The following is a 56,173-nucleotide window of genomic DNA, read 5'->3' as shown; positions in this document are numbered from 1 at the left end:
GTATTGCCCGGCCTTGTCCGAGCGCACATCTTCCTTGGTGAAGTACTGCACCGCCTCGCAGGCTGCATCATCGATGCACCGGATTTCCCGCGCGACGTTCAGCAAGAAGTAGGGCTCTGATTGACCCTCGACCTCAACAGGGAAGAGCTGTACGTCTTGGGGCGCCATCTCGCGGAATACGGACGCCACCCGCCCACTGATGATCGGGGTTTGCCCAGCTCCGGCAAACTCGATGTCAAGCGGCTTGCCGGGCCTGAAGATGGGAATGCGCAGCCGTTCGGTTATCTCAACCGGTCGCCCCTGCATGAATGCCCAGATGTCTTCTACTTCCTCTCCTGCGAGGTTGGTCGGCTCCGCTAGATACCAACGCCCTGGCACATTCACATCGATCTTCAGGTCAAAGAAGCGCCTTGCCATGTTTCAGGCTCCGGGGTCCTTCGTGATGAGTTGACGCAGCAGGGTTCCTTCCTGCGATGAGGGATGCTGTCAGGGCGATAGCGACGAACTTCATGATGGGCTCGGGTGCCACCAACGTGACGAGCGCCCTTCCTATCAGGGTCGTCACCAACGCGCGGAGTGCGGTCGGGTTCGCATGGTCCTTGATGGCTTCTTCCACTCCATCCCAGACGGTATCGATGGCGAAGTAGAGCGCCATCATGCGCCGCTCCATCGGGCCGAAGGTGAAGCCTCCTGTAATGAGACGGAGGCATCCGTCCGGGTCGCTCTGCCGCTGGCAGATTCGCTCGTACGACGAGGGCGTGTTCCTGCCTTGCGCTCCGTCGACGTAGCCGCCCGAGGACGCGAGCAATGAGCGCCCTTCGTCTCGCTCCGCCTCGTTGAGGGCTACGTTCAACTGCATGACGGAGTAGCACCTGGCATCGGTGGCGATGAGCTTCGCGCCGGGCACGATCTTCTTGCTGACCTGCCGCCAGCCGTCGACCAACGCGCGCTGCCTCACTTTTCCCCGGTGGAATCAGTGCTCGAGCTCGCCCGGAGCACGCAGGTGCGTCGAAGCGGGCCGCGTGTCCGCGGCTTCCGGCGGCGGCATGCGGGGGAGCTCGACCGTGAAGGTGGCACCTTGCGCCGGATGGCTTTCGACCCGGATGGAGCCGCCATGGGCCTCGACGATTCTCCGGCAGATGTACAGACCCAGCCCGAGACCGCCGTAGTGGCGCACTGAAACCGCTCGCTCGAAGCGCTCGAAGATCCGGGCCTGCCGGGACGAGTCGATGCCGATGCCCCGGTCCGTCACGGCGAGGCGCGCCGTCCCGTTGTCCTGTGTGATGTCGATTTCGATGGGTTTCCCACCGCCGAACTTCAGGGCATTCGAGAGCAGGTTCGTCAGCACCTGGTCGATGCGTGAGCGGTCCCACCGGCCCATGACCGAGGGCGCGCCTCGAATCGTCACGGAGGACTGGGTCTGGGTGAGATCCGATGTGAACCGCTGGACCACCTCACGCGCGAGGGACGCGAGGTCCACCTCGGAGAGCTCCAGGACGAGGCTCCCGGACTCGATTCGTGACACGTCCAGCAGCTCGCCAATGAGGCGGTTGAGCCGCTGTCCCTGCCGCCATGCAAGGTCGACCGTTCTGTCCAGGAGGTCGGGCTCGAGAGTCCGCCCCTTCCGGGTCGCGCGGAGCACGCTCTGCAACGAGAGCGACAGCGACGTCATGGGGGTGTTGAGCTCGTGGGAGGCGACCGAGAGGAACTCCTCGCGAAGGCGCAGGGCCTCGAGGGTGCGGCGGTGCAGCCGCGTGTTGTCGATGGCGATCGCCGCGCGCTGAGCCAACTCCCGGGCAAGCTCCAGGTCCTCACGCCCATATGGGCGGCCGGGCTTCGCCGAGGCGAGCGTGAGCACCCCGAGGTGCTGTCCTCGAGCCACGAGCGGGACGACCATCGCCGTGTGTGCGCCCAGCGCCTGGAGGAGCGCGCGCGAGGACTCATCCAGGGGCGACGTTCGCAGTGACGCATCCGAAACCTCCGGGAGGAGGGACGGCTCCACTGCCTGCTGGATGCCCAGGGAGAGGGCGGGTGGGGGGGAGTCCCAGCCGGGGGGACTCCGCTGCTGGGCGTCGGAATGTGCCGCCGCCACCCGCTGGAGCTCTCCGCCCGCCTCGAGCACGTCCAGCAGACACCAGTCCGCGAATGAGCGCACGCAGAGCCGGCTGAATCGCGCGAGGATTTCCCCGGAGTCGAGTGATTCGGACAGGAGCTGTCCTGCCTCGGCGAGAAACGCCGCGCGGCGTTCGGCTTCCTCCGCTGCCGTCCGTGCCGCCTGCTCCTTGGCCAGCAGCAGCGCATTCTCCAACGAGATGGCCGCCTGGGTGGCGAGCAGCTCCAGGGTCGCCAGCCGCTCCGGCGTGAATGCGTCGGAGACGAGGTTGTTCTCGAGGTACAGAATGGCGACGACCTCCGCCTGCCGGAGGACGGGCAGGCACAACACCGACCTCGGCTTCTCGCGGGCAAGATACGGGTCCGACGCATACCGCGCCCGCACGGCGTCATTCAAAATCACGCGCTCCCGCGTCCGCCGCACGTACTGGATGAGCGAAATCGGGACGCGCGAGGACGATGCGGCCGGCACCGACGGCAGCAGCTTCGTCGTCACGCCCTGCTCGTCGAAGGCGGCCTCCGCTTCGAGGGTCAGCTCGCCGTCCCTGGGAATGATGAGCGCGCCTCTCCGTGCGCCGCACTGCTCGAGCACGACCTGGAGCAGCGTTCGCACGAGCTTGTCGAGGACGAGCTCCCCGGAGATGGTCTGCGACGCCTTGACCACCGAGAGGAGGTCGAGCTGCTCGGCCCGGGCGGCGAACGTGGCAGCGGGGGCGAGCGCCTGCGACTCGCGGACCTGGGGATGGTGCTGGTCGAGCTGCCGCACCTTCTCATCGGCGCCCCACCGCGAGTAGCACGAGCGGGCCTCGCGGAGGTAGGCATCGGCGGCGAACGGCAATCCTCGCCCCCGGTAGAACTTCGACGCGAGCTCGCACGCGAGCGCTTCGTTCTGCACGAAGCCGTTGTCCCGCGCGGAGCGGATGGCCTCCTCGTAGCGGCGCTCGGCATCGAGCTCCCGTCCTTCGATGCGCGCGACCTCGGCGGACACCAGGGCAAACCGGTTCTGATAGTTCTCGGGACAGTGCCGCGCCCAGAGCTCGTGTCTCCGTAGTTCCTCCGTGAGGAGCCGTGCGAACTCGCGCTGCCGCTCCTCGGAGACCCGCGGATGGAGCGCTGCCAGGGTGAGCGCGTGGTAGAAGTGGTGGGTGGCCTCGATGGTCGTGGCCAGCACGGCCCCGATTTCCGGCGCCACCCGCCCGGCGCATGCCAGCGCCTCGTCGTACCGCCCGAAGATGAAGGCGGAGACCTGCTTCGCAATCTGGAGGGCGACGAGCCCGGTGCCGAAGTTCGCCCGGACCAGCTTCGCATGGCATTCGGATTCGCTGAACTGCTCATCGTCGAAGCTCGCCAGCTCCCGCGTCCGTCCCTTCAGGCTTGCCACGAACTGCTGCTCCGCGGTGATGAGCTCCCTCATGACGTCGTTGTGGGATTCGCGCGCGAACGCCACGTATTTGCGGGCCTCCCGGAGAACGTCATCGAGCGTGTCGCCCCGCTCCACCGCCAGCCAGGTCGACCAGAAGCCATGGTACGAGGCGAACACGAACTCCCCGACGTCCAGAAAGGCGGGCAGGACCCTCTCCAGGATGGGGGTGACGGTGGACATCGGCTTGCGCCAGCAGTGGATGAAGTGCGCATGCAGGTAGAGGATGATTCCCCGCTGCCGGAGGTCGCCGAACTTCTCGTTCAACCGGATCGACATCTCGGAGAACTCGAAGGCGGAGGGAATGTCGCCGAAGACCGAGATGAGCAGCGTGCCGTAGGCGCTGTACGTGAAGCAGGAGTCCTCGGTGTTCCCGTGCCGCAGGGAGAGGTTCAACGCCCGCATGACAATCAGGGGGAAGACCCTGGGCCGGCCGATGTTCGCGCAGGGCATGGCCGTGACGAGCAGCCGGATGATGGCGCGCACGTTGGGGTCGGTCGCGACCGGAGCGTCCACGAGGTCGGCGATGCGGCGCCCCCGCAGGTTGAGCGAGACCTCCCGCTGCTCCGCTTCCAGCGCTCCCCCGAGGGCCGAGTCCTCGTCCGGGAGGCTCATCCCGAAGAGCCGGAGCCCCTCGAGCATCAACGTCACCCCGTCCCCCGGTCTGCCGATGACCTGATACATGCGCATCCGGAGGGTCCAGACCTCGACGCGATCAAGATGGGTCCGCGCCTTCTCGAGCATCAGGCTGAACAGCATGTCGGCCTGCTGGAAGTGGCCGACCAGGACCTCACTCTCCGCGAGCTCCAGGTGGAGTGCGAGCGTCTCTTCGTAGTGCGTGCTCCACGCCTCTGGCGGCAACAGCCGCGCCGCCTGGGTGAGGTAGCCAACGGCCGACGCGTAGGCGCTGGACGCCTTCGCCCTCCGCCCGGCCCGGAAGTCCAGCCGGCAGAGCAGGGCCCGCTCACGCTCGTCGACGATGAGCCCGGCCCCGCGGTTGAGCTGGGTGACCAGGTCGAACAGCCGCTCGTCGGCCGGGGCCTCCCCGAATCGCGACATCAGGAACCGGCCAATCCGCAGATGGACGGCGGCCCGCGACTCCTCCGGGATGAGCGCATAGGCCGCTTCCCGCACGCGATCGTGGACGAACGTGTAACGGCGCCCGGCGCAGACGAGGAGGCCCGCACGGACGGCTTCCCACAGGGCCGTCCGGGTCTCCTCCTCGTCGCGGCCGAGCAGCGTGGCGGGCAACTCGAGCTCCACGCTGCTGCCCGCGCCGGCGGCGAGCTTCAGGGCCTCCTGGGTGGCAGTGGGGAGCCGCTGGAGCTTGCCCGCCATGAGCTCGGCGACATTGTCCGTGAAGCCCTTGGCGCGGATCTTCTCGATGTCCCAATGCCACGCCCTGGAGGAAGCATCGAACGCGATGAGGTGCTCGTCATGGAGCGCGGTGAGGAACTGGATGGCGAAGAACGGATTGCCCGCCGTCTTCTCCTCCAGGAGCCTCGCGAGCGGCCCCGCTTCTTCGGGGAGGCAGTGCAGCGCATCGCCGAGGAAGGCGGCGAGGTGCGCCTCCTGGAGTGGACGGAGCACGATGCTCGAGACATGCGCGGCGGCCTTCCGCAGGCGCTCCAGCATCAGCATCAAGGGATGGCTGGCGGACACTTCATTGTCGCGATAGGCCCCGACGACAAAGAGGTACCGCAGCTCGGGATGGGTCAGTAGATCCACGAGCAGTGCGAGGCTTCCGGAGTCGGCCCATTGGAGGTCGTCGAGGAAGAGGGTGAGGGGGTGTGGCTTCTGTGCGAAGACGCCAATGAAGTGCCGGAACACGGTACGGAAGCGGTTGTGCGCCTCGGTCGGTGGCAGCTCGGGAACCGGCGGCTGCCGGCCGATGATGTGCTCCACCGGTGGAATCACGTCCACGATGAGCTGGCCATGGTTCCCGAGTGCGGCCTGAAGCCGCTGCTTCCATTCGGCGATGCTCTCCTCGCTCCCGGCGAGGACGTCCAACACGAGCTCCCGGACTGCCTGGACCCCCAGCGCATACGGAATGTCGCGCTGATAGGGGGCGGCCTTCCCGGACGCGAAGAGTCCCCGAGCGGCGACGATGGGCTTGTGAAGCTCGTGGACCAGTGAGGACTTTCCAATGCCCGCGTACCCGGAGACCTTCATCAGCTCCGGCGTCCCCGTGGCGACGACCCGCTCGAAGGCGGCCAGCAGGGCGGCCTGCTCCTCGTTGCGCCCATACAGCTTCCGCGGAATCTGGAAGCGGTCGGCCCCGTCGTCGCGTTCGCCTGGCGGAAACGGCGCAATGCTCCCGCTCGCGCGCCATTGCGCGAGGCAGGTCTCGAGGTCGCGTTGCAGCCCGGCTGCGCTCTGGAAGCGTTCTTCGGGCTGCTTCGCGAGCAGCTTCATCACGATGGCCGAGATGGCCTCGGGCACCGTTGCGAGCACGTCCGCCGGGGGCAGAGGCGACCGGGCGATGTGGCAGTGCACCCACTCGAGCGGATCCTCCGCCTCGAAAGGCAGCCTCCCGGTCAGCATCTCGTAGAACGTGATGCCCAGCGAATACAGGTCGCTGCGCTGATCGAGGCTCCGGTTCATGCGCCCCGTCTGCTCGGGAGACATGTAGGGGAGCGAGCCCTCGATCCATCTCGTGCTTCCAATGGGCCCATGTTCATCCGGCAGGCGCGAGGCGATGCCGAAGTCCACGAGCTTCACCTCTCCCGTGCCGGGGTGGACCAGGACGTTCTGCGGCTTCAGGTCCTTGTGGATGACGTTGCGCTGGTGGAGCTCCGCGACCGCCGCTGTGAGCCGTATCGCGAGCGGAAGGAACCGCCCCGTCTCCATGGGGGGGCCGAGCTGGCCGTCGAGCGACGCGCCGCCGAAATCCTCCATGACCAGCGCGGGCATGCCGCGAAACGTGTCGAGCGCGAGGGGAGCTACCGCGGGCGGGAGGTGGAGCGTGCCGAGGAGCTGGTACTCGTGTCTCAGGCGCTCGAGGTCCTGCGGGCGGTGCCCGGGCGCGAGCACCTTGAGCACGACGGGGCGCCGATCGCTGTCCCGGAGCCCCCGGTAGAGGAGCGTCCGGCTGCTCTCATGAAGCGTCTCGGTGACCGTGTACATGGGAACGTCATGAATTAGACACGCTCGGGGCGTCCGTAATGCCCGCTCCCATGGCCGGCCGCGCCGAGGGACGGGCTGGAGCGCCGGCTGCCCCCAGCCTCCTGCGCCCCCGCCCACCCAACCCGTCAAGCAGGCCGGAGCACCCTCCCCGACCCCAGCGCGCGCAACAGGGCATGCACCTCCGCGGGTGGCGCGGCGCGGTCCATCCAGGTGATGCCGCGGGCGCGCGGAGTCACGGGGGGCGTCACCGCGTGCAGCGCGCAGGCCGTGCGCGGGTAGCGCGCCCGCACCAGCTCCAGCAGCCCCAGTCCGTCACCATCCGGCAACAAATCACCGCTCACCACCACCGCCGGAGCCTCCTCCCTCACGAGGGCGAGCGCCTCCGCCGCGCCTCGCGCGAAGCGCTTGCAGCCCGGCAGGTCTCTCACCAGACGCCGCAGCGCCGCGAGCGAGCGCGGGTCTTCGTCCACGAACAGGAAGGTCAGCATTTTCTTCGAGTCCATCACCGCGAGAGCCCGTGCGACTGGCGCGATGCACGAGGTTGCTTGCCTACAAGACTACCCAGGAAGTTCTTGGATGCCAACCTCTCAAGTCATATCGACATAGGCGGACCCGGTAGGTTAACGACCATGGAAAAGACCCTCGCATCCCGGCTCGGAGGAGCAGCGCGCCTCGCACGGACCCGCCTGAACCTGACGCAGGCAGACGTCGCGGAGCGCATCGGCATCGCGAGCGAAGTCTACGGGCGACTGGAGCGCGGCCACATGCTGCCCAGCATCCAGACGTTCCGCAGGCTGTGCGTGGTGCTCTCCATCTCCGCCGACGAGGCGCTGGGCCTGAAGCCGTCGCAGGAAGTGAAGTGGGCCGCCGAACCGCCGAGCGACTACGGCGAGTCCGCCGAGCTGCGCCGCCTCATGCGTCGCGCCCGCCAGCTGGACCGCAGCTCCATCCGCATCCTCAGCGTGCTCGCCGCGCAGTTCAAACCGAAGGGGAGCTGAAGCCGCCGCCACGGCGCTCATCTCCCGGGCCCCTCCACCATCCGCGCGAGCCGCTCGCGCAGCCTCCGCGCCGACGGAAAGCCGTTGAAGAGGACCACCTGCGGGTGGGCCTCCAGCGCCTCTCGCTCCCCCGACTCCTTCGCCAGCGCGCGGTCCACGCCCAGCAGCAGCCCTCCGTCCGGCCGCGAGCGCAGCTCCTCCAGCCTGCGCGCCAGCGGCCTCGCGTGCCACGCGTGGAACAGCTCCAGCGCCACCTCGCGCCGCGACTCGCGGTGACGGAAGGTCAGGTCCGGCACGCACAGCCCGGCGGCTCCCATGTGCCGGGGCAGCGGCGTCAGGTCCACCTCCCACGCGTCATCCGCGAAGCCCTCCGCCAGCGACGCCACCTCCTCCGGCACGTGGCCCAGCGCGGTGGGCAGCGGCGATACCAGCGGGTCCTTGTCGCTCAGCGCCAGCGTGGCCTGCGTGCGCGCCGTCTCCACCGTGGCCGTCAGCTCCCAGTGCTTCAACACCGGCACCACCGACAGGAACGAGGCGAGCTGCAGGCCATACTTCTTCTGCAAGGCCAGCATGGCTCCCGGCCCCTCGACGTCCAGCGTCCAGTCCTCGCCGACGCGCTTCACCTCCGCCACCAGCCGGCAGAACTTCAGCCACCGCAGCACCTTTCGCACCCGCAGCAGCTCCGGCGCGAGCGCCCGCAGCGTGAGGCGCCGCGCCGTCAGCAGCGGTCCCTGTGCCAGCGCCAGGTTGTAGCGGTCCACCAGCGCCTGCGCGCCGAGGGGCTCGCCGTCCCAGCCCACCAGCCGCCGATTCCCGGGGAGGTCCGCGTAGAGCGCCTCGCGCGCCTCGGGCAGCGGCACGGGCAGCGCCTCCGCCAGCCGCGCCTCGTAGGACTCCACCGTCGCGTCCGGCGGCAGCGCGCGCAGCACCCGGGCCGCGGCCTTCAGCCGCTCCCAGCGCGCCTCACCCACGCCCGGTGAGGGCTCGTCGAAGAGGAGCCGGTCCAGCAGCAGCTTCACCAGCCCGCGGGCCACCTTGGGCCGGGTGAAGGCGCCGGCCTTCAGCCCGAGCGACTCCTCCAGGTCGTCCAGCCGTGCACCGCGTGAGGCCTCCACCTCCGCGAGCAGCTCCCCGGCCAGGGCCAGCAGCGCCGCGTCGGTGCGCTTCACGAAGGCGGGACGCAGCATGCCCTCGCGCACCCGGAAGTTGAGCAGCTCCCGCGTCAGCACGTCAGGCCTCCCCCTGGTAGGCGCCGTGCTGACGCCGCCGCTCGCTGATGCCGCTCTCCGCCGTCTGCGCCGAGCACACCTCGTACAGCAGCGCCCGCTTTCCCGGGCGCTTGCGGAGGATGCGCCCCAGCCGCTGCACGTGCTCGCGCACGCTGCCGCTGCCGCTGAGCACCACGCCCACGCGCGCGTCCGGCACGTCCACGCCCTCGTTGAGCACGCGCGACGTGAGGAGCACCGGCAACTCGCCGCTCGCGAAGGCCGCCAGCAGCGCCTTGCGCTCCGGCACCGGCGTGTGGTGCGTGAGGGCGGGCAGCAAGAGACGCCGCGCCAGCGTGTAGACGGTCTCGTTGTCGTCGGTGAAGACGAGGACGCGGTCCTCGCGGTGCTCCAGCAGGATGCGCCACAGCACCTCCTGCTTGGCGCTGGAGGTGAGGGCAATCCGGCGCTGCTCGCGGTAGGCCCGGTACGCGGCGCGGCCCTCGTCGCTGCGCTGGCTCTGCGCCAGGAAGCGCGCCCACCCGTCCGGCGCGGAGAGCTGCACCCCCAGCCTCCGCACGAAGCCCACGTAGAGCGCGCGCGCCGCGTCGTAGCGGGCCTTCTCGTCCGGCGTCAGCGGCACCTCCACCCGCTTCACCTCGTAGGGCGCCAGGTACTCCCCTTGCAGCTCGCGGATGTCCGAGCGGTGCACGCGCGGGCCCAGCAACTCCTCGCAGACGCGCTCGCCACCGTCCGTGCGCTCCAGCGTCGCGGTGAGGCCCAGCCGGTACGGCGCCAGCGAGCCCTCCGCCACGAAGCGGTAGCTGGGTGCCGGCAGGTGGTGGCACTCGTCGCAGATGAGCAGCCCGAAGCGGTTGCCGTGGAACTCCGTCTGCAAGGCCGCCGAGTCGTACGTCGTCACCGTCAGCGGCTGCCTGTCACTCACGCCCCCCCCCAGCAGGCCCACCGGCACGGAGAAGTGGCGGGACAGCACGCCCTGCCACTGCGCCATCAAGTCCAGAGTGGGGACGACGACCAGGGTGGGGCGCTTCACGTGGGCAATGGCCAGCACCGCCAGCAGCGTCTTGCCCGCGCCCGTGGGCAGCTCCACCAGGCCCCTGCCTCCCGCCCGCGTCCACGCGTCCAGCGCCGCGCGCTGATGGGGGAAGGGGTTGATGGGGGAGGTGAGGGCCAGCTCCAGCGGCTCGAAGCGCTTCGCCTTGTCCTCGTACGGCAGGCCCAGCTCGCGCAGCCGCAGCACCACGTCGCGGTAGTGCCATGCCGGCGCGCGGTACACCCCGGTGCGCCCGTCCTTCTGGAACAGGGCGAGCAGGCGTGCGTCATCCGGCAGGACGGGTACCACCAGGGTGCCGCAGTCGAAGTGGAGCTCGGTGGGGTTGGCCATTCGCGCGGTGGGGGAAGTAGCCCGTCAAGCCGCGTTTCGCCACCACCAAGAATACCTGGAAGGTAGGGCCATCGCCCGTCCCCTCGGCACCCTGGGCCTCAGCCGTTGCTTGCGGCGAGCAGGCGTTCACGGTACCCAGCGCGCGGCATGCGTCTCATCTCGCTCGTTCCCCTGCTGTGTGGCCTGGCCGTGGTGGCTCAGGCCGGTCTCAACCGCCGCTTCGCCGGCCAATGGGGCCTGCTCAGCGCCGTCCTCGTGAACATGGTTGTGGCGACCGTGGCCACCTTCGGTGTGTACGCGGTCGCACGCTATGTGCCAGGGCTGATGGCCGATTCCTCGGGTGCCCAGGGCCGCTTCTTCGACGGCTTCACCCCGTGGCACCTGCTGCCGGGCCTGTGCGGTGTGCTCATCGTCCTCGGAATGCCGGCGGCCATCGGGCGGCTGGGCGCGGTGCAGTCCGTGCTCCTGCTGATGGCCGCGCAGCTCCTCACCAGCCTCATCTGGGACGCCCTGGTGGAAGGGCGTCCGGCCACGCTCGCCCGGGTGCTGGGCTCGGCGGTCGCCTTCGCGGGCGCCGCAATCGCGGTGTGGAAGGGCTAGATTCAGCGGCAAGATGCGTCGTGTCCTCATCGTCAGTCCCCACAGCGCCTCGCGCGAATTGCTGAGGCGCATGCTCGCGGAGCCGGGGCTGTCCGTCTCCGCGACGGGGGACACGGATGACGCCTTCGCCGCCATCACCACCACGCCACCGGCGCTGGTGGTGGTGGACCTCCGCAGGCCGGACGAGGACCACCCGCTCTTCCTCGGACTGCTGCGCAAGCGCCACCCCGGGCTGCCCGTCATCGCGCTCGTGCCGGGACGCCTGCGCATCTTCGACGGCCGTCACGAGCGGGTGCGCGAGGCCTACGGCGATACCGCCGAGGCGCTCCACCAGATGCTCGGCGCGCTGAAGCAGGCCATGCAGGACCTGCTTGCGCAGGACCTGATTCGCGTGCTGCGCACTCCCGTCGGGCGGGCCTGACGCGAGCGCGTCCCGGGGGGCTCGGCCGGCGAGGAGGTTGGACGCCCAAGGACCTGGGGTGGCATAGGCACCCGCCGGTGCTCGCGGCTACGCTGAGGCCATGAGTGTTTCCCGCCTCGCGATGCTCCTGCTGGTCCTCGTGTTCGTCCCGGGACTCGGCCGGGCGCAGACCCCGGAGGAGCCGGCCGTGCGAGACGACGCATGGAGCCCGTATCCGGAGGCTGGAGCGGCGCCGGAGTCCACGTCCGGAGATGATGCGCCGTTCGAGCCCCTCGGCTACCCCGGAGCGCCGCTGCCTCCGCTCATGGAAGAGTCGCCGTCCGTGCCCGCCCACCACACCGAGGAGGACGCGCCCGCTGAGTTTCCGCGACACACCGCGGAGGATGCCCCCTCCGGTTCCATCGGCGACTCCGCGTGGGACACGCCCGCCGAGCCCCGCGGTGACCCTGGGAATGACGTCCCTGCCGAGCCCCTTGGTGACTTCTCGGAGGACGTCCCCACCGAGCCCCTCGGTGACTCCGCGGAGGACGCTCCCACCAGACCGGGGCTCCTCCCGGCGTCACCGGCACCCCGGTTCTCTCCGCGCCTGGTGCAGGAGCCGTTGGCGGTGCCGATGTTCCGTTCCCTCCTCGACGTGGCGGGGGCCGGCGCGGCGACGCTGGGCGGCCTGGCCCTGGTGGAGCTCCTCACCGGGACCGAATGCCTCCGGACGCAGGAGCGGATGTGCGTGCTCACGTCGTTCCTCGTCACCATGCTGAGCGTCTCGGCCACAGCGCCCGTTGGAGCCTGGGCGATGGGGAGCCTGCTGGGCGGCGAGGGGAAGCTCTGGGCGGCCTACCTCGGCTCGGCGATGGGGATGGGCATCGGCGTCGTCGGAACCATGCCCACCATCGCCTTTGGCAACGGCACCGCCCTCGCCATCGCCGGCCCGATTGGCGCCGTGCTGGGCGCGGCCATCGGCTACGAGGTCTCCCATCACTTTTCACGCCGGAAGGCCTCGCTGCTCACGGAGCGGCCTTCCGGCGTGCGGGTGACGCCCATGCTGGGCGCCACGCCGGGTGGGAGCCTCGTCGGAGGGATGGCGGGGAGCTTCTGACGGCGCCGGCCTACAGCCGCAGGCGGTAGCCCACGCTCGCGAGGAAGCCGCCCACATTCACGTCGCCCGTGGAGACGAAGTCCACCGGGGAGAAGTGGTAGTGCGCCTCGAAGAAGGCGCCGCCGGGGCCCAGCGGCATCTCCAGTCCGGCCAGCGCCTGCAGGCCGAAGCCACCGTCGCTCTCCGAGGCCACGGTGCCGAACATGTCCGAGGTGGCGCGGTGCAGGTAGAGGCCGGGCCCGCCACCCACGTAGGGCGTGAGCGAGCCGAGCGCCTGCTCGAAGCGGAACACGGCCGACAGCAGGAAGGCCACCTCGCGCACGGCGACCGAGTAGCTCCCATCCGGAGGCTCCGCGTCGAAGCCGCCGAGCTGCGGGTCCGTCAGCGTGCCCGACACCTTGGGCCGGTGGTAGTTCACCTCCAGCACCACCGCGAGGCGCCGCTCCAGCAGCGGGGTGACGTAGCCCACCTCCGCGGCGAGGAAGAGGTCGGCGTCCAGCGGCGTGGTGGACTTGAAGACGCCCACCTTGGGGGCGAGCAGGATGCTGCCAGCCGGGGGCGTGGAGTCCGCCGTGGCCTCGGGTGGTGACCCGGGTTCGGCGGAGGCGAGTGCGGTGAGCGCGACGAGCAGGGCAAGGGCGTTCATGGTTCAGTCGCTCCGCGAGGGCTAGTACAGCAGGGATTCCACGGTGGCCGAGGGAGTGGCGCCCTGGAGCTGGGTGTCTCCGGGGAAGCCGCCGGCCACGTAGATGTAGGCGCGGAAGAGGACGTTGCCGTTGAGGTAGCGCGCGGCGCCGTCCTGGTAGCTGCCGCCCAACCCCGTGGCGTTCAGGTTGTCGTTGAAGCTGCCGGCGTTGGCACACGGCACCGGAGCGTTGCCCGCCGGGCACAGGTTGCCGGAGCGGAAGGCCGCGGTCGTCCCTCCGGTGGCGCCGCCCACGAAGAGGCCGTTGGCCGCCACGTACGCCCAGCCGCCGTGGTTCGCGCTGTTGCGGTTGTCGATGCCGGTGAAGGTGGGCGCGGCGACGAGGCCGCTCGCGTCCCTCACCTTCGCCACCTCGAAGACAGCGTCGGGAGCCGTCGCGTTGTTCAGCGGCGCGCCGCCCTGGTCTCCGCCCACCACCACCAGCCACACGTCCTGCCGGTTGTCCGGGCTGGTGGAAGCGAAGGACGCCGGAGCGGTGGTGGCGCTGGCCACGGCGAGCGAGTGACGGCGCCGCGCCGCGTTCAGCGAGTTACCGGCCGAGAGCAGGGTGAAGTCTCCCAGGCGCGGGCCCGTCGTCGCGTCGTCGACGAAGGTGGCCCGCTCCAGGCTGGCGACCGAGGCGCCCGCGCCGGGGCAGTTGGCGTCCACCGTCGAGCAGAAGCCGCCGGTGACGTACACCTCGTCTCCCACCGGCTGCGTGGCCGCCTGGCCGCGCGCCACGTTGAGCCCGTTGGCGAAGCGCACCCAGCGGCCCAGGGCCCCGGGAGGCAGCGGGCGGGGCGCGCCGTCCTGCGGCTGGAGCGCGCCGGTGTCCCGCCACGTCACCTGGGGCAGCGGCGTGCCGGCGCAGTCCGGAGCGGCCACCTCGTCCAGGAGCACCTCGGTGCCGGAGGTCTGGTCCGGGGTGGCCGTGCGGTAGACGCGGTACCGCGCCGCCGCCGGCTGACACGGCCAGGCCAGCTGCACCACGGTGCCCGTGCTCAGGTTCTTCACCGAGTACTCGTCCGACGGCAGTGTCTCTCCGCCGGGGTTCTTCGGGTCGTCCTCACGCAGCAGCGCGGACACCCGGTAGTAGAAGGTGCCCGCGGGCAGCGTGGCTCCCTCCTCCGTGGTCGTCGCGGGCTGCGCCAGCGCCGGAGCGTCCGCGGCGCGCAGCACCTGCGCGCGCTCCACGAAGGACTGCGCCGCGCCCGTCTCGTCCACGCCGCCGATGAGGAAGAGGTACGAGGTGTCCCCCTTCACGGTCCGCACCACCGCGGTGTGGCCACTTCGGGGCGTGGGCGTCGCGTTCGGGGTGCCCGAGCCGTCCGCCGCGAGCCGCCGGCCCACGCCGAGCGGCGTGGAGGCCAGCGTGCGGAAGGTGCAGGTGGTGCCCTCGCACGCGCCGGCCAGGTCACCGAAGAGCGTCACCTGCGCCACCTCCACCGAGGACAGCGTGCGCAGCTGCCCCGCGCCGTCCACCACCTCGCGGGTGACGCCGCCCAGGGCGTACATGAAGGGCTGGCCCAGGTCGTCCGTGGCGGTGACGAGCGGGAAGTCCGCGCGCGCCGTGCCCATGCGCGTGCTGAAGCGGGGGCCCACCAGCGGGTTGGCGGACGCGTTGGTGACGACCAGGCCCGAGTAGTTGGCGAAGGCCGGGTCGGTGGTGTTCTGCACGCGCACCACGTAGAGGCCGGGGGCGAGGGTGAGCGCCTCCGTGTTGCCCTCCACCTGCGTGCCGGTGGACGTGTACTGGACGCAGCTGGTGGCCGCGACGGTGCCGGGCACCAGCGCCTGGAGCTGCGTGGCGGTGGGGGTGCCGGTGGAGGGCAGGTCACACGCCAGCACGTTGCCGCTCGCGAGCTGCTTCAGCAGCTGCACCTTCGCGCCCGCGCCGAAGTTCTCGCCCAGCACCGTCAGCGGGGCGCTGCCCAGGCCTCCGGCTTCCGTGGAGCCGGGGGTGATGGAGCTGATGACGGGCGGGGGCTCGGCCAGCACGGTGAAGCCGGCGGAGGCCGGCACCTCGCCCACGGCGCCGCTGGTGTCCACCACCCGGAGCGCATAGGGGCCGCCGGGGACGATGCCGTTGGGGCACTCGGGGGCGGTGATGGGCGCCGCCCCGAGGCCCGAGCACGTGGGCACCACCGCCGTCACCTCGTTGGGGGAGACGACCGCCACGCGGCGCAGGGGGATGTCCACCAGCTCCGTCGGGGCCGTCTTGAGCGGCGCCACCAGGAAGATGTCCGGAGCGCCGGCCGCGAAGGTGCGCTCGTCGCCGGTGGGCGCGTTGTAGAGGGTGACGGCCTGGTTGCGCAGCTGCCAGCCGAAGCGCGGGTCCAGCGTCAGCGTCCCAAGTCTCGCGTAGGTGATGGTGATGGCCTGGGGCAGCGTGAAGGAGCACCCCTCCGGGTTGGTGAGCACCAGGTCATAGGTGCCCTCGGGTGTGCCGGGGGGAATCTCCGACTCGATTCTCGTGGGCGAGACCACGTTGACGACGAACAGCGGCTGGTCGGGCACGCCCGCCCGGCGCAGGACGATGGCCGGGTAGGTGTTGGGCTGGAATTCCGTCCCCTCGATGACGATGGGGCTGGCCGAGGCGAAGGAGTACCCGTTGGGCGGCGGCAGCACCCGCGTCACCGTGGGAGGCGGCACCACCACGAGCGCATCCGGCAGCGAGCCGGTGCCGCCCACGGGGTTCTTCACCTCCACCGCGTAGCTGCCGGGGGGCAAATCGGTCGCGGGCGTGCTGTCCCGGGTGGGCACGTCCAGCAGCAGCAGCTCCGGGCGCACGAAGAACACGCGGTCCCTCGACAGCGTGAGGGTGGCGGGGCCGCGGAGCGTCACCTCGGGCATGGCCACCGTCGGATTGTCGGTGAGCACGTCCCCGGGCATCGGGGCGAAGCGCTCACCCGCCACCTCCATGCGCCAGCCTCGCTCGCCTCCTTGGGCGTTGCAGACGCGTGGCGGGGTGACGTTCCGGGTGAGCGGGTTGATGGCCCCAATCACTTTGGGTGTGGGGCCTTCCGTCGTCTTGGAGCATGCGACGAGGGTGAGCAGGGCTGCGGCGACTGGCAGGCGCAAGGGGGGAGTTCCTCCTCATCAACAGACCCACCGGACGTTAGGACGGTCACCCTGGAGGGCCGGAGTTTTTTCCGGTTCCACCCCTGGCGCGGGCCCGCGGCCCTGGCGACACGCGCCATAACCTCCTGATGCCGCGAGGCTTTCCTCACGTGCGATGGCTCGGCACGGCGGATGCTTTGGCCAGGGGCGTTGGGCACGGCGGGTGGCCGGTGGGGCAGGGCGGTCCACCTCCAGTGGGTGCAACGGTTCGCTCGGCGTGGTCGGGCGGTGGCGGCGGTGTGGAGGGGGAGGCGGTTCATGGGGGCGGTGTCCGCGCTCACGGCGTTGGGTGTGTTGCTGACAGCGCAGGTGGCGCCGGCCGCGGACCCTGCGCCATTGAGGGAGGTCCGGCGCAGGACGCAGGACCCGGAGCGGCTCGCGCCCTTCGGGTTGATGCTGGACGCGGGAGTCACGGAGGGCGCGGGACTCTCCGTGTCCTTCCAGCCGACGAGGATGGTGCGGCTGCACCTGGGCGGCACGCACAACGGCATCCGCCCCGGCGCGCGCGCGGGGCTCACGTTGCTGCCGATGCGCGGGTGGCTGACGCCGGCGCTGAGCCTGGAGCTGGGCCATGCGGAGCCCGCGGATGCGCGCGGCCTCGAGCGCAGGCTGGCGGACCGCACGCTGCCGCCCAGCCCTTCCCTGGAGCGGGTGGGCTACAACTACGCGAGCGCGCTCCTCGGCTTCGAGGTGCGGATGCCCCGGCGGCTCACCTTCTTCGTCCGCGGCGGGTTCAGCGTCCTGGAGCTGTTCGGCCCCGGCATGGAGGACCTGGACGAGCCGTTCCGCGGCGTGTTGGCGCCCGAGGAGGCCCGGCCCTGGAGGCTGCGTGGCGTGCGGCCCACCGCGAAGCTGGGCATCCTCCTGTCCTTCGGTTAGCGCGCGAGGGTGCCGAAGAACTCGAGCACCTGGTGCTCCGCCCAGAAGTGCGGCCGGTGCAAGTGGCCCCCGACGAAGCCCACGTGTCCCCCGCGCTCGGTCAGCACCACGTTCAGGCGCGGGTTGTCCGTGGCGCTGCGAGGGATGACGGGGTCCTCGAGCATCGGGTCATCCGCCGCGCTCAGGAGCAGCGTGGGCTTGCGGATGTCGCCCAGCCGGGGACCCGAGGCGGCCTCGGCGTAGTAGTGCTCGGCGTCGCGGAAACCATGCAGCGCCGCGGTGACGGCGGTGTCGAAGGCGCGGAGGGTGCGCGCGGCCTCCATGGCCCGGCGGTCGAAGGCGTCGGGGAAGCGCCGCAGCTTCTCGCGCGCCTTCTTCTTCAGCGAGCGCAGGAAGCGCTCCCGGTAGAGCAGGGCGAACGGGCTCGAGCCGTCGATTCTCCGGCAGCAGGCGTCCAGGTCATAGGGCGCGCTGACGGAGGCGGCGGCGTCCACGGGCGCGGCCTCGCCCTGGTCCTCCAGCAGCCGGCACAGCACGTTGGCGCCCAGCGAGAAGCCCACGGCGAAGAGGGGACCGGTGACGCGGGCGCGCAGCTCGCGCAACACGAGCAGCGCGTCTCCGGTGTCACCCGAGTGGTACAGGCGCACCATCCGGTTGGGCTCACCGCTGCACGAGCGGAAGTTGAGCGCGGTGGCGCCCCAGCCGCGCTCGGCGGCGCCGCGGAGGATGGCGGTGACGTACCCGGCCCGGGACGAGCCCTCCAGGCCATGGAGCGCCACCACGTGCGGCGCGCCACGTGGGCCGTCGAAGGTGTCCAGGTCGACGAAGTCCCCGTCGGGCAGCTCGCGGCGCTCGCGGCGCACCATGGGTGCGTGGGTGGGGCGCACGAGCGAGGCGTAGATGGTCTGCGCATGCTCGTTGGCCAGTCCGGACGCGGGAACGAAGGGCTGGTTGGGTTGGAATCGCACGGCCGGGGCTTAACGCCCGCGCGCGCCGGGGACAAGGGACGACGCCGTGGAGCGTCTACTCGCGGCGGTTGCCGGGAGGCACGCCTTCCACCGGCCGCCCGGAGGCCAGGCGGCGGGCGGCGCGCATGGAGGGGCAGCCCTGCTCGCGCACGGCCTCGGCCTCGGCGGCGAGGCCGAAGAGGTCCAGGTACTTGCGCACGCGCTCCTCCAGCGTCGGCGCCTCGATGAGGCGGCAGACCTCGTCCGCCTCGTAGGCGCGGCAGACGGACGGCCGCTGCTCGTACACGCCGCAGAGGTTGTCCTCGGTGAGGTGCGGGCAGCGCAGGCCCAGCGGCTTGTCCAGCGCGGCGATGTCGGGCGCCACGCAGCAGGCGCCACAGCGGGTGCACTCCATGGGTTGGGAAACCTCGGGTGCGCCTCGCGCACGGGGCTTGGGTGCGCCTCGCGCACGGGGCTCGGTGACTCGGTGACTCAACGCGGGACGGCCTGCTCCACCTTCCCCAGGTTCGTCACCGTGAGGGTGGCGCCCTGGCCCTTCTTCCACGTGAGGAACTCCTGCTCGCTCTTCGGCTCCAGCACGTGCTCCTTCTCGCCGTCGTCCTCGTAGCGGATGCGCACGGAGTACTTCTCCTCGCGGCGCAGCCGGTCCACGCCGCTCGCCGTCAGCTCCGGCCAGCGCGGCCGGTCATCCGTGCCGGACGTCTCGCGGCGGTCCACTTCCTTCCACTCGTAGGTGTCGTAGGCGCATTGGAGCGCGTAGACGGGCTCGGTGCGGTAGCGCGTCTCGTTCTGGCAGTCCTCGTAGCTCTCGCTGCAGTACTTCGTGACGTCCTCGCACACCTCCTCCACGAAGCCGTTGCCCTTGTCGCGGCGGCGGCACTTCTCCTCCGTGCCGCAGGCCACCTTCCGCGTCTTCGTCCGGCACACCCGCTCCGTGCCGTCCGCCACCCGGCGCGTGCCTCGCTGGCGCGACACGCAGTCACGCATGTTGGCCACGCCCGCCACCTCGCCGGCGCCGTTGACGGGCATGCGGGGGGCGGTGGTGCTCAGCTCGTCCCGCCAGCCCGTCTTCACCACCGGGCTGAAGCGCTCGCGCACCACGGAGCGCTGCCACGCGGTGCCCGTCACGCTTCCGGGGTACTCGTGTGTGCTGCCGGCCCAGATGCCGAACACGCCGGTGCCGAAGCAGCAGGAGAACAGCAGGCCCAGCGCGAGCCACGCCTTCTTCCCCAGGCCCTTCTTCGGCGGGGGCGCGGGCGGGGCCTCCGCGGGGGAGGGCAGCTCCCGGCTCACCGCCGCCTTCGCGTCGTCCGTGCGCTCCGCGTTGCACTGCTTGCAGCGGGGCAGGTCTCCCCGGTTGGAGGCGCCGCAATAGGCGCAGAACCAGTCCTCGCCCGCGGCGGCCAGCTCCAGCGCCGGCTCGTCCGTGACGCCCTCGCGCAGCGACTTGCCGCTCTTCGCGTCCACCCCGCCGAAGTCGAACTCCGACTCCTTCCCCGTCAGCTCGCGCGGGTTGCCGCAGCTCGGGCATACCTTGTGGCGCGCGGGGATGCCCTTCGTGTCACAGGACGTGCAGTTCCAGGTCCCCTCGATGATGCGGGTGCGCTTGGCCATGGCCCCATCCTATCCGGCGCTCACACCCAGAGCGCGCGAGGGAAGGGGACGTCCGGGGCGGCCGGCAGCCCGGGGCGCAGGGGCCGCAGCATGGGCAGGGCGCCGTCCCTCGCCACGCGGGTGGCGCCGGGGACCCGGGTCACCCAGGGCAGGGTGTTCGGCTCCTCCCACAGCACCACCTTCGCCAGCCCGGCCCGGTGCGCCAGGGCCCCGGCCGTCTCCAGCAGCGCGGCGGCGTCCTCCTCGGAGCGCGCGTCGAGCATCAGCACCACCAGCTCGCCGTAGCGGGCCATCATCGCCCACAGCGCGGTGGAGTCGCCCACCGCCGCGCCACACGCCTCGGGGCGGGGACGGCGGAGCAGCTCCGCGTAGATGCGCTCCCGCTCCAGGTGCCAGTCCACCTGCGCCGGGCTCGGCCAGAGGAAGAAGGGCACGCTCGGCCGCCGCATCCGCTCCAGCGCCGCCGTCACGTCCGCGTCCTTCAGCAGCGAGTCCACGCGGCGGGTGGACAGGCCCTCGCGGGCCGGCAGGTGCCAGTCCCACGCGGGGGCCTCCACGTAGCCGGAGCGGCGGTAGAGCGGCGCCCCCACGTCCGAGAAGAGGACCGCGGCATGGCCCCGCGGCGAGGCGCGCTCCAGCTCGGCGGCCACGAGGTCCATCAGCCGCGAGGCATGGCCGTGGCCGCGCAGGGACTCCTCGGTGAAGACGCTGGCGATGGAGAAGCTGTCGCCGGCGGTGTACCCGCCGTCCGGGCCGCGCAGGTAGCTGTCGTTGTGGAAGCTCTCGCACGAGGCCAGCACGCGCCCGTCATCCGCTTGAAGCAGCCACGTGCGCATGCCCTCGCGGCACCAGGGGTGGGCGCGCAGCCGCACCTCCCGCTGGTGGAACTGCTCCACGGTGAGCGGAGAGCCCCAGGCGGAGTGGGTGACGCGGTCTCTCTCGGCCTTCTGGGATTCGGTGGCAAGGACCAGGTGCATGGCGGGGGCTCACAGCCGGGTGGTGTAGGGGAAGCGGAAGTGGAGCTGCAGGTACGCCTGTCCCACGTGGAAGATGCCGTCGCGCAGGCGCTCCGGCAGCCCGAGCCCGCCCAGCTCCTGCGGCACGTAGAAGGCGGACTCCCAGCCCACGCCGACGAGGAAGCTCTTGGAGAGCTGGAGCTCCAGGTCCACGCCCAGCGACGCGCCGGGCCGCAGGAAGTGGGTGTCCTCCAGCGTGTCCGAGTGCAGGTAGGCGTACGTCAGCAGCAGCCCCGCCCCCACGGAGAAGCGCGCCGGGCTGGAGGACAGCGGCAGGCCCAGCGACAGCGGCTTCCACGTGGCGCCGTACATGCCGGTGTCGCGCAGCTTGGGGGAGATGATGAGCGAGTCCGGGATGAGGATGGACGGGGAGATGCGAATCTCGTCCATCTGCTGTGCCTGTTTCCGGTAGCGCCTGGGGATGAGGCGCTGGTTCTTCCTCAGCCACTCCCGGTCCAGCACCGCGTCCACGGACAGCTTCAGGCCGGTGTGGATGGGCTGGTCCTCGAAGACAGGCCCGAAGAAGAGGAATGCGGCGGGGCCCACGCCCACGTCCACGGGGACGGTGACGCGCTGGGCGGCGGCCAGGCCCGGCAGCAGCAGGAGGGACAGCAGCAGGAGTCGGGCGGGGCTCATCGGAGGGCCTCCTCGGAGGGCCGGGGCGGCTGAATCAACCACATTGAGGATTGAATCACGGGCCCTCTTTGAGCAGGAAGGGGCCGCGCCGGTACTACCGGCAGCTCAACCTGGAGACTCGATGCTTTCCGCCGCGCTGTTGATTGCCACGTCCCTGCAGGCCCAGGCGCCTGCTCCCACTCCGCCCGCCGCGCCCGCGGCCCCGGCCGCCGAGGCCGCCCCCGCCAGCCCCGAGGAGCGCGCCGCCGCCGCCGCCGAGCGTGCCGCCGCCGCCGCCGAGCGCGCCGCCGAGGCCAGCGCCCGCGCCGCCGAGGCCGCCGAGCGCGCCGCCACGGCCGCCGCCCCGCCTCCCGCCCCCGGTGCCGCTGCCCCCGCCGCGCCCGCGGCCGCCGCCCCCGCCGAGAGGAAGGACGTGTGGGACGTCACCCTGGGCGCGGGCCTCATCTCGCTGACGGGCAATGCCTCCACCTTCACCTTCAGCGGCCTCGCCAGCGCGCAGCGCAAGACGGAGCACTGGATCTACGCCGTCAAGGCGTTCGGCGCCTACGGCCGCAGCCGCCCGCCCGAGGTGGAGGGCGACGAGGCCGTCTCCCAGGTGGTGGCCCTCAACGCGGGCGTGGAGATTCGCGGAGACCGCCGCTTCACCCAGGTGCTCAGCGGCTACCTGCTGGGCGGCGCCGAGACGGACCACGTGAAGAGCGTGGAGTCGCGCAGCTACGGTGAAGGCGGTCTCGGCGTGCTGTGGTGGGACGAGAAGTCGCCGGAGGGCAAGGAGTCCTACCTCCGCACGGACGCCGCCTTCCGCTACGCCTACGAGACGCGCTTCCAGTACTACCCCACGCGGCTGGATTTGGAGGACGTGGACCTGGGCGGCCCCCGCTTCGGCGCGGTGTTCCGCTACGGCCTCAGCAAGGACGTCCTCTTCAAGGAGGACGTGGAAGTGATTGTCAGCGTCATCGGCGACTCGCGCATGCTGCTCAACAGCCAGACGCAGCTCTCCGTGGGGCTGACGGAGGCCCTGTCGCTGAGCACCAGCTTCCAGGTGAAGCACGACAGCGAGCCGCCCCAGGGCAAGGTGTCCACCGACACCGCGCTGGCCCTCAACCTCGAGGTGAAGCTGTAGCCCGCAAAAGCAACGCGGCGCCGGGGAGGTCCCTCGGCGCCGCGTGCGTGGGGTGGGGCACCCCGCCCCACGGAGGGCTAGTGGCCCTCGGACTGCTCGGAGGTGTCCGGCTTGTTCTGGCCGCCGTACCGGCCCTGCTGCGCGTTGGCGCCGATGTCCACCGCCTGCAGGTCGCTGTACTGCGAGCCCGGCGGGTTGGAGCCGCGGTAGCGGGTACCGACGTCCGCCAGCGGCGCAATCAGCATCAGAATCACGAAGAGGATGGAGACGGCGAACACCAGCCGGTTGGCGCCCCGGTGATCGGCCAGGTGCATGAAGTACAGCGCCACCAGCGTGCCCTTCGTCGTGGCGATGATGAGCGCCAGCAGCAGGCCGAAGGTCGGCATGTGCATGCGGCCGGTGACGTAGGTGATGGCCGTCAGCACCAGCAGCGCGGCCCAGATGACCCAGTAGCGCCCGGCGCCGTGATGCTCCTCGCGCATGTTGCGGTCTTCCTGGCGGGATTCGTTGGCAATGGCCATGGTCGGGCAGCCCTTCAGACGAGGTACAGCATCGGGAAGAGGAAGATCCACACGAGGTCGACGAGGTGCCAGTACATGCTGCCCAGCTCGACCATGGTGTAGTTGTTCGGACCGAAGTCCGCCTTCTTCAACGCTCGCACCATGGAGAAGGTCAGCACCGCCATCCCGATGAGGACGTGCAGGCCGTGCAGGGCGGTGGAGAAGAAGTACACCGTGAAGTACAGCGGCGCGCCCGGCAGCTGGATGCCTTCGTAGAAGTAGTAGCGGCCCGGCAGCGTGCCGATGTGGAACTTGTGCGAGTACTCGAAGTACTTGATGACGAGGAAGCCGCAGGCCATCAGCAGGGTGAGGGCAATCTGCACCGCCACCGCCTTGTTCTTCCCCTCCTTCGCGTAGTGCACCGCGAGCGCCGCGGTGAGCGACGAGGTGATGAGCACCACGGTGTTCACCGTGCCCAGCGTCAGGTCCAGGCTGCGGCTGCTGGCGGCCCACGCGTCCGGGAACAGGAAGCGGTAGACGCCGTAGCAGACGAAGAGGCCCGCGAAGAGCAGGATTTCCGTCGCCAGGAACAGCCACATTCCCAGGCGCGCGGCATGGTTCTGCACCTCGAGCGAGGCGAAGTGCATGGCGAGCCGAGGGACGGGAGCCGCCGCCCCGGCGGTGGAGACACTAGACTGCATCGGGCACCTCGGCCTTCTTCGGATCCACGTAGAAGTGCGGCTCCTCGGGGTAGGTCGGCTGCGGACCCACGAAGTTGTGGGTCGGCGGCGGGGACTCGGTCAGCCACTCGTAGCCCTTGCTGCGCCACGGGTTCTTTCCGGCCGCCCTTCCGTACACCAGCGCGTACGTCAGGTACATGGCGATGATGATGAAGCCGAAGGCCAGCAGCGAGGCGCCCGCCGTGGAGGCCACGTTCAGCGCCTGGAAGCGCTCGGGGTACTCGTAGTAGCGGCGCGGCATGCCGTTGTTGCCCAGCAGGAACTGGGGGATGAACGTGGCGTTGAAGCCCAGGATGATGAGCGCCGCGGACACCAGGCCCCACCCCTCGTGGTACATGCGCCCGAACATCTTCGGGAACCAGTAGTGGAGCGCCGCCAGGAAGGCCATGATGGTCGCTCCCACCATGATGAAGTGGAAGTGCGCCACCACGAAGTAGGTGTCGTGCCACGCGACGTCCAGCGACACCGTGCCCAGCGCGATTCCCGTCATGCCGCCGAAGACGGTGAAGAACAGGAAGCCGCAGAAGTAGGCGAAGGGCGTCTTGAAGTCCACGGCGCCCTTGTAGACGGTGCCCACCCAGTTGAAGACCTTGATGGCGGTGAACACGCCCACCAGCATCGTCAGCGCGCCGAACATACCGGCGGCGAACGTGGACTGGCCGGACACGAACATGTGGTGGCCCCAGGCGAAGAAGCCCACGAAGGCGATGCCCAGGCTGGAGTACGCCACCGCGCGGTAGCCGAAGATGTTCTTCCGGCTGAACGCGGCGACCACCTCGCTCATCACACCGAAGGCCGGCAGCACCATGATGTACACGGCCGGGTGGCTGTAGAACCAGAACAGGTGCTGGAACAGCATCGGGTCGCCGCCGCGCGCGGGGTCGAACATGCCGATACCGGAGATGTTCTCCACCGCCACCAGCACCAGCAGCAGGCCGATGACCGGCGTGGCCAGCACCTGGATGCAGCTCGTGGCGTAGAGGGCCCACACGAACAGCGGCATCTTGAACCAGGTGATGCCCGGCGCCCGCATGGTGTGGCAGGTGACGATGAAGTTGATGCCCGTGACGATGGAGCTGAACCCGATGATGAACGCGCCGAAGAGCACCGGCGCCACCGTCGTCGTCGTGTGCGCGCTGTACGGCGTGTAGAACGTCCACCCGGTGTCCAGGCCGCCGTTGAGCATGCCCCACAGCGCCAGCACGGCGCCGAACAGGTAGATGTAGAGCGACAGCAGGTTCAGCCGCGGGAAGGCCACGTCCTTGGCGCCCAGCATCAGCGGCAGCATGAAGTTGCCGAAGACGGCGGGGATGGCCGGAATCATGAACAGGAAGATCATGACCAGGCCATGGAGCGTGAACGTACGGTTGTACGTCATCGCGTCCATGATGGTCGGGCCCGGGGTGAGCAGCTCCACCCGGATGAGCAGCGCGAAGATGCCGCCCACGAGGAAGAACAGCAGGACCCAGAACAGGAACATGAGCCCGATGCGCTTGTGGTCCACGGTCAGCAGCCACGAACGGATGGTGGTGCCGTCGACCAGGTAGCTCGGGTGGTGGTCGTGGTGCTCCTCGTGCGCGGGGGTGGCGCCCGGGGCTGCGATGCTACTGGATGGCGTCATAGGCGGGTCCCTCGGAGGCGCTCTCGCGAACGTTCGGAGTGCGCAGCGACTTGATGTACTCGACGATGGCGGCCGTCTCCGGCCCCTGCAGCTTGCCCTGGTAGGTCGGCATCACGTTCTGGTAGCCCACGACCAGGTGGGCTCCCGGGTCCATCATCGACTGGGTGATGTAGGCCTCGTCCACGCGGACGTCCTGCCCGTCCTGGAGCCGCTCCACCCGGTCATACATGCCGAGGAAGGTGGGGCCGATGTGCTGCGAGCCGTCCACGGAGTGGCACTTCAGGCAGCCCTGGGTGCCCGCGAGCACCTGCCCCTGCTCCACCATGCGGGCCACCGGCGGCACCAGCGAGGTGTCCGCCAGCGCGTCCTGCCGGTCCTGCAGCCGGCCGCGGCGCTGCTCCTTCATCCAGACGTCGAACTCCTCCTGGGGGAGCACCACCACCTCGGCCAGCATCTTCGAGTGCGACAGGCCGCAGTACTCGGTGCACAGCACCTGGTACGTGCCCGGCTTCGTCGCCTCGAACCAGATCTGCGTGTAGCGCCCCGGCACCGCGTCCATCTTGATGCGGAAGGACGGGACGTAGAAGGAGTGCAGCACGTCACGGGACGTAATCAGCAGCCGCACCGGGCGGTTGGCCGGGACGTGAAGCACATTCACACCGTTGGGCCCCTCCGGGTAGGCGAACTTCCACATCCACTGCTTGCCCATGACGTAGACATCCATCGAGTCCTTGGGCGGCGTGGTGACGAAGGTGAAGTCCCGGAAGCCGATGCCGAACCAGGCCAGGAAGAACACGAGGGGCACGGAGACGAAGAGGAACTCCGTCTTCAGCGTGGGGACCACGTACTCCGTCGCCTGGGCCGGGAGACGGCGGCGGTACCGGAAGAAGAAGAACAGGGCCGCCAGGCCGACGCCCGCCGACATCACCATCGTCGTACCCACGACGAAGTGATGCAGCATGTCGACCCGCTCCGCGAACGTGGACGCGGCCTCCGGGAGGAACAGGATGTTGTTGAGAAGCTCGCTCATGCCGCCGCGCCTTTCTTCAGCTCGCGCCTCCAGAAATAGATCAGCATCGTCGCCAGGGCGGTGAACACCAGAATCCCCCCCAGGCGGATGAACCCGAAGATGTAGAAGCCATACCGCCGGCTGGCGGTGTCATACTTGAAGCAGGACATGACAATCTGGTCGAAGCTGGTGCCCACGCGGCCGTTGGCCGCCTCCAGAATCGCCAGCTTCATGTCCTTGGGAGGGAAGGTCGTCCCGTAGAGATACCGGGAGATGCTGCCCTCGGGGGTGAGCACGTGCACCACCGCGGGGTGGGCATACTGCTTCGTGCTCGCGTCATACGTGTACTTGAAGCCCAGCGCCTCCGCGAGCCGGTGGATTTCACCCTCCGTCCCGGTGAGGAAGTGCCAGGGGGCACTCTCCGGCTTGCCCATGGACTGCAGATGGCGCCGCCGGCGCTCCATGCTCTGCGCCGGGGTGTCCTCCGGGTCGATGCTGACAGTCACCGACTCGTAGTCCTCCCCCAGCTCCAGCCCCAGCTCCCGCATGGCCTGCACCTGGGCGTTGAGGACCAGGTTACAGAGCATGGGGCAGTTGTAATACACCAGCGTCAGCAGGGTGGGCTTCGTCTTGGAAAGCACGTCGCCCAGCTTCACCTCGCGCCCCTCCATGTCCATGAAGCGCGCGTCCTTCGGCACCATCTCCCCCAGGTGCTCCTGCACGTCCACGCCCTTCACCTCAGGCGGCAGGTCCTGCTGGGCCTCGGTGATGGCTCGCGGTGTCTTGCCGGCACCCGGCATGGCGGACGCCGGCAGCGCCGTGGCCAGCACCAGTCCCGCCAGGAACAGGCCCGCGACGGTGGAGCGTGGGGAGATGTGGGGGAGAACGGGCTTCATTGCAGGACGGCTCTTACGCCAGGGGGAGGGCGGAAGCTACTGCCTCGGTGACGCAGGGGTGCCCGGCGCCGGGGCCGTCTCCGGGGCAGGCGCCGGAGCCGGGGGCGGGGGCGGGGTGCGCGCCTCGTTGATGACGCGCTCCATGGCCTCGTCGAGCTTGGGGTGCGCCTTCACGCCGGGCTGGTCGCCCCAGCCGGCGCCGAGCGCCTGCTGCTGGCCGCCAATCTTGTCCACCGCGTGCCAGTCCTGCTCGAAGATGCGCTGGTTGACGATGCCAATCTCGTACTGGCCCATGGCCGCGGGCCGGGGAGGCGGCCCGTCCGGCTGCATCTCCGCCATGGTCCGCACCTGGATGCGCCAGGCCCAGACCATGCCGGCCACGAAGATGACCAGCGCGCCCACGCCGATGCCCACCACCTTGCCCATGACAAGGTGGTCTTCCTCGGCGGCCACGCCATGCGGACCGACGATGACCCGCGACTCGTACTCCGACTGGGTCTTCTTCATGGCTGCACGTACCTCAGGGACTCGGCGATGTAGGGGTCCTTCACCGGGAGCGTGAAGCGGTTGCGGGCCTGCATCAGCGCGAAGCCCACGGAGATGCCGCCCACGCCGATGAACGCCGTCACCAGCGTCCAGTGGAAGGTGGGGCCCTCGGTGCCCGTCAGCGCCGGCCACACCAGCCAGTACAGGTCCACCGCGTGGATGACGAGGATGTAGACGGCCACCACCGCCAGCTTGCGCGGCTGCAGCTTCAGGTTGCGCGACAGCAGCGTGAAGAAGGGCAGCACGAAGTGCAGGAAGAACAGGGCAATGGACAGCGGCCGCCACGAGCCGAAGATGCGCAGGCCGTACCAGGGCGCCTCTTCAGGGATGTTGGCAATCCACACCAGCAGGAACTGGGAGAAGGCGATGTAGGCCCAGAACGCGGTGAAGGCGAGCATCAGCTTGCCCAGGTTGTGGAAGTGGTCCAGCTTCACGACGCTGCCGTAGAGGTTGGCCCCCGTGGCGTTGACGGTGGTGAGCGTCAGGATGCAGAAGGCGGCCAGGAAGCTTCCGGCGAAGTAATAGACGCCGAAGATGGTGGACTGCCACAGCGGCGTGAGGCTCATCAGCCAGTCGAAAGAAGCGAAGGTGATGGTGAGCGCAAGGAACGGCAGAGAGCCGGGCGAGAAGCGCCGCTGCTTCACCGTGAGGTCCAGCTCCCCCGTCTCGTCCTGCTTCAGGCTCCACGAGCGCAGGCGCCAGGCGACAAACGCCCATACCGCGAAGTAGATGGCCTGACGGATGTAGAAGAAGGTCGGGTTCAGGTAGCCGTGCTGCTTGTGGGACAGGTGCTCGGCCTCCAGCCCGGTGATGTGGGCCGCCAGCGGCGAGCCCGGCCACCAGGGGTAGAGGTCCTTCGTCATGAGGAGCAGCACGACGAAGAGCGGGATGAAGATGACCACCGAGGCGGCGCCCGTCTCCATGGTGCGGCGCAGGACGATGAGCCACTTCGCCTTGGCCGTGTGGAAGATGGCCACCATGATGAGGAAGGCCACGCTGATGCCCAGCCAGTAGGCGAAGGCGATGAGGTAGCTGTGCGCGGCCTGGCCGGTGGCGCCGGTGAAGTAGCCCGCCAGGGTGGCCAGCAGGCCCAGGGCGCCGAGGCCGAAGGCCGGCACCATCAGCTTCGGGGTTGCGGTGTAGCGCCCCAGGTCGGACAGGCGCGCGGTGGTGACGGGGGGACTCATCGGTTCTCCTGCGGAACGGGCTGCTGCCCGTCCGTGCGCGTGTTGCGGGCCGCCTGGAGGGCGCGCACGTAGGCGACCACGGCCCAGCGCTCGCGCGTGTTCAGCTCACCCGAGAACGACGGCATCACGCCGTAGCCCTCGTTGATGGCGGCATAGAAGTGACCGGCCGGCTTGCCCTGCAGCTCCAGCAGGGACGGCGGCAGGCGCAGCGACATGTTCTCCGCGACGATGCTGTTGCCGTCGCCGAGCACGCCATGGCACTGCGAGCAGACGATGTTGTACTTCTTCTGACCGAGGGTCAGCAGCGCCTTGTCCACCTCGACGGGGATGTTGCTGACGAGCTGGCCGTTGGCGCGGCCGGTGGAGATGCCGGGGTTGCCCACCGGGCGCTCCCGCGGCACGGTGCCCTCGGGGGGCGTGCGCATGGCGCGGCCGTCCGCCCAGAAGTCGGACGCCTCGTAGTACTCGTACTTGGCCTGGGCCTCCATGCGCTGGAGGAACTCGGAGGAAACGTCGCAGCCCGTGAGCGCGACGAGCCCGGCGGCGGGGATGAGCCACCTCATTCCTTCTCTCCCGTGACGACGGTCACCTGGGTGGCGCCCAGGGCCTTGAGCTGATCCATGACGGTGGTGGCGTCCTGGCCCGTCGCATGCGGCACGCTCAGCCAGTAGCCGTGCGTGGACGCGCTGCGGAAGGCGTCGGACTCGAAGACGGGGTGATACGGCTGCGGCAGCCGGCTGAGCGCCAGCAGGCCGAAGAAGATGCCGAACGCGGCGAACAGCACGCTCAGCTCGAACGTAATCGGCACCCACGCGGGCAGCGACATCAGCGGGCGGCCGCCGATGTTGAGCGGGTAGTCGATGGTGTTCATCCACGTCTGCATGGCGAGCGCCGTCGCGAGGCCGGTGAGGCCGCCGCCCAGCGCGATGAACGGCACGCGCGAGGGGGGCAGGCCCAGGGCCTCCGAGCCGCCGTGCAGCGGGTACGGAGAGTAGGTGTCCATTCCCTCGAAGCCCTTCTCCCGCATCTGGCGGGTGGCGGACACGAGGGCGTCCGGCGTCGCGAACTCGGCCAGGACCCAGGAATAGAGGGTGGTGGTGGCAGCGGCCATGGCTCTAGTGCGCTCCGTGCGTGGCGGCGTCCGCACCGTCGTGGTGGTGGGCGGCGTGCTTGAGCTCCAGCTGCAGCTCCTTCACCTCGCTCACGGCGACCGCGGGCACGAACTTCAGGAAGAGGAGGAACAGGGTGCCGAACAGGCCCAGGGTGCCGATGTAGATGGCCCAGTCCACCCAGGTCGGGCTGTAGATGCCCCACGACGAGGGGAGGAAGTCCTGGCTCAGCGAGGTGACGATGATGATGAACCGCTCGCACCACATGCCGATGTTCACCATGATGGAGGCCACCCACATGATGGGGATGCTCCGGCGGCACTTCTGGAACCAGAAGATGTTCGGGGTGATGACGTTGCAGGCAATCATCAGCCAGTACACGCCGGCATAGGGGCCGGTGGCGCGGTTCACATAGAAGGTCCAGTACTCGTACTGGTTCTGCGAGTACCACGCGATGAAGTGCTCCATCATGTACCCGTAGGACACGATGAGGCCCGTCGCGAGGATGACCTTGTTCATGTTCTCCAGGTGCCGGTCGGTAATCACGTCGCGCAGACCCAGGTACTTGCGGGCGGGGACGATGAGGGTAATCACCATCGCGAAGCCGCTGAACACGGCGCCGGCCACGAAGTAGGGCGGGAAGATGGTGGCGTGCCAGCCGGGCAGCAGCGACACGGCGAAGTCGAAGGACACGATGGTGTGCACCGAGACCACCAGCGGCGTGGAGAGGCCGGCCAGCAGCAGGTACGCAATCTTGTAGTTGTGCCAGTGCCGCCCGGAGCCGCGCCAGCCGAGGCTGAAGAGGCCGTAGATGAGGCGCTGCGCCTTCGTCTTGGACGAGTCACGCAGGGCCGCCAGGTCCGGGATGAGGCCCACGTACCAGAACAGCGCGGACACCGTGAGGTACGTGGAGATGGCGAACACGTCCCACACCAGCGGCGAGCGGAACTGCGGCCACGCGCCCAGGGTGCTGGGGTAGGGGAACAGCCAGAAGGCGAACCAGGGACGGCCGGTGTGCAGCAGCGGGAAGAGGCCCGCGCACATGACGGCGAACAGCGTCATCGCCTCGGCGAAGCGGTTGATGCTCGTGCGCCACTTCTGCTGGAAGAGCAGGAGGATGGCGGAGATGAGCGTACCGGCGTGGCCGATACCGACCCACCAGACGAAGTTGATGATGTCGAACGCCCAGCCCACCGGCTGGTTGTTGCCCCACACGCCGATACCGCGGGCGAGCGTGTAGGTGACGCCGATGACGAGCAGGCCCAGGGCGCTGAGCGTCAGGCCGAAGAGCATGAACCAGCCCTTGCCCGGCTTGCGCCAGACATGGTCCAGCAGCGTCTCGTTCAGCGACGCGTCGTCGTGGTGCGGCGCGACGAGGTGCCGCGGCTCGAGCGGGTCGAGCGGAGCGGTGATTGCAGTCTCTGCCATGACTAGTGGCTCCCTTCGGTCGCCGCGGCGGACTTCGCGGGCTCGAGGGCGGGGTTGGGGTTACGCACGCGGATGAGGTGCGCGGTGCGGGGGCGGGTGCCCAGCTCGTGGAGCAGCTTGTAGGCGCGCTCGTCCTCGTGAAGCTGGGTGACGCGCTGCTGCTTGTCGTTGAGGGAGCCGAAGACGATGGCCTGCGTGGGGCAGGTCTGCTGGCAGGCCGTCATCAGCTCCTTCTCCTGGATGAGGCGCTTCTCCACCCGGGCGTTGATGCGCACGCGCTCGATGCGCTGGACGCAGTACGTGCACTTCTCCATCACGCCGCGGTTGCGGACCGTGACGTCCGGGTTCATCAGCATCTTCTCGGTGGAGGTCTTGTCCGCCGTGTAGTGCAGGTAGTTGAAGCGGCGCACCTTGTACGGGCAGTTGTTGGAGCAGTACCGGGTGCCGACGCAGCGGTTGTACACCATGTCGTTCAGGCCCTCGTCCGAGTGCACGGTGGCGTTCACCGGGCACACGTACTCGCAGGGGGCCTTCTCGCAGTGCACGCACATGACAGGCTGCATGACCATCTTCGGGTCGCTCTCGGGACCCTCGAAGTACCGGTCGATGCGCAGCCACTGCATCTCACGGCTGCGGGCGACCTGCTCCTTGCCCACGACGGGGATGTTGTTCTCCGCCTGGCAGGCCACCACGCACGCGCTGCAGCCGGTGCAGCGGGACAGGTCGATGGCCATGCCCCACTTGTAGCCGTTGCTGTAGTCGAAGTCGGGCAGGTTGTCGTGGATGGTGGGCTTCAGCTCGCCCTGGACGCGGTGGAGGACGTGCTGCGTCTCCACGGAGGGCCTGGTCAGCTCGCTGATGGGCATGTCCAGCGCCACCGGGCGGCCTTCCATGCGCCAGTGCGTCTGGGTGAGGCTGAACTTGTGGCTGCCGCGCGCCTTGGTCAGCGTGGCGCCGCCGTCGAACCAGGGGGCCGCGGCGCGGCGCAGGACGTTGGCGTTGAAGCCCACGCCCTTGGCCACCGACTCGTGCAGGCCGCTGCGGCCGTAGCCCAGCGCCACCGTGACGGTGTCGTCCGCCAGGCCCGGCGTCACCCACACCGGCACCGTCAGCTTCTGGCCGCCGTAGCTCAGCTCGGCCAGGCTGCCCGGCTCCAGGCCCTTGTCCTGGGCCGTCTTCGGGCTCACCAGGGCGGCGTTGTCCCAGACCATCTTGGTGATGAGGTCCGGCAGCTCCTGGAGCCACGCGTTGTTGGCGAAGCGGCCGTCGAAGACCTTGTAGTCGTGGACGAAGTTCAGCTCGAGCTCACCCGCGGCCGGCGGCGTGTAGCCCGTCACCAGGGCGCTGGCGGCGCCGAAGTCCGGCGTGGCCGTGGCGGCGGGGGACGCGGTGCCGGCGACGATGCCCTCGGACACCCACACTTCCCAGCGGGACTCGAAGTCGCTCGCGCCGCCGGCCGTCGTGGCCGTCCCGGCAGCCTGGCCCTGCCAGTACTCGCGCAGGAGCTGGTAGGCGGGGCGGTACGGCTCGTCGAGGAACATCGCCAGCAGCTCGGACTCCGGCACGCCGTTGAAGAGCGGCTGGATGAGCGGCTGGGCAATGGCCACCGTGCCGTCCACCGCGCGGCCGTCGCTCCACGTCTCGAGCGGGTGCGCCGCGGGAACGAACCAGTCCACGAACTGGCTGGTCTCGTCCTCGTAGAGGCCCGTGTAGAGCACGGACATCTTCGTGCGGTTGGGGTTCTTCGCCGGGTCCAGCAGCTCCGCCAGGCCCGTGTCGCCCGGCAGGGAGTACAGCGGGTTCCAGCTGGTGATGACCAGCGTGTCCACGCGGCCGGCCTTGATGTCCTCCACGAGGGCGCGCACCTGGCTCAGGCCGGTGGGCTCCGCGATGGGGGCCTGCACGTAGCGGACGGTGGAGCCCGCGGCGCCGAGCGCGGCGTTGATGGCGTGGGCCAGGGCGTGGACCGCGGCCGGCTGACGCTCACCGGCGACCACCAGCGTGCGGCCGGGGTTCGCGGCGCGCAGGTCGGCGACGACGGCCTGCACCCAGGCGTTGAGGTCACCGCGGAGCTGCGCCTTGGCGGAGGCCGCGCCCGCCAGCGAGGCGGCGGGGCCACCGATGGCCTGGGCCACGGCGGCGGCGACGGCGAGCACCTCGGCCGACTTCACGCGCAGGCGGTGGTCCGCCATGCCGCCGGTGACGGAGTAGCGGGCCTCGGCGACGTAGAGGCGGTTGAGCGGGCCGTTCTTCGGGTCGCGGCGGTCCGCGAACTGGCGCGCGTAGGCCAGGTTCGCCGGGCGGCTCTCCAGGAAGTCCGCGTCCAGCGACAGGACGACGTCCGCCTTGGAGAAGTCGTAGACGGCGGAGACGGCCTGGCCGCCGAAGAGGGCGCGGGTGGCCTCGGACTCCGCGTCCTGCGTCATCGCCGTGTAGCTGTAGAAGCGCGCGTTGGGCAGCTTCTTCAGGATGCGGTTGCGCAGGTCGCCCATCAGCGGCGAGTTGGTGGGCTCGCCGAGGAAGCGCAGGCGGGCGCCACCGTCCGCGGCGGCGGCCTTGCTCACCAGGGCGGAGACGTCCTCGGCCAGCACGCGCAGGGCGCGCGGGCTCTTGCCCTGCCGCAGCACGCGGGCGCGGTTCGGGTCATAGAGCGACAGCAGGAACGCCTGCTCCCAGGGGCCGGCGGCGCCCTGGTTGACGGGGTGCTGGGGGTTGCCCTCGATCTTGATGGGGCGACCCTCGCGGGCGGTGATGAGCAGACCGGAGGTGTGGCCGGCCAGCGTCATGCCGGACGCGTAGTGCAGCGGGTTGCCCGGAGTGACCTCGGGCGGCGTCTTGGTGTACGGCAGGATGCGCTCGTCCGAGGGACGGGTGCTGCACGCCGTGGCGCCGGCCAGGGCCATCGAGGCGCCCAGCAGCTGCATGAACTCGCGGCGGGCCACGCCGGAGGGGGGCAGGTCCGCGCCCGCGGGGAACTCGGGGCGCGTCTCCTCCAGGTACTCGGAGGTGCCGAGCTTCTCCTCGAGGCTCCGCCAGTAGCCGCGGCCGTAGCCGGGCTCGGTGGGGGAGGCGTTGGCGGCGGCGTGCTCCAGTGCCTCGCCCACGGCGTCAGCCGAGGCGGCGGGCCGGTCCGACACGACCGGGAGCGCGAAGGAAGAGGTGTCCTGCGACGGGGCGCCGTCGCGCTTCGTGTTCATCGGTGGCATGTGGAGCAGCTCGTGCGCGAGTGGACGTCGTACTCTTCCGCCAGCTTCTTGCCGAGCGCGGCGGCCTCGGCGGCGTCAGAGGGCGGAACCCAGGTCATCGAGGTGATGAACTCGGCCGGACGGAGGTTGGGCTCGGGATTGCGGTGGCAATCCAGGCACCAGGCCATGGTCAGCGGCGCGTGCTGCTCGACGGCGCCCATCTGGTCGATGCGGCCGTGGCAGGTGGCGCAGCCCACGCCCTTGTTCACGTGGATGGCGTGATTGAAGTAGACGAAGTCCGGCAGGTTGTGGACGCGCACCCAGGGGATGGGCTGGTCCGCGAAGAAGGCCTTGCGCACCTCGACGAGGTACGGGCTCTTGTTCCAGACCTGCGCGTGGCAGGACATGCACACCGTGGTGGAGGGGATGCCCGCCGAAGGCGAGTCTTCCACCGTCCAGTGGCAGTACCGGCAGTCGATCTGCTCGTCACCCGCGTGGTGGCGGTGGTCGAACTCAATCGGCTGTTCGTAGGGCATCTGCTGGTTGGTGACGTACGGCGAGCGTACGTAGGCCATGAGGCCGCCAATGCCGATGGCGGGCACGGCGAGGAGCGCCGCGGCGGACAGCCGCGACACCGTGTTCGTCCAGCGTGGGAAGAGAGGGCCACTCATACCAGGACCATGGGCAAGGGGGCTTCAACGACAACAGTGACGGGAAGGCTCAGAAGAGAGGCGCGGACGTGGCCGGGCGCGGGGAGCGGGAGGGCGATCCCGGCCCCGATGGGGCGGGCGGGCGGCGGCTCCTGGCGCGCGGAATCCGAAGCAGTCACGTCCAACGAAACCTCTATGAGAATGCCGCGGGCGGGGCCCTCCGAAATCTCCCAGCCCTGACGCGGCGCGGGACCATCGGGCATCGACACGGCAGTGTCAACCATTCTGATGTTGCGGCAGTCGGATACCATTTTCGCGCCCGATGGCGGAAAGTCGCGGGTGGGCGCGGATGAATCTCTCTTCTGGCGGAAGGAAGGGACGTTTGAGACACGCGCCCCGGAGGAGATCAGCGGCTCCCAGGAGGCGCGGCCCGCGCCTCCGGACGCACCCCGCGTACGGAGCTGGACGCGTGCTACAGGCCGCGACAGAGGAAGTAAATCCAGCCATCAGCGGCGAGGGGGCTCACTCCGAGTCCTCATCCTCGGGCTCGCGCCAGCGCTCGCGGCGGCGGGCCAACAGCCGCTCCACCAGCTCCCGGACGCGCGCGTCGCGGTGATAGTGGGGGTCATGCCGGCTGCCCTTGCCCTGGTTGCAGCGGGCGCAGGCCAGGCCGAGGTTGGCCGGGTCGTCCGTGCCACCCGCCGTCTGCGGGACGATGTGCTCGATGGTGGCGCGGCTGATGGGCTCGCCGTCCAGCCCCACCAGCAGGTGCGCGTTGCAGTGGAGGCACTTGCCGAGCCACGCCTCGCGGCCCCGGTGCTCGGTGCGCTCGAAGGTGTTGTCCGTGGCGATGATGCCCAGGATGCGGCGGCGCTTGGCGGTGCTCATCCTACACCTCGACCACTGCGGGGTCGGCGATGGCGAAGACGCGCTCGCCGGGGCGGCGGGAGACGTCGTGCCCGCCGGTGAAGGCGCTGAAGGCCGGCAGTACACCCACGCCGCGGCCCACATGGAAGCAGGGGAGGCGGAGCCGGTCTCCACCCCCGGACAGGCGCACCGTGGGATGGAGGTGTCCCGCCCACACGTAGCGGCCGGGAGCGGGCTCCGGGTGGTGGGCGAAACGGAAGGGGCCCTCGTCCAGGTGGGTGGGTGTGCCGGTCGTCTCCGGTCCGGTGGCCTCGGCGGCCCGGCGACGGCGCCTCACCGCACGGTGTTTCTTCGCGGGCGGCTCCAGCAGGGCGGGCGTGCCGCCTCCCTCGTTGTTGGAGCGCAGGGCCTTTCGCCGGGCGGCAAGCTGCGCCCGCAGCGAGCGCGACCTACCTGTGGGCATGGAGCAGTTCCTTGAGTGAGTCCAGCGTGTCCGCGTCCTGGGGCTTCTTGTCCGTGCGCCAGCGGGCGATGCGGGGGAATCGCAGCGCCACGCCCGACTTGTGGCGCGGCGAGGCCTGGATGCCCTCGAAGTGCAGCTCGAAGACCTGCTCGGGCTCCACCGAGCGCACCGGCCCGTACTTCTCCCGGGTGTGCGCGCGAATCCACCGGTCCAGCCGGGCTATCTCCTCGTCCGTGAGGCCGGAGTACGCCTTCGTCACCGGCTGCAGCTCCTGCCCGTTCCACACGGCGAAGGTGTAGTCGGTGTACAGCGACGAGCGCCGGCCATGGCCCGGGTGCGCATAGAGCAGCACCGCGTCCACGGTGAACGGGTCCATCTTCCACTTCCACCAGTCGCCGCGCTTGCGCCCGGTGAGGTATGCCGACTCGAGGCGCTTGAGCATGAAGCCCTCGACGTTGCGCTCCCGGGCCTCACCCCGCACCCGGGCCAGCTCCTCCCACGCGCCCGCCTTCACCGAGGGGGAGATGGGGAAGCGCGGCCTGTCCTTCAGCAGCGCCTCCAGCTTCGCGCGCCGCTCGCGCAGGGGCAGCTCGCGCACGTCCTTCCCACCCAGCTCCAGCAGGTCAAAGGCGATGAAGGCCGCGGGGGCCTCCGCCAGCACCTTGGGGGTCAGCTTCTGCCGGCCGATGCGCCGCTGGAGCCGCGCGAAGGGCAGGGGCCTGCCGTCCTCGTATGCCAGCACCTCGCCGTCCAGCACTGTGCCCTCCGGCAGCGCCGAGGCGGCCTCGGTGATTTCGGGGAAGCGCTCGGTGATGAGCTCCTCGCCGCGGCTCCACAGGTACACGCCGCCCTGCCGGCGGATGAGCTGGCCGCGGATTCCGTCCCACTTCCACTCCACCAGCCAGTCCTCGAGCTTGCCCAAAGACTCCGGCGCCTGCTCCAGCGGTGATGCCAGGTAGAAGGGATAGGGCCGCGAGCGGTCCCCATCCGAGACGTCCGGTGACACGAGCTGCTTGAAGAAGCCCGGCGAGGGCGTCCACGTCCCCATCAGCCGGTGCGCCACGCCAGGCGGCGGCAGCCCCGCCACCTGCGCCACCGCGCGAATCACCAGCGTGGCGGAGACGCCCACGCGCAGCTCGCCGGTGAGCATCTTGTTGAGCAGGAACAGCTCCCGCCGGGGCATCGCCTTCCACCAGGACACCACCCGCTCGCGCTGCTCGGCGGCGTCCAAATCGCGCAGGGGCAGCAGGCGCTGCTCCAGCCAGACGGACAGCGGCAGCTCCTCGGGCCGGGCCGGGCGCTCCAGGCCGTCCAGCAGCAGGGCAATCACCTCCGCCAGGTCTCCCACGGAGGCGTAGACCTCCGCGAAGAGCCAGTCGGGGATGCCCGTCAGCTCCTGCGTCCACCCCACCAGCAGCTTCGTGGTGAGCAGCCGCTTCAGCTTCTGGCCCGTGAGGAAGTACAGCGCCCACGCCGCGTCCTCGGGAGGCGCTTCCTTGAAGTAGCGCACCAGTGCGTCCACCTTGGCGTTGGTGGACGTGGTCTGGTCCAGCGCTTCATAGAGGTCCGCGAGCCGCCTCACGCGTCAGTCCTCCGCCTCGCCCTCGAAGGGCGTTGCCAGGGGGGCGGCGTCCACGCCCTTCTCCCTCAGGTAGCGCGCCAGCGGGTCCGAGTAGCCGTGTGTCACCAGCACCCGCTCCGCGCGCGTGTCCGCCACCGTGCGCAAGAGGTCCGGCCAGTCCGCGTGGTCCGACAGCACGAAGCCCCGGTCGAACCCGCGCCGCCGCCGGTTGCCCCGCACCCGCATCCACCCCGAGGCAAAGCCCGTCTCGTGCTCACCGAAGCGGCGCATCCACGTGGAGCCCCCCGCGCCAGGCGGCGCCAGCACCAGCGCGCCCGCGAAGGACATGCCCTTCTCCGTCTCGGACACGAGCTGCGTGGGGAGCATCCTCACGCCCGCCTCGTGGTACACGGCCACCAGGCTGTTGAGGGCCCCGTGCACGTACGCCGGCCGGTCCGTCAGCCGCGCCAGCTCCGCGAGGATGCGCTGCGCCTTGCCCAGCGCGTAGCAGAACAGCACCGCGGCGCGGCCCACGGCGCGGTTGGCGTCCCACCACCGCAGGATGTCCTCGGCCACCAGGCGCGTGTCGTCCCAGCGGTAGATGGGCAGGCCGAAGGTGGCCTCGCTGATGAAGGTGTTGCAGCGCACCACCTCGAGGGGCGCGCACGTCGGGTCCGGCGCGCGCTTGTAGTCGCCGGAGACGACCCACACCTCGCCCCGGTGCTCGATGCGAATCTGCGCGCTGCCCAGCACGTGGCCGGCGGGATGGAAGCTGACGGTGACGTCGTTGATGCGCAGCCGCTCGCCGTACTCCAGGGTGTCGATGGTGGCGTCCGCGCCCAGCCTCCGATGCAGCAGCCCCTCGCCTGCCCGGGCGCCCAGGTATCGGCGGCTGCCGCCCCGGGCGTGGTCGCCATGCGCGTGGGTGATGAGGGCCCGGTCCACCGGGCGCCAGGGGTCGATGTGGAAGTCGCCCGGAGCGCAGTAGAGTCCCAGCGGCGTCACGGTGATGAGCGGCGGTCTGTCCTGGAAGGGAGAGGATGCGCTCAAGGTCCCATTCAGATAGCGAGGCACTCCGGAGGCGGCCACCCGGGGTGTGCGTCCACCGGACGGGCCGCTGCTCCCTGGGATGCTCCGTTGACACCCCTGTCACGAGGGCGCCCGAGGGGAACCCGTGGGAATACCGCGCCCCTTGGACGGCGCTTCCGGACAGGGGATAACCCCGGCACCTCCCTTCCGGACGGTCCCCGCATGACGCCTGCCCTGCTGCTGTCCCTGGTGCTCTCCCAGCCGCCCGGCGCCTCCATCCACTACACCGCCCCCGCTTCCGAGGCGGAGGGAACGAAGCCCGCGCTGGAGCGTTACGACTTCACCGTGTGGGAGCCGACCGGCAAGCAGGCGAAACACTTCGTCGGGGTGGATGAGGCGAACCTCCGCGAGTCCCCCGCCGCGGACGCGAAGGTCGTCACCGTCCTGCCGCTGGGCGCCGCCGTGCGGGTGATGGAGCGCGGCAGGGACCGCCAGAAGGTGGGCGAGTACGTCAACCACTGGTACCGGGTGGAGTACATGGACACCAGGGGCACCCCGGACACCGGGGACGACGCGCCCGTCCGGGGCTGGCTCTTCGGCAACACGCTCACGCCCCTCCGCTTCGAGGCGGACTTCGACGGGGACGGCGAGCAGGAGGTGGCCACGGTGGTGATGAGCGCGGACTTCAAGATTCGCGTCCGCGTCCTGGAGCCCAACGTGAAGCCGCCCCGCCGTGTCAGCAGCATCGACGTCACCCCCGCGGGTCAGGCCTACCTGAGCGTGAATGGCGGCCCGGCGAAGGCGCGGCTCGTCGCCGCGAAGACGGCGGGCCTCCCCCTGGTGCAGGTGGACTCCACGCCCGAGGCGTGTGGAGACTTCAGCACCGCGTACGTGAGCTACACGGTGCCGGGCAACAAGAAGGGCGTGCTCGGCAAGGCGAAGATTGCCCTGGAACTGGGCGGCCTGGCGGACCCGCCCGCCCACTCCTCGTACCAGGTTTCGTTCCAGCCGAAGCAGAAGGGCCTCACGGTGGTTCGGACGAACACAGAGGAGGACGAGTCCGGCAAGGAAGTGAAGACGACGGAGCGCACCCGGTACAAGCTGTCGGACGGCGTGTTCTCCGAAGAGAAGCCCGCGGGTTCCGCGGTGGCGGAAACGAAGCCCTAGGGGGCAGAGTCAATCATGAAGATGGACGCACAGGAGCGGAAGGCGGCGTACCGGCAGCTCGCGGAGAAGGGCGAGGCGGTGCCGGTGTCGGTGGAGCTGCCGGCGGACCTGGACACGCCGCTGTCGGCGTACCTGAAGCTGGGCGGAGGCTCGCACGGCTTCATCCTCGAGTCCTGCTACGGCGGCGAGCGCTTCGGGCGCTACAGCCACGTGGGCGCCCAGGCGGCCGGCCGTGTGCGGCTGGACGCGGCGGGCGCCACCGTGTGGCGTGGCTCGCGCGAGGAGCGCCGCGAGGGCAAGCCCCTGGACGTGCTGCGCGCGCTGTGGCGCGAGCTGGCCGTGGCCCGGCTGCCCGGCGAGGCCCCGTTCCTGGGCGGGCTGGTGGGGTACATGGGTTACAACTGCATCTCGTGGTTGGAGCCCACCGTGCCGGACCGGCACCCGCGCGACATCTCCTATCCGGACTCGGAATGGCTGGTGTGCGAGGACTTCGTCACCCACGACACGCGCACGGGTACGCTGAAGGCCACCGCCATCGCCCGGCCCTCGCTGCACGGCAGCGTGGCCGGCGCGCTGAAGGACGCCGAGGAGCGCGCGCAGGCCATGGCGGACCGGCTGCTCAAGCCGCTGCCTCCGGAGGCGTACGCGCCCGCCCCGCGCATGAAGGGTGACGCCGCCCCCGTGGCGTGCTGGGACCGCGCCGGCTACGAGGCCGCGGTGGAGCGGGCCAAGGAGTACATCCGCGCCGGGGACATCTTCCAGGTGGTGCTCGCGCGGCGCTTCGAGGCGCGCGGCGCGCCGCCGCCGCTGTCGCTCTACCGGGCGCTGCGGCGGGTGAATCCTTCGCCGTATCTCTTCCTGGTGGAGCTGGGCGAGGCCCGCGCGCTGGTGGGCGCGTCTCCGGAGCTGCTGGTGCAGGTGCGCGACGGGGACGTGGTGGTGCGGCCCATCGCCGGCACGCGCCGCCGCGGCGCCACCGAGGCCGAGGACCTGGCGCTGGAGAAGGAGCTGCTCGCGGACGAGAAGGAGCTGGCCGAGCACGTCATGCTGGTGGACCTGGGCCGCAACGACGTGGGCCGCGTGGCGGCCCCGGGCTCGGTGCGCGTCGAGGACATGAAGGTCATCGAGCGCTACAGCCACGTGATGCACATCGTCTCGCAGGTGCGCGGGAAGCTGGACCCGAAGTACGACGCGCTGGACGCGCTGGCCAGCACGTTCCCCGCGGGCACGGTGTCCGGTGCGCCCAAGATTCGCGCCATGCAGATCATCGACGAGCTGGAGGTGCAGCGGCGCGGGCCCTACTCGGGCGCGGTGGGCTACCTGTCCTTCTGCGGCACGCTCGACGTGGCGATTGCGCTGCGGACCTTCTTCGTGGACGGAGACCGGACGATGTGGACGGCCGGCGCGGGGCTGGTGGCGGACTCGGTGCCGTCGAAGGAGGCGGACGAGACGGAGGCCAAGGCGGGCGCCATGGCCGCCGCGCTCCGGCTGGCTCGCGAGGGAGGTGGGCGGTGATTCTCGTCATCGACAACTACGACTCGTTCACCTTCAACCTCGTGCAGTTGCTGTACACGCTGGGCGCCGAGGTGAAGGTGGTGCGCAACGACGACCTGGATGCCGCGGGCGTGGCGGCGACGGGGGCCTCGCACCTGGTGATTTCGCCGGGCCCGTGCACGCCGCACGAGGCCGGCGTCAGCGTGGCGGCGATTGCCCAGTCCCGCGTGCCGGTGCTGGGCGTGTGCCTGGGGCACCAGTCCATCGGCGCGGCCTTCGGCGGCAAGGTGATTCGCGCACCGGAGCCGGTGCACGGCAAGGCGGCGCACATCCGGCATGGAGAGACGGGCGTGTTCACCGGGGTGAGCCAGGGCTTCCAGGCGGCGCGCTACCACTCGCTGGTGGTGGAGGCGTCGTCGCTGCCCGCGGACCTGGAGGCCACCGCGTGGAGCCAGGATGGCCTCATCATGGCGCTGCGTCACCGCTCGCGGCCCGTGGTGGGCTTCCAGTTCCACCCGGAGAGCGTGCTCACCCCCGAGGGACCGAAGCTGGTGCGCAACTTCCTGGAGGGGCGGCTGTAGCGCTCATCCGCGCAGGTGCGTGGTGTCGTTCCAGGTGACGACGACGGGCTGGGTGCCGTCTCCATCGAGGCTGAGGACGCTGATGGAGGCGGTGCCGAGCATGAAGAGGCGCCCGTTGTCCGGCGGCAGTCCCAGCCACCGCGCAGCCAGCACCCGCAGCAGGTGGCCGTGGGCGAAGACGAGCACGTCTCCCTTCACCGCCCGGACGTCCGCGATGACGCGGTCCACGCGGGCGCCCACGTCCGCCGCCGTCTCGCCGTTGGGTGCTCCGTCCTTCCACAGGGACCAGCCGGGGCGGCTCGCGCGGATGTCGTCCCCCCTACGGCCTTCGTATTCACCGTAGTCCCACTCCATGAGGTCCGGCCGCCGCCGCGCCACGCCGCCGTAGCCGGCCAGCGCGCACGTCTCTGCGGCGCGGCTCAGCGGGCTCGTCCACACCTCGGCGAAGCGCCACGCACGCAGCGGCGCTCCAAGCAGCTCTCCCATCCTCCGGCCGTCTTCGAGCAGGGGAATGTCCGTGCGGCCCGTGTGCTGGCCACTGCGGCTCCAATCCGTCTCACCGTGCCGGACGAGCACCAGTTGGTGTCCTCGGGTCTTCATGCCGCGCATCGTGCCAGACGGCGGAGTGGAGGGCCCTGGACTTCCTGGCCGCGAGCGCCCGAGGGTGGACACTCTCCGTGACGGCACCGGGGAGGAGGGAGGGCAGGGAGCCCCGCCCTCCCACCGCCGCTCAGCGCTTCAGACCGCGCTTGATGTTGGCGCAGAGGGCTTTCGCCGCCTGCGGCCCGTCCGCGTGCGCCGCGCGCACCAGCGCGCTGCCCACCACGACACCGTCCGCGTGCGCGGCCAGCGTGCGTGCCTGCTCCTCGGTGGAGATGCCGAAGCCCGCCACCACCGGCACCGGCGAGGCCCTGCGCACCAGGTCCAGCCGCTGTGACAGGTCCGGCGGCAATTCCGCCCGCATGCCCGTCACACCCGCCACGGACACGCAGTAGACGAAGCCCCGGGCATCCCGGGCAATCGCCTCCGCCCGGGCCGGCGGCGTCGTGGGCGCGCACAGCGGAATCAAGTCCAGCCCCGCCGCGTCGAACGTGGCCCGCAGGTCCGCGCTCTCCTCGGGCGGCAGGTCCGGCAGAATCGCGCCCGACACGCCGCGCTCACGCGCCAGCTTCGCGAAGCGCTCCTCGCCCATGGCCATGACGACGTTGACGTACGTCATGATGACCAGCGGCGTCTGGGGGCAGCGCCGGCGCACCTCGGGGACGACTTCATCCAGCACGCGCTTCAGCGTGGAGCCGGCCTTGAGCGCCCGCTCCGACGCGCCCTGGATGACGGGCCCGTCGGCGATGGGGTCGCTGAACGCCACGCCAATCTCCACGATGTCCGCGCCACCCTCCACCAGCGCGGCGAACACGTCCACCGAGCGCGGCAGGTCCGGGTCGCCCGCCATGGCATACGCCACCAGCACGCCCTCGCCGCGCGCCTTCGCCTTCGCGAACGCCTGTGCAATCTCTCCGCTCACGCCTTCACCCCCACCGGCGGCGGCACGCCCCGCGCGGAAATCGTCGCCACGTCCTTGTCGCCGCGGCCCGAGCAGTTGATGACCAGGTGCTTTCCCCTGCCCAGCTCGCGAGCCAGCTCCCGGCCGCGCGCGAAGGCGTGGGACGTCTCCAGCGCCGGGAGGATGCCCTCCATCCGCGCCACCTCGTAGAAGGCCGCCAGCGCCTCGTCGTCCGTGGCGGTGCGCACCTCCATCCGCCCCGTCTTCGCCAGGTACGCCAGCTCCGGCCCCACGCCCGGGTAGTCCAGGCCCGCGGAGATGCTGTGCGCCTCCTGAATCTGGCCGTCCGCGTCCTGGAGCACCAGCGAGCGCGAGCCGTGCAGCACGCCCTCCGTCCCCAGCGTCAGCGACGCGCCGTGCTGCCCCGAGTCCAGGCCATGCCCTCCCGCCTCCACGCCCACCAGCCGCACGCCCTTGTCACCGATGAACGGGTGCAGCGCGCCAATCGCATTCGAGCCGCCGCCCACGCACGCGATGATGGCGTCCGGCAGCTTCCCGAAGGCCGCCAGCGCCTGCGTCCTCAGCTCCTTGCCGATGACGGACTGGAAGTCGCGCACAATCGTCGGGTACGGGTGCGGCCCCGCCGCGCTGCCGATGACGTAGTGCGTGTCCGCCACCTGCGACACCCAGGTGCGCATGGCCTCGTTCATCGCGTCCTTCAGCGTGCGCGAGCCGGACTCCACCGGCTTCACCACCGCGCCCAGCGCGCGCATGCGGAAGACGTTGAGCGCCTGCCGCTCCACGTCCAGCGCGCCCATGTACACCTCGCAGGGCAGGCCGAAGAGGGCGCACGCGGTGGCCGTGGCCACGCCGTGCTGGCCCGCGCCCGTCTCCGCGATGATGCGCTTCTTCCCCATCCGCTTCGCCAGCAGCACCTGGCCCACGGTGTTGTTGATTTTGTGCGCGCCCGTGTGCGCCAAATCTTCGCGCTTGAGCCACACCTCCGCGCCACCCCAGGCCTCGGTGAGCCGCCGGGCGGGCGTCAGCGTCGTGGGCCGTCCCACGAACTCCTTCAGCACCCGCGCGACTTCCTCACCGAAGGACGGGTCCGCGCTCGCCTTCGCGTAGGCCTCTTCCAGCTCCAGCAGCGCCGGCACCAGCGTCTCCGGCACGTAGCGCCCGCCGTAGCGCCCGAAGCGTCCGACGGTAGTCTCCGTGGTCATCTCTTACTCCCAGAGGTTGATGGACTTCGCGAGCCGCACGAAGGCGCGCACCGCGTCCAGGTCCTTGATGCCGGGGGCCGACTCCACCCCGCTGGCCACATCCACGCCGTATGGCCGCGTCGCACGCACGGCCTCGGCCACGTTGGACGGCTTCAGTCCTCCCGCCACCAGCACGGGCACGCCGCTCCCGGAGAGCTGCGCCACCAGCGACCAGTCGAAGCCGACACCACCGCCGCCATACCCTGGAGCCGCCCCGTCCAGCAGCAGCCCCGCCACGTCTCCCACGCCCACATACTCGCGGGCGCGCGCCACGTCCTCGGGGCCTCGCACCCGCAGGGCCTTGATGACGGGCACGCCGTAGTTCGAGCAGGCCTCCGGCGGCTCGTCTCCATGGAGCTGCACCGCCGTGAGGCCGCACGCCCGCACCTTCGCCCGGATGTCCTCCGGGGACGCGTTGACGAACACGCCCACCACCGAGCCCAGCGGAGGCCGGGTGGCGGCGAGCGCGGCGGCCGTGGCCACGTCCACGCAGCGGGGGGACTTCTCGTAGAAGTTGAGGCCGAGCGCGTCCGCGCCCGCCTCCCACGCCGCCTTCGCGTCCTCCAGGCGGGTGACTCCGCACACCTTCACCCGGACGCTCACGTCGTGGGGCCCTCCGCGCCGAGCAGCCGCCTCAGCGCCCGTCCGGGCTCCGCCTCGCGCAGCAGGGACTCGCCCACCAGCACCGAGTCCGCGCCCGCCTCGCGCGCCGCCAGCAGGTCCGCCAGCGACTTGAGCCCGCTCTCCGCCACCAGCGCCCGGGCGCGGGAGCGCAGCTTCGGCATCACCCGCAGCGCCGTGCCCGTGTCCGTCTTCAGCGTGGCGAGGTCGCGGTTGTTGATGCCCACCAGCTCCGCGCCCGCGGCCAGCGCGCGCTCGGCGTGCGCCTCCGTGTGCGCCTCCACCAGCGCGGCCACCCGTATCTCGCGCGCCGCGGCCACCATCTCCCGCAGCTCGCCGTCCTCCAGCGCGTCCGCGATGAGCAGCACCGCGTCCGCGCCCCACAGCGCGCTCTCCTCCACCTCGCGCGCGGCCACCAGGAAGTCCTTGCGCAGCACCGGCACGGACACCGCCGCCCGCACCGCCACCAGGTCCTCCAGGCTGCCGCCGAAGTCCGGCCCGTCCGTCAGCACGCTGATGGCGCTGGCCCCCGCGGCCTCGTAGGCCCGGGCCACCGCCACCACGTCCGCGTGCGGAAACGCGCCGCCCGAGGGGCTCTTGCGCTTCACCTCCGCGATGACGCTCACCGGCCGCCCCGGCACCTTCGCCACCAGGGCCCCGGCGAAGTCCCGAGGCGCCGGACGCGGGCGCGGCGCCATGGGCGGACGCGCGGCCAGCTCCCGGCGCTTGCGCGCCATGATGAGGTCCAGCGTCCCGGGGGCCGCCACACCCTCCCGCAGCGGCGCGCTCATGACGCGCCCCCGTGGATGAGCGCGTCCAGCTTGCGCGCGGCCTGGCCCGAGTCGATGGCGTGCTCCGCCTTCCGCACGCCCTCGCGCAGGTCCGCCGCCAGGCCCACCACCACCAGCGCCGCCGCCGCGTTGAGCACCACCGCCGTGCGCAGCCCGGAGCGCTCACCCGCCAGCAGCTCGCGCAGCCGCTTCGCGTTCTCCTCCGCGTCGCCGCCGGCGATGGCTTCGCGAGGCACCACCTCCAGCCCCGCGTCCCGCGGCGTCACCGTGAAGGTGTGGACGGTGCCGTCCTCGCGCAGCTCCGCCACCCGCGTCGGTGCGCAGGGGGAGATTTCGTCCAGCCCGTCATCGCCGTGCACCACCCACGCGCGGCGGCTGCCCAGGCGCCCGAGCACCCGCGCCGTCTGCTCCACGCGGTTGCCGTCGAAGGTGCCCAGCAGCTGGTAGCGCGCGCCGGCCGGGTTGGTCAGCGGGCCCAGCAGGTTGAACACGCTGTGGAAGCCCATGTCCCGCCGCGCCTGCGCCACGTGCCGCATGGCGCTGTGGTGCGAGGGCGCGAAGAGGAAGCCCACCCCGTGCACGTCGATGTCCCTCGCGACGTGCTCGTGCGGGCGCTCCATGGACACGCCCAGCGCCGCCAGCACGTCCGCGCTTCCGCAGCGGCTGGAGACGGCGCGGTTGCCGTGCTTGGCCACCGTCACCCCCGCCCCGGCGGCCACGAAGGCCACCGCGGTGGAGATGTTGAAGGTGTGCGCCCCGTCACCCCCCGTACCGCAGGTGTCGAGCACCACCTCCGCCCTGGGCGAGAGCTTCGCCGCGCAGGCCCGCATGGCCTCCGCCGCGCCGAGGATTTCGTCCTCCGTCTCACCCTTCATCTTGAGCGCCGTCGCCAGCGCGCCCACCTGGGCAGGCGAAGCCTCTCCCGCGAGCATCAGGCCCATGATTCGGGCCATCTCCTCGCGGGTGAGGTCGCGCCGGCCCACCACCTTGCCCAGCGCTTCCTTGAGCGTCATGGCCTACCCCAGCCTCACGACTTCGCGGCCCATCGCCTGGGCGATGGCGCGAACCTCGTTCATGGCCTTCTCGAACTCCGGGAAGTCCAGTGACTGGAAGCCGTCCGACTTCGCGCACGGGGGATTGGGGTGCACCTCGACGATGATGCCGTCGGCGCCCACCGCCGTGGCCGCGCGCATCATCGCCGGCACCGCCTTGCGCACGCCGATGCCGTGCGACGGGTCCACGAACACGGGCAGGTGCGTGAGCTGCTTGAGCATCGGCACCGCGTTCAAATCCAACGTGTTGCGCGTCATCGTCTCGAAGGTGCGGATGCCGCGCTCGCAGAGGATGACCTGGGTGTTGCCGCGGGCGACGATGTACTCGGCCGCCATCAGCAGCTCCTTGATGGTGGCGCTGATGCCGCGCTTGAGCAGCACCGGCTTGCGGCGCTCGCCCACCGCCTCCAGGAGGCTGAAGTTCTGCATGTTGCGCGCGCCAACCTGGAGGATGTCCGTGGCGTCGCACACCGCGTCCAGCGTCGCGGTGTCCTTCACCTCGGTGGTGACGAGCAGGCCCGTCTCCTTGCGCGCCTCGGCCAGCAGCGCCAGGCCGTCATCCTTGAGGCCCTGGAACTCGTAGGGGCTGGTGCGGGGCTTGAAGGCTCCGCCGCGCAGCATGGTGGCGCCCGCCTTCTTCACCGCCTCGGCGGTGGAGAGAATCTGCTCGCGCGACTCCACGGAGCAGGGGCCGGCGATGACGTGGAACGCCGCGCCGCCGAGGGTGAGGCCGCCGACCTGGACGGTCGTGTTGTCCGGCTTCACCTCGCGGCTGACGAGCTTGAACGGCTGGGAGATGGGCACCGCGTCCGCGACGCCGGGCAGCACGCGGAAGGGCTCCGGCTCCACCGCGCCCGGGTTGCCGGTGATGCCGATGGCGGTGCGAGTGCCCCCTGGAATCGCGTGCGGTTGCCAGCCACGACGGCGGATCTCGTCGTTCACACGCTCGATGTCCTGGGCCGTCGCGTCGGGTCGCATCACGATCAACATGGGGGTTCCTGCTCTCTCTCCGAGTGAAGGTGCCGGGGAAGGCCGGCACCAGGTATCCAGGCTAACGGGCACGCTGACTCGGTTCAGCACCAAGTGTCCGTTGCCCGTGAACCGCCCGGCAGTCTCCCTTGTGCCCGGGAGGCTTATCAAGCCAGGGTGGCGGGGTTTCCGGTGCTGGTGGGATGTGTGGGAGCAAACGCGCGTGTCGAACCCGGATGTGATTGTGGTGGGCGCGGGGCTCGCCGGGCTGGCGTGCGCGCGGGCCCTCGCTGCATCGAGGGTGAAGGTGCTGCTCCTGGAGGGCGGGGACGCACCTGGCGGCCGGGTTCGCACGGACACGCATGAGGGGTTTCTTCTAGACCGGGGCTTCCAGGTGTACCTGACCGCCTACCCGGAGGGGCGGCGGGTGCTGGACTACGGGGCACTTGACCTTTGCCGGTTCACGCCGGGCGCAAGGGTGTGGCGAGGCGGCGGGTTGCACACGGTGGCGGACCCGCTGAGGCGGCCCGGGGTGGCGCTGTCGCACCTCTTTCGCGGGCCGGGCACCTTCGGGGACAAGCTGAGGGTGCTGGAGCTGCGGCAGCTCTCCGTGTCCGGCGAGCTGGAGGATTTGTGGCACCGGCCGCAGCGCGCCTCGTCGCGCTACCTGGAGGAGCTGGGCTTCACGGAGGGGATGCTGGAGGGGTTCCTCCGGCCGTTCTTCGCGGGCATCTTCCTGGAGCGCGAGCTGGCCACGTCGAGCCGCTTCCTGGAGTTCGTCTTCCGCATGTTCGCCACCGGGGACACGGTGGTGCCGCGGCGGGGGATGGGCGCCATCCCCGAGCAGCTCGCCGCGGGACTGCCCTCGGGCACGTTGCGGAGGCGCGCGCCCGTGTCGGAGGTGTGGGGCCACCGCGTGCGGCTGGCGGACGGCGAGGTGATTGGCGCGAAGGCGGTGGTGGTGGCGGCGGACCCGCTGAGCGCGGTGGGGCTGCTGCCCGGGATGCTCGCGCCCCGGATGAACCGGGTGACGTGCCTGTACTTCGCCGCGCCGGAGCCGCCCGTCCAGGGCCCGTGGCTGGTGCTGAACGGGGAGGGGAGGGGCGTGGTGAACAACGTGGCGGTGATGAGCGAGGTGTCTCCGGCCTACGCGCCCCCGGGACAGTCGCTCGTGTCCGTGTCGGTGCTGGGGGAGTGGCCGGACGCCGGGGCCGTGGAGGCCCGCGTGCGCGAGGAGTTGGCGGGATGGTTCGGCACGGCGGTGTCCGCGTGGCGGCACCTGCGCACGTATGTCATTGCCCGCGCACTGCCCGCGCAGCTCCCGGAATCGCTGGAGCCTCCGCGCCGCCCGGTGCGGCTGTCCCCGGGTCTGTATGTCTGTGGTGACCACCGGGACAATGCGTCCATTGATGGGGCCCTGGGCTCCGGCCGGCGCGCGGCGGAGGCGGTGCTGTTGGATTTGGGGCGCTGAACACCGTAGCTGCGCATTGCGGCCGCCCAGCGCAAGCCTCGCAGCCGACCTTGCCTCACGGTATTTCGCCTTTGACCGGGTCTGCCACGTCGTATCCGTCCGGTCCTGCCATGTGGTGGCGATGAACGAGGCGCCGCAGAGTGCGCGGCATGATGACAACCAGCCTGGCAGTGACGACGAAGACGGAGCCCGCGTGGTTGGCCGCCGCGCGGCAGCCGCGGTGGACACCGGACGTGGTGCGCGCGTGGAAGGCGGAGGGAGGGACGCAGTCGGCGTTCATGCGCCGGTATGGGTTGCCGCGCGAGCGGCTGCGCTTCTGGACGAAGCGGGGTGAGGAGAAGGCGGAGGCGAAGCGCGCGCCAGGCTTCGTGCCGGTGGAGGTGGCGTCGGCGGCGGTGCGCGAGGAGGCGGTGGTGGAGGTGGGCGGGGTGAGGGTGAGGGTGGACGGCGGCGCCAGTCAGGAGTTGGTAACGCGGGTGCTGTGGGCGGTGAAGGAGGTGCAGGGGTGCTGAGGCTGCCGGAGGGGGTGCGAATCTGGGTGGCGACGGCGCCGTGCGACATGCGCAAGCAAGCCGACGGGTTGAGCGCGCTCCTGGAGGCGCGGCAGCTGGCCGAATTGCTGGCGCTGGTGGAGGCCGGGTGCGCGGCACGGCGCAGGCCCATGCACTGAGTCTTCAGTTGCGCGCCCTACCCGGTGCATTGCATATGGGGCGCGCATGACGACGCCCGAGACAGCCGCCGACGAGAGGGGCACGCTGGAAGACGAGCAGCAGCCGCCCGGTGAGCTCCGTCTACGCGGAACTCTTCGAGCTGCTGGCGCGGTGGGCCCCCCACGTGCCTCCGAAAACGCCGCTGGGCAAGGCGATTGCCTACGCGCAAAACCGCTACGTCCCCCTGGGCCGCTTCCTCGAGGACGGGCGGGTGCCGGTGGATAACGGAGAGGCCGAGCGGCTGATTCGGATGATTGCCCTGGGCAGGAAGAACTGGCTCTTCCTGGGCAGCGTTGAGGCCGGCCACCGTGCCGCGAACGTCTACTCCCTCGTGCTCAGCTGCTACCGGCTGGGCGTGGACCCGTGGGCCACCTTGCGCGACGTGCTGCCCAAGCTCGGCGACACCCGCTTCCCGGCCTCCCGTCTCGACGAGCTCCTCCCCGAGACGTGGGCTCAGCAGCAGGCTCAGCAGCGATAGGCTCGTCGACGCGCCGTCACTCACGCCCCCAACCTGCCACGCTCCCCTGCTCCCGGCACCATGTCAGGACATGGCAGGACCGGACGGATACGAAGGGGTGCGCGTAGAGGCGGTTATACTCGGGCCAACTGGCCTCCAGGTGGGCGACGAAATCGGGGCGGCTCTTCCAGTCGCCGCGCTGCAGGTAGTGGGCACCGAAGGCGCGCAGCAGCAACTCGGCTTGATTGAGCCAGGAGGCATGGGGCGGAGTCTCAAGCAGACGCACGTTGCGGTAGCCGCGAAGGAACGCACGGGTGTCCTGGGCGGTATGGCTTGGTCCTCCATCCCAGATGAGGTGAATGCGTCGAGCCTCGCGGTAGGGGTGCAGCAGTTGGGGCAGCACGCCTCGCAGGCAGGCCCCGTCGTTCTTCTCCAGGCACCAGCCGCGCATGGTGCCCGCATGCACCAGCAGGGAGGCCAGGAAGTTCACCGTTCCATGGCGCACGTACTCGAACTCGCGCCGCTCGATGAGCCCCGGCCGCGCGAACCGAATGGGACAGCGGCGCTCAAGAACCTGGATGTTGGGTTTCTCGTCCACGCACAGCACGACCTCGCCGTGCTCGGCGAGGTTCTGCGCCCGCTCGTAGCACCAGAGGACGGCCGCCGCCTTCTTGCGGAAGTCGGCGTCCAACGTGGGCGTCTTCCAGTAACGGCTGCGGTGGGGTTGCAACTCTGCATGCTTGAGGATGACGGCGACCTTGGAGTGCGCCAAGGTAGGCGCGATGCCGCACTCGCGGGCCACCCGCGCCAGCGAGCGCGTACTCCAGTGGGTCATCTGGAGTCCCACGCCTGCCGGTTCACAGCAGGCCAGTTGCTCAACTTCGACGAGCTGCAGGGGGGAGAGCCGCGGTGGGCGGCCAGAGCGAGGGGCATCCCAGACTGCCAGGGGCCCCCAGGCTTCGTAGCGGCGGCACAGGCTCCAGATGCTGGTTCGGTCCAGACCGAAGTGCTCGGCCAGGTCCTGCACGACGGTGTCCGGGTCGGTCATGGCCAGCAGGATGCGTGCTCGGCGTGCTACGCGCTGTTCGGTGCGGCCGTCGTGCACCAACTCTTCCAAGAGGGCAGTATCCTCTTGGGACAGTTGGATGAGTCGCGGAGGTCGTCTCCTCATCCAGGAGAGCTATTTATCCTCCGCGACTATGTCGACGGACTTCGAGGACACTCCACTAGAGGAAACGAGGAGCCTGAGGTGAGATCGCTCGCAGATGCGGAGGCTGCATGACCAACGCGCCCCGCTGCTACCCTGGCCCGGAGAAGCTCGCCTCGCTCAAGGTCCCCCTTGAGCCCGGCGAAGCTCACCTCGTCGCGTTCCTCTGTGAGGAGCTCAGCGATGAGTACGAGCTCTACGTCCAGCCCTTTTTCAACGGAGACCGCCCGGACATTGTTCTCGTCCGCCCCGATGCCGGCGTCCTCATTATCGAGGTCAAGGACTGGGACCTCTCTCGGTACAAAGACGTCGACCCGAAGACTTGGAAGTTGGTCTCGGACGGAACCCACATCCGCTCGCCCGTCGACCAGGTCGAGACGTACAAGTGGAACCTCTTCAACCTCCACGTCGGGCAGCTCCTGAAGAAGAAGATCGAGAACTCCGGGAACGCCAGACTCGTGTCGACGGCGGTCTACTTCCACAACGCCGCGGAGGCTGACGCGCGCGTGCGGTGTGGTAACCCACAGTACACGCATGTCTTGGGAAGGGACTCTCTCACGAGGAAGCGGTGGAGGAGCCTTCTTCGCGACTGTCATCTCCACCAAGGTTCGAAGTCCTGGGACAGCACGACTTACCGCGCGCTCCGTCGCTACCTCCAGCCCCCCAGACACACCGAGGAGGAAGGGAAAACAATTATCTACCGGGGCAAGCAGAAAGAGCTCGTGGAGAGCCGCGCGGGCGTTCAGCAGAAGATTCGCGGCGTGGCAGGTTGCGGGAAGACCTACGTCCTGGCCGGACGCGCCGTCCACGCTCACGCCCGTACCGACGAAAAGGTTCTCATCCTCACCTTCAACATCACCCTGTGCAATTACATCAAGGACCGGATCAGTGAGGTCCGCCGCTCCTTTTCCTGGGACGCATTCCACATCGACAACTACCACCAGTTCTTCAAATCGGCCGCCAACAACCTCAACCTCAGGGTCGATCCCGACTCGTTCCTCGAGACCTGCTCCGACGTGGAGTTCTTCGAGTCCGTCGAGGACCGGACTCCCCGCTACCCCGCCATCTTTGTCGACGAGGTCCAGGACTACGAGACCAATTGGCTCCGCATTCTCAAGCGCTACTTCCTCGCCCCGGACGGTGAGTTCGTGGTCTTCGGCGACGAGAAGCAGAACGTCTACGGCAAGCCGCTAGACGAGGAGCGCCGCCCCAACACCACCATCCCCGGCCGCTGGAACGAACTCACCGACTCGTTCCGACTCAACGCCAAACTCGTCGCCCTCGCACAGGCCTTTCAGAAGTCCGTCTACGCCGACAAGTACGCCATCGACGACGAGGTCAACGTCGTCCAGCCTGACCTCTTTGACGCTCCCCCCTTCATCGCATACGGCCACCGCCCCGGTGCCACCGCCGGCGAGCTCTTCGGTCTGATCCAGGGGCAGGCAGCTGCGCTCGGAATTCACCCCAACGACCTCATCGTCGTCTCCCCCCTCGTCGACGTCCTTCGCGACCTCTACGACGGCTTCCGTAACGCCGGCGAGATGGCCTCGCGCACGTTCGAGACCAACGAGGAACGAGATCGCCTCGCCGCCCACCACGGGAATAAAACCGATCGCTACAAGAAAGAGAGCCCCCGTCTCGCATCGGTCGAAGCGCGCAGCGCACTCGCCAGGCATCTGGGGGAAGCGACGGAGGAATTCTGGCTCGACATCCAGACCATCCGCAGAGCCAGCAAGCACCACTTCAGGATGAACCCCGGCACCGTCAAGCTCTCCACCATCCATTCCTTCAAGGGCTGGGAGGGCCACACCATCATCCTCATCCTCGGCGAGATCACGGAACCTCACGAGGAAGCCTTCACCTCGGACGAGCTCGTCTACACCGCCATCACCCGCGCCCGCCACAACCTCATCGTGATCGACACCGGCGACGGCCGCTACTCCGACTTCCTCGCCGCGCACGCCGCCCGGCTCCCCGAGCGTGACGTCGCGCCAGTCACCAACGTCCTCCCCAGCAGCCACAGCGAGCTGGCGCTGTCCGAGCTGAAGAGTTGGCGCCGTGAGCTGGCCTCAAGCCTCGACGTCCCGCCCTACATCATCTTCAACGACGCAACCCTCCTGGCCATCGCCACCGCACTTCCGATCTCCCGAGAGGAGTTCCTTCGGGTGAAGGGTGCGGGCGAGAGCCGGTGGGAGAGGTTTGGGACGAAGGTCCGGGAGATCTGCCTGGTCGCCCGCGCGGCGGGACACCTACCGGATCTCCAGAAGAGGCTGCCTCCAAAGACGATGGAGCTCGAACCAATGGCTACCGCTCCCGAGAAGAAGGTCCACGTTTTTAACAGCCGCCTCTGGGATTCGGTGCTCCCGCCTTTCATCGCCGAGCTCAAGCGCCTTCACCCGAAGGCATATGACGGTGCGGTGTACGGCAGCGAAGGACTAGTTCCGATGATCAGTAAGCACGACGTGCGGGTCGATGGGAAGACCTTCTGGGAGGCGCTCACTGCGGCGGAGGAAGCGTTTGAGAATCGCCCGCCCATGAACGTGCGGGTCGGCGAGTTCGTCAGCATTGGAGGAAGGTGGTTTCGAGTCTCCAGCGTCTCGTCATCCAAGAGGATGATCTCCACCGAGCGAGTTGACCGAGACGGGTCGGTTCTCGGGGCGGGCTCCGTCCTCTCTTCCGACTGGTGCTACGTTGACTTCCCTAGCGGAGAGCAGCTCGAATCTGTGGCAACGCTTGGCGAGGACTCCAACCCCTGGGAGCCGATTCCTGACCGTCTACGAGATGGGTACGACCGAGCCAGGTTCTTGATGCGCATTCATTCGGCCCACCTCGTGAAATACGGTCTCGCCGAGGATGAGGATTGACGGCTTCTGTCGCACGGCGCCGTCGCCACCCAGATTCGCACCCCCTCCGGCAGCCTCAGCACCCCTGCACCTCTTTCACCGCCCACAGCACCCGCGTTACCAACTCCTGACTGGCGCCGCCGTCCACCCTCACCCTCACCCCGCCCACCTCCACCACCGCCTCCTCGCGCACCGCCGCCGACGCCACCTCCACCGGCACGAAGCCTGGCGCGCGCTTCGCCTCCGCCTTCTCCTCACCCCGCTTCGTCCAGAAGCGCAGCCGCTCGCGCGGCAACCCATACCGGCGCATGAACGCCGACTGCGTCCCTCCCTCCGCCTTCCACGCGCGCATCACCTCCGCGGCCACCTCCGGTGTCCACCGCGGCTGCCGCGCGGCTACCAACCACGCGGGCTCCGTCTTCGTCGTCACTGCCAGGCTGGTCGTCATCATGCCGCGCACTCTGCGGCACCTCGTTCACCGCCACTGCATGGCAGGACCGGTTGGATACGACGAGACGGAGGCGTCCATGCTGGTGGGCTTGCTCGAGTCCGCCGAGTTGCGTGCTCAGGCGCTCTGGGCGCTGGGCTTCAGCGGTCGGGTGGGGGCCATGGAGGCCTGCGTGAAGTACCTCGAGGTGCCCGAGGTGACGCAGTTGGCGGGAGAGGCTCTCTCGGCCATGACGGGCCTGCGGCTGGAGGGGGCCTATGCCCTGCCTCCGGGCGAGCGGCCTGAAGGCGCTGCGGTGCCCCCGGAGGAGCAGGAGAGTCTGGACGCGGACCTGGTGCCCCGGCCGGAGGATGACTTGCCCTGGCCGCACGTGGCCGCCGTGAG

51 protein-coding genes and 2 pseudogenes (1 of these 53 cut by a window edge) are annotated in these 56,173 nt (G+C 70.0%); 15 read left to right on the top strand and 38 right to left on the bottom strand.

Annotated features, from left to right (window positions below; genetic code table 11):
* The 4 genes from K8638_RS18025 to K8638_RS18010 form a co-directional block, all read right to left on the bottom strand.
* Positions 1-417, bottom strand: partial view of an imm11 family protein gene (locus tag K8638_RS18025; RefSeq protein WP_223755777.1) — the 5' portion only. The gene continues 156 nt to the left of window position 1, outside the view; the window shows 417 of its 573 coding nt (coding positions 1-417); the start codon lies at positions 415-417; its stop codon lies beyond the left edge, outside the window.
* Complete coding sequence (locus K8638_RS18020; protein WP_223755776.1) at positions 398-943, bottom strand: hypothetical protein; 546 nt, start codon at positions 941-943, stop codon at positions 398-400. The genes K8638_RS18025 and K8638_RS18020 overlap by 20 nt, the downstream gene beginning before the upstream one ends.
* Before the next feature lie 30 nt (positions 944-973).
* Positions 974-6,658, bottom strand: coding sequence for an ATP-binding sensor histidine kinase (locus K8638_RS18015; protein WP_223755775.1), 5,685 nt, complete (start codon positions 6,656-6,658; stop codon positions 974-976).
* 125 nt (positions 6,659-6,783) lie between these two features.
* Complete coding sequence (locus tag K8638_RS18010) at positions 6,784-7,161, bottom strand: response regulator (RefSeq protein ID WP_223755774.1); 378 nt, start codon at positions 7,159-7,161, stop codon at positions 6,784-6,786.
* A 126-nt stretch (positions 7,162-7,287) separates the two neighbouring features.
* On the opposite strand from K8638_RS18010, the gene K8638_RS18005 reads away from it, so the two are divergent.
* A complete protein-coding gene (locus K8638_RS18005; RefSeq protein WP_164021868.1) occupies positions 7,288-7,656 on the top strand; it encodes a helix-turn-helix transcriptional regulator in 369 nt (122 codons plus the stop codon).
* Between the two features lie 17 nt (positions 7,657-7,673).
* On the opposite strand, the gene K8638_RS18000 is transcribed toward K8638_RS18005, so the two are convergent.
* Together K8638_RS18000 and K8638_RS17995 are read right to left on the bottom strand one after the other, a co-directional pair.
* Positions 7,674-8,885, bottom strand: a complete 1,212-nt coding sequence (locus K8638_RS18000; RefSeq protein WP_223755773.1) for a DUF790 family protein — start codon at positions 8,883-8,885, stop codon at positions 7,674-7,676.
* A 1-nt stretch (position 8,886) separates the two neighbouring features.
* Positions 8,887-10,266 (bottom strand): DEAD/DEAH box helicase family protein, encoded by a 1,380-nt coding sequence (locus tag K8638_RS17995; protein WP_223755772.1) that lies wholly within the window; start codon positions 10,264-10,266, stop codon positions 8,887-8,889.
* A gap of 147 nt (positions 10,267-10,413) precedes the next feature.
* On the opposite strand from K8638_RS17995, the gene K8638_RS17990 reads away from it, so the two are divergent.
* The 3 genes from K8638_RS17990 (at position 10,414) to K8638_RS17980 (ending at position 12,383) form a co-directional block, all read left to right on the top strand.
* Positions 10,414-10,866, top strand: a complete 453-nt coding sequence (locus tag K8638_RS17990) for a DMT family transporter (protein WP_223755771.1) — start codon at positions 10,414-10,416, stop codon at positions 10,864-10,866.
* Between the two features lie 13 nt (positions 10,867-10,879).
* Positions 10,880-11,287: a response regulator gene (locus K8638_RS17985; RefSeq protein WP_223755770.1), complete on the top strand. Its 408-nt coding sequence runs from the start codon at positions 10,880-10,882 to the stop codon at positions 11,285-11,287.
* Between the two features lie 100 nt (positions 11,288-11,387).
* Positions 11,388-12,383, top strand: a complete 996-nt coding sequence (locus K8638_RS17980; protein WP_223755769.1) for a hypothetical protein — start codon at positions 11,388-11,390, stop codon at positions 12,381-12,383.
* Positions 12,384-12,393: 10 nt separating this feature from the next.
* Here K8638_RS17980 and K8638_RS17975 read toward each other — a convergent pair whose 3' ends face one another.
* Both K8638_RS17975 and K8638_RS17970 read right to left on the bottom strand, forming a co-directional pair.
* Positions 12,394-13,029, bottom strand: coding sequence for an outer membrane protein (locus K8638_RS17975; RefSeq protein ID WP_223755768.1), 636 nt, complete (start codon positions 13,027-13,029; stop codon positions 12,394-12,396).
* Between the two features lie 21 nt (positions 13,030-13,050).
* A complete protein-coding gene (locus K8638_RS17970) occupies positions 13,051-16,149 on the bottom strand; it encodes a hypothetical protein (RefSeq protein WP_223755767.1) in 3,099 nt (1,032 codons plus the stop codon).
* A 297-nt stretch (positions 16,150-16,446) separates the two neighbouring features.
* Here K8638_RS17970 and K8638_RS17965 point away from each other — a divergent pair, with 297 nt between their 5' ends.
* On the top strand, positions 16,447-17,067 hold the full coding sequence (locus K8638_RS17965) for a hypothetical protein (RefSeq protein ID WP_223755766.1): 621 nt from the start codon (positions 16,447-16,449) through the stop codon (positions 17,065-17,067).
* Here K8638_RS17965 and K8638_RS17960 read toward each other — a convergent pair.
* From K8638_RS17960 to K8638_RS17940, 5 genes are all read right to left on the bottom strand, one after another.
* Entirely contained in the window at positions 17,064-18,035 is a 972-nt protein-coding gene (locus K8638_RS17960; protein WP_223755765.1) for a hydrolase, read from the bottom strand. The genes K8638_RS17965 and K8638_RS17960 overlap by 4 nt on opposite strands.
* A gap of 55 nt (positions 18,036-18,090) precedes the next feature.
* On the bottom strand, positions 18,091-18,429 hold the full coding sequence (locus K8638_RS17955) for a YkgJ family cysteine cluster protein (RefSeq protein ID WP_223755764.1): 339 nt from the start codon (positions 18,427-18,429) through the stop codon (positions 18,091-18,093).
* 77 nt (positions 18,430-18,506) lie between these two features.
* Complete coding sequence (locus K8638_RS17950) at positions 18,507-19,649, bottom strand: hypothetical protein (protein WP_223755763.1); 1,143 nt, start codon at positions 19,647-19,649, stop codon at positions 18,507-18,509.
* A 20-nt stretch (positions 19,650-19,669) separates the two neighbouring features.
* Entirely contained in the window at positions 19,670-20,626 is a 957-nt protein-coding gene (locus K8638_RS17945) for a GNAT family N-acetyltransferase (RefSeq protein WP_223755762.1), read from the bottom strand.
* Positions 20,627-20,635: 9 nt separating this feature from the next.
* Complete coding sequence (locus K8638_RS17940) at positions 20,636-21,301, bottom strand: hypothetical protein (RefSeq protein ID WP_223755761.1); 666 nt, start codon at positions 21,299-21,301, stop codon at positions 20,636-20,638.
* 121 nt (positions 21,302-21,422) lie between these two features.
* Here K8638_RS17940 and K8638_RS17935 point away from each other — a divergent pair, with 121 nt between their 5' ends.
* Positions 21,423-22,424 (top strand): DUF481 domain-containing protein, encoded by a 1,002-nt coding sequence (locus K8638_RS17935; protein ID WP_223755760.1) that lies wholly within the window; start codon positions 21,423-21,425, stop codon positions 22,422-22,424.
* Between the two features lie 77 nt (positions 22,425-22,501).
* On the opposite strand, the gene K8638_RS17930 is transcribed toward K8638_RS17935, so the two are convergent.
* The 16 genes and pseudogenes from K8638_RS17930 to K8638_RS17855 all read right to left on the bottom strand — a co-directional run bounded on the left by K8638_RS17930 (position 22,502) and on the right by K8638_RS17855 (position 39,236).
* The gene (locus K8638_RS17930) at positions 22,502-22,945 is read right to left on the bottom strand and encodes a cytochrome C oxidase subunit IV family protein (RefSeq protein WP_223755759.1); all 444 of its coding nucleotides are present in this window, start codon (positions 22,943-22,945) and stop codon (positions 22,502-22,504) included.
* A gap of 14 nt (positions 22,946-22,959) precedes the next feature.
* On the bottom strand, positions 22,960-23,625 hold the full coding sequence (locus K8638_RS17925; RefSeq protein ID WP_223755758.1) for a cytochrome c oxidase subunit 3 family protein: 666 nt from the start codon (positions 23,623-23,625) through the stop codon (positions 22,960-22,962).
* Positions 23,615-25,285, bottom strand: coding sequence for a cytochrome c oxidase subunit I (ctaD, locus tag K8638_RS17920; protein WP_223755757.1), 1,671 nt, complete (start codon positions 25,283-25,285; stop codon positions 23,615-23,617). The genes K8638_RS17925 and ctaD overlap by 11 nt, the downstream gene beginning before the upstream one ends.
* Entirely contained in the window at positions 25,269-26,315 is a 1,047-nt protein-coding gene (gene coxB, locus K8638_RS17915; protein WP_223755756.1) for a cytochrome c oxidase subunit II, read from the bottom strand. Before coxB ends, ctaD begins: the two co-directional genes overlap by 17 nt.
* On the bottom strand, positions 26,312-27,190 hold the full coding sequence (locus tag K8638_RS17910; RefSeq protein ID WP_223755755.1) for an SCO family protein: 879 nt from the start codon (positions 27,188-27,190) through the stop codon (positions 26,312-26,314). The genes coxB and K8638_RS17910 overlap by 4 nt, the downstream gene beginning before the upstream one ends.
* A 36-nt stretch (positions 27,191-27,226) precedes the next feature.
* Positions 27,227-27,697 (bottom strand): hypothetical protein, encoded by a 471-nt coding sequence (locus tag K8638_RS17905; RefSeq protein WP_223755754.1) that lies wholly within the window; start codon positions 27,695-27,697, stop codon positions 27,227-27,229.
* Entirely contained in the window at positions 27,694-28,923 is a 1,230-nt protein-coding gene (locus K8638_RS17900) for a hypothetical protein (RefSeq protein ID WP_223755753.1), read from the bottom strand. Before K8638_RS17900 ends, K8638_RS17905 begins: the two co-directional genes overlap by 4 nt.
* Positions 28,920-29,486: a cytochrome c gene (locus K8638_RS17895; protein ID WP_223755752.1), complete on the bottom strand. Its 567-nt coding sequence runs from the start codon at positions 29,484-29,486 to the stop codon at positions 28,920-28,922. The genes K8638_RS17900 and K8638_RS17895 overlap by 4 nt, the downstream gene beginning before the upstream one ends.
* Positions 29,483-30,034, bottom strand: coding sequence for a DUF3341 domain-containing protein (locus K8638_RS17890; protein WP_223755751.1), 552 nt, complete (start codon positions 30,032-30,034; stop codon positions 29,483-29,485). The genes K8638_RS17895 and K8638_RS17890 overlap by 4 nt, the downstream gene beginning before the upstream one ends.
* A gap of 4 nt (positions 30,035-30,038) precedes the next feature.
* Positions 30,039-31,460 (bottom strand): NrfD/PsrC family molybdoenzyme membrane anchor subunit, encoded by a 1,422-nt coding sequence (gene nrfD / locus K8638_RS17885; RefSeq protein WP_223755750.1) that lies wholly within the window; start codon positions 31,458-31,460, stop codon positions 30,039-30,041.
* A gap of 2 nt (positions 31,461-31,462) precedes the next feature.
* Positions 31,463-34,657, bottom strand: coding sequence for a TAT-variant-translocated molybdopterin oxidoreductase (locus K8638_RS17880; RefSeq protein WP_223755921.1), 3,195 nt, complete (start codon positions 34,655-34,657; stop codon positions 31,463-31,465).
* Complete coding sequence (locus K8638_RS17875) at positions 34,654-35,316, bottom strand: cytochrome c3 family protein (protein WP_223755749.1); 663 nt, start codon at positions 35,314-35,316, stop codon at positions 34,654-34,656. Before K8638_RS17875 ends, K8638_RS17880 begins: the two co-directional genes overlap by 4 nt.
* 501 nt (positions 35,317-35,817) lie before the next feature.
* Positions 35,818-36,183, bottom strand: a complete 366-nt coding sequence (locus K8638_RS17870) for an HNH endonuclease (RefSeq protein WP_223755748.1) — start codon at positions 36,181-36,183, stop codon at positions 35,818-35,820.
* Between the two features lies 1 nt (position 36,184).
* A pseudogene (locus K8638_RS45230) lies at positions 36,185-36,442 on the bottom strand (metallophosphatase); the annotation flags it as partial.
* 169 nt (positions 36,443-36,611) lie between these two features.
* On the bottom strand, positions 36,612-38,207 hold the full coding sequence (locus tag K8638_RS17860) for an ATP-dependent DNA ligase (protein ID WP_223755746.1): 1,596 nt from the start codon (positions 38,205-38,207) through the stop codon (positions 36,612-36,614).
* A gap of 3 nt (positions 38,208-38,210) precedes the next feature.
* Positions 38,211-39,236 (bottom strand): ligase-associated DNA damage response exonuclease, encoded by a 1,026-nt coding sequence (locus K8638_RS17855; RefSeq protein ID WP_223755745.1) that lies wholly within the window; start codon positions 39,234-39,236, stop codon positions 38,211-38,213.
* Positions 39,237-39,437: 201 nt separating this feature from the next.
* On the opposite strand from K8638_RS17855, the gene K8638_RS17850 reads away from it, so the two are divergent.
* Genes K8638_RS17850 through K8638_RS17840 form a run of 3 tightly spaced genes read left to right on the top strand, consistent with a single transcriptional unit; the run spans position 39,438 to position 42,457 of the window.
* Entirely contained in the window at positions 39,438-40,382 is a 945-nt protein-coding gene (locus K8638_RS17850) for an SH3 domain-containing protein (protein WP_223755744.1), read from the top strand.
* 21 nt (positions 40,383-40,403) lie between these two features.
* Positions 40,404-41,897: an anthranilate synthase component I family protein gene (locus K8638_RS17845; RefSeq protein WP_223755920.1), complete on the top strand. Its 1,494-nt coding sequence runs from the start codon at positions 40,404-40,406 to the stop codon at positions 41,895-41,897.
* Positions 41,894-42,457 carry an aminodeoxychorismate/anthranilate synthase component II gene (locus K8638_RS17840; protein WP_223755743.1) on the top strand — a complete coding sequence of 188 codons (564 nt, stop codon included), beginning with the start codon at positions 41,894-41,896 and terminating at the stop codon, positions 42,455-42,457. Before K8638_RS17845 ends, K8638_RS17840 begins: the two co-directional genes overlap by 4 nt.
* A gap of 3 nt (positions 42,458-42,460) precedes the next feature.
* Here the strand turns inward: K8638_RS17840 and K8638_RS17835 are convergent, their stop codons facing one another.
* The 7 genes from K8638_RS17835 to aroF form a co-directional block, all read right to left on the bottom strand.
* Positions 42,461-43,066 carry a histidine phosphatase family protein gene (locus tag K8638_RS17835; RefSeq protein WP_223755742.1) on the bottom strand — a complete coding sequence of 202 codons (606 nt, stop codon included), beginning with the start codon at positions 43,064-43,066 and terminating at the stop codon, positions 42,461-42,463.
* Positions 43,067-43,187: 121 nt separating this feature from the next.
* Entirely contained in the window at positions 43,188-43,979 is a 792-nt protein-coding gene (trpA, locus tag K8638_RS17830; protein ID WP_223755741.1) for a tryptophan synthase subunit alpha, read from the bottom strand.
* Entirely contained in the window at positions 43,976-45,181 is a 1,206-nt protein-coding gene (trpB, locus tag K8638_RS17825; RefSeq protein WP_223755740.1) for a tryptophan synthase subunit beta, read from the bottom strand. Before trpB ends, trpA begins: the two co-directional genes overlap by 4 nt.
* 3 nt (positions 45,182-45,184) lie before the next feature.
* Positions 45,185-45,823 carry a phosphoribosylanthranilate isomerase gene (locus K8638_RS17820; RefSeq protein WP_223755739.1) on the bottom strand — a complete coding sequence of 213 codons (639 nt, stop codon included), beginning with the start codon at positions 45,821-45,823 and terminating at the stop codon, positions 45,185-45,187.
* Positions 45,820-46,632 carry an indole-3-glycerol-phosphate synthase gene (locus K8638_RS17815; RefSeq protein WP_223755738.1) on the bottom strand — a complete coding sequence of 271 codons (813 nt, stop codon included), beginning with the start codon at positions 46,630-46,632 and terminating at the stop codon, positions 45,820-45,822. Before K8638_RS17815 ends, K8638_RS17820 begins: the two co-directional genes overlap by 4 nt.
* Positions 46,629-47,645 carry an anthranilate phosphoribosyltransferase gene (gene trpD / locus K8638_RS17810; protein ID WP_223755737.1) on the bottom strand — a complete coding sequence of 339 codons (1,017 nt, stop codon included), beginning with the start codon at positions 47,643-47,645 and terminating at the stop codon, positions 46,629-46,631. The genes K8638_RS17815 and trpD overlap by 4 nt, the downstream gene beginning before the upstream one ends.
* Positions 47,646-47,648: 3 nt before the next feature.
* Positions 47,649-48,674 carry a 3-deoxy-7-phosphoheptulonate synthase gene (gene aroF, locus K8638_RS17805; protein ID WP_223755736.1) on the bottom strand — a complete coding sequence of 342 codons (1,026 nt, stop codon included), beginning with the start codon at positions 48,672-48,674 and terminating at the stop codon, positions 47,649-47,651.
* A gap of 202 nt (positions 48,675-48,876) precedes the next feature.
* Between aroF and K8638_RS17800 the strand changes: the two genes are divergently transcribed.
* The 4 genes from K8638_RS17800 to K8638_RS17785 all read left to right on the top strand — a co-directional run bounded on the left by K8638_RS17800 (position 48,877) and on the right by K8638_RS17785 (position 51,312).
* Positions 48,877-50,124, top strand: coding sequence for an NAD(P)/FAD-dependent oxidoreductase (locus K8638_RS17800; RefSeq protein WP_223755735.1), 1,248 nt, complete (start codon positions 48,877-48,879; stop codon positions 50,122-50,124).
* A 149-nt stretch (positions 50,125-50,273) separates the two neighbouring features.
* Positions 50,274-50,636 carry a transposase gene (locus K8638_RS17795; protein ID WP_223755734.1) on the top strand — a complete coding sequence of 121 codons (363 nt, stop codon included), beginning with the start codon at positions 50,274-50,276 and terminating at the stop codon, positions 50,634-50,636.
* Positions 50,630-50,794, top strand: a complete 165-nt coding sequence (locus tag K8638_RS17790) for a hypothetical protein (RefSeq protein ID WP_223755733.1) — start codon at positions 50,630-50,632, stop codon at positions 50,792-50,794. Before K8638_RS17795 ends, K8638_RS17790 begins: the two co-directional genes overlap by 7 nt.
* A 110-nt stretch (positions 50,795-50,904) precedes the next feature.
* The gene (locus K8638_RS17785; protein ID WP_223755732.1) at positions 50,905-51,312 is read left to right on the top strand and encodes a transposase; all 408 of its coding nucleotides are present in this window, start codon (positions 50,905-50,907) and stop codon (positions 51,310-51,312) included.
* A gap of 16 nt (positions 51,313-51,328) precedes the next feature.
* Here K8638_RS17785 and K8638_RS17780 read toward each other — a convergent pair whose 3' ends face one another.
* Positions 51,329-52,408 (bottom strand): IS630 family transposase, encoded by a 1,080-nt coding sequence (locus tag K8638_RS17780; protein WP_223755731.1) that lies wholly within the window; start codon positions 52,406-52,408, stop codon positions 51,329-51,331.
* A gap of 161 nt (positions 52,409-52,569) precedes the next feature.
* Here K8638_RS17780 and K8638_RS17775 point away from each other — a divergent pair, with 161 nt between their 5' ends.
* Positions 52,570-55,362, top strand: a complete 2,793-nt coding sequence (locus tag K8638_RS17775; protein WP_223755730.1) for an HRDC domain-containing protein — start codon at positions 52,570-52,572, stop codon at positions 55,360-55,362.
* 55 nt (positions 55,363-55,417) lie between these two features.
* Here K8638_RS17775 and K8638_RS17770 read toward each other — a convergent pair whose 3' ends face one another.
* Complete coding sequence (locus K8638_RS17770) at positions 55,418-55,792, bottom strand: transposase (RefSeq protein WP_223755729.1); 375 nt, start codon at positions 55,790-55,792, stop codon at positions 55,418-55,420.
* 76 nt (positions 55,793-55,868) lie between these two features.
* Between K8638_RS17770 and K8638_RS17765 the strand changes: the two are divergent.
* Positions 55,869-56,173, top strand: a pseudogene (locus K8638_RS17765) (hypothetical protein); the annotation flags it as partial.

Source organism: Myxococcus sp. RHSTA-1-4 (genome assembly GCF_020037125.1).
In the GTDB taxonomy this organism is placed as follows: domain Bacteria; phylum Myxococcota; class Myxococcia; order Myxococcales; family Myxococcaceae; genus Myxococcus.
This window is presented reverse-complemented; position numbering and strand designations above follow the sequence as displayed.

Excerpts from the sequence above, each read along its gene's own strand:
- K8638_RS18015 (WP_223755775.1), bottom strand. The coding sequence starts at position 6,658 with ATGTACACGGTCACCGAGACGCTTCATGAGAGCAGCCGGACGCTCCTC.
- K8638_RS18010 (WP_223755774.1), bottom strand. The coding sequence starts at position 7,161 with ATGGACTCGAAGAAAATGCTGACCTTCCTGTTCGTGGACGAAGACCCG.
- K8638_RS18005 (WP_164021868.1), top strand. The coding sequence starts at position 7,288 with ATGGAAAAGACCCTCGCATCCCGGCTCGGAGGAGCAGCGCGCCTCGCA.
- K8638_RS17995 (WP_223755772.1), bottom strand. The coding sequence starts at position 10,266 with ATGGCCAACCCCACCGAGCTCCACTTCGACTGCGGCACCCTGGTGGTA.
- K8638_RS17990 (WP_223755771.1), top strand. The coding sequence starts at position 10,414 with ATGCGTCTCATCTCGCTCGTTCCCCTGCTGTGTGGCCTGGCCGTGGTG.
- K8638_RS17985 (WP_223755770.1), top strand. The coding sequence starts at position 10,880 with ATGCGTCGTGTCCTCATCGTCAGTCCCCACAGCGCCTCGCGCGAATTG.
- K8638_RS17980 (WP_223755769.1), top strand. The coding sequence starts at position 11,388 with ATGAGTGTTTCCCGCCTCGCGATGCTCCTGCTGGTCCTCGTGTTCGTC.
- K8638_RS17975 (WP_223755768.1), bottom strand. The coding sequence starts at position 13,029 with ATGAACGCCCTTGCCCTGCTCGTCGCGCTCACCGCACTCGCCTCCGCC.
- K8638_RS17965 (WP_223755766.1), top strand. The coding sequence starts at position 16,447 with ATGGGGGCGGTGTCCGCGCTCACGGCGTTGGGTGTGTTGCTGACAGCG.
- K8638_RS17955 (WP_223755764.1), bottom strand. The coding sequence starts at position 18,429 with ATGGAGTGCACCCGCTGTGGCGCCTGCTGCGTGGCGCCCGACATCGCC.
- K8638_RS17950 (WP_223755763.1), bottom strand. The coding sequence starts at position 19,649 with ATGGCCAAGCGCACCCGCATCATCGAGGGGACCTGGAACTGCACGTCC.
- K8638_RS17945 (WP_223755762.1), bottom strand. The coding sequence starts at position 20,626 with ATGCACCTGGTCCTTGCCACCGAATCCCAGAAGGCCGAGAGAGACCGC.
- K8638_RS17940 (WP_223755761.1), bottom strand. The coding sequence starts at position 21,301 with ATGAGCCCCGCCCGACTCCTGCTGCTGTCCCTCCTGCTGCTGCCGGGC.
- K8638_RS17935 (WP_223755760.1), top strand. The coding sequence starts at position 21,423 with ATGCTTTCCGCCGCGCTGTTGATTGCCACGTCCCTGCAGGCCCAGGCG.
- K8638_RS17930 (WP_223755759.1), bottom strand. The coding sequence starts at position 22,945 with ATGGCCATTGCCAACGAATCCCGCCAGGAAGACCGCAACATGCGCGAG.
- K8638_RS17925 (WP_223755758.1), bottom strand. The coding sequence starts at position 23,625 with ATGCAGTCTAGTGTCTCCACCGCCGGGGCGGCGGCTCCCGTCCCTCGG.
- ctaD (WP_223755757.1), bottom strand. The coding sequence starts at position 25,285 with ATGACGCCATCCAGTAGCATCGCAGCCCCGGGCGCCACCCCCGCGCAC.
- coxB (WP_223755756.1), bottom strand. The coding sequence starts at position 26,315 with ATGAGCGAGCTTCTCAACAACATCCTGTTCCTCCCGGAGGCCGCGTCC.
- K8638_RS17910 (WP_223755755.1), bottom strand. The coding sequence starts at position 27,190 with ATGAAGCCCGTTCTCCCCCACATCTCCCCACGCTCCACCGTCGCGGGC.
- K8638_RS17905 (WP_223755754.1), bottom strand. The coding sequence starts at position 27,697 with ATGAAGAAGACCCAGTCGGAGTACGAGTCGCGGGTCATCGTCGGTCCG.
- K8638_RS17900 (WP_223755753.1), bottom strand. The coding sequence starts at position 28,923 with ATGAGTCCCCCCGTCACCACCGCGCGCCTGTCCGACCTGGGGCGCTAC.
- K8638_RS17895 (WP_223755752.1), bottom strand. The coding sequence starts at position 29,486 with ATGAGGTGGCTCATCCCCGCCGCCGGGCTCGTCGCGCTCACGGGCTGC.
- K8638_RS17890 (WP_223755751.1), bottom strand. The coding sequence starts at position 30,034 with ATGGCCGCTGCCACCACCACCCTCTATTCCTGGGTCCTGGCCGAGTTC.
- nrfD (WP_223755750.1), bottom strand. The coding sequence starts at position 31,460 with ATGGCAGAGACTGCAATCACCGCTCCGCTCGACCCGCTCGAGCCGCGG.
- K8638_RS17880 (WP_223755921.1), bottom strand. The coding sequence starts at position 34,657 with ATGAACACGAAGCGCGACGGCGCCCCGTCGCAGGACACCTCTTCCTTC.
- K8638_RS17875 (WP_223755749.1), bottom strand. The coding sequence starts at position 35,316 with ATGAGTGGCCCTCTCTTCCCACGCTGGACGAACACGGTGTCGCGGCTG.
- K8638_RS17870 (WP_223755748.1), bottom strand. The coding sequence starts at position 36,183 with ATGAGCACCGCCAAGCGCCGCCGCATCCTGGGCATCATCGCCACGGAC.
- K8638_RS17850 (WP_223755744.1), top strand. The coding sequence starts at position 39,438 with ATGACGCCTGCCCTGCTGCTGTCCCTGGTGCTCTCCCAGCCGCCCGGC.
- K8638_RS17845 (WP_223755920.1), top strand. The coding sequence starts at position 40,404 with ATGGACGCACAGGAGCGGAAGGCGGCGTACCGGCAGCTCGCGGAGAAG.
- K8638_RS17835 (WP_223755742.1), bottom strand. The coding sequence starts at position 43,066 with ATGCGCGGCATGAAGACCCGAGGACACCAACTGGTGCTCGTCCGGCAC.
- trpB (WP_223755740.1), bottom strand. The coding sequence starts at position 45,181 with ATGACCACGGAGACTACCGTCGGACGCTTCGGGCGCTACGGCGGGCGC.
- K8638_RS17815 (WP_223755738.1), bottom strand. The coding sequence starts at position 46,632 with ATGAGCGCGCCGCTGCGGGAGGGTGTGGCGGCCCCCGGGACGCTGGAC.
- trpD (WP_223755737.1), bottom strand. The coding sequence starts at position 47,645 with ATGACGCTCAAGGAAGCGCTGGGCAAGGTGGTGGGCCGGCGCGACCTC.
- aroF (WP_223755736.1), bottom strand. The coding sequence starts at position 48,674 with ATGTTGATCGTGATGCGACCCGACGCGACGGCCCAGGACATCGAGCGT.
- K8638_RS17795 (WP_223755734.1), top strand. The coding sequence starts at position 50,274 with ATGATGACAACCAGCCTGGCAGTGACGACGAAGACGGAGCCCGCGTGG.
- K8638_RS17775 (WP_223755730.1), top strand. The coding sequence starts at position 52,570 with ATGACCAACGCGCCCCGCTGCTACCCTGGCCCGGAGAAGCTCGCCTCG.
- K8638_RS17770 (WP_223755729.1), bottom strand. The coding sequence starts at position 55,792 with ATGATGACGACCAGCCTGGCAGTGACGACGAAGACGGAGCCCGCGTGG.